Source organism: Kitasatospora sp. NPDC022856 (assembly GCF_055561235.1).
In genome coordinates, this window is the sequence record NZ_JBVHHE010000021.1 from 57,672 (window position 1) to 113,113 (window position 55,442).

The 55,442-nt window shown below is 73.9% G+C and carries 51 protein-coding genes and 3 pseudogenes (2 of these 54 cut by a window edge); 22 read left to right on the forward strand and 32 right to left on the reverse strand.

Features of this window, described 5'->3' with window-relative positions; translation table 11 throughout:
* Positions 1–460, reverse strand: partial view of a rifamycin-inactivating phosphotransferase gene (gene rph / locus ACZ34W_RS25385; protein ID WP_465607322.1) — the 5' end (the start) only. It extends 2,138 nt beyond the left edge of the window; 460 of the gene's 2,598 nt are visible here — the first part of the coding sequence; it begins with the start codon at positions 458–460; its stop codon lies off the left edge, out of view.
* 763 nt (positions 461–1,223) lie between these two features.
* Here rph and ACZ34W_RS25390 point away from each other — a divergent pair.
* The gene (locus ACZ34W_RS25390; protein ID WP_329485413.1) at positions 1,224–1,454 is read left to right on the forward strand and encodes a hypothetical protein; all 231 of its coding nucleotides are present in this window, start codon (positions 1,224–1,226) and stop codon (positions 1,452–1,454) included.
* 134 nt (positions 1,455–1,588) lie between these two features.
* On the opposite strand, the gene ACZ34W_RS25395 is transcribed toward ACZ34W_RS25390, so the two are convergent.
* Positions 1,589–3,778, reverse strand: coding sequence for an alpha-N-acetylglucosaminidase (locus ACZ34W_RS25395; RefSeq protein WP_465607324.1), 2,190 nt, complete (start codon positions 3,776–3,778; stop codon positions 1,589–1,591).
* A 307-nt stretch (positions 3,779–4,085) separates the two neighbouring features.
* On the opposite strand from ACZ34W_RS25395, the gene ACZ34W_RS25400 reads away from it, so the two are divergent.
* Positions 4,086–4,394: a transposase gene (locus ACZ34W_RS25400; RefSeq protein WP_465607326.1), complete on the forward strand. Its 309-nt coding sequence runs from the start codon at positions 4,086–4,088 to the stop codon at positions 4,392–4,394.
* Between the two features lie 115 nt (positions 4,395–4,509).
* Here the strand turns inward: ACZ34W_RS25400 and ACZ34W_RS25405 are convergent, their stop codons facing one another.
* On the reverse strand, positions 4,510–5,190 hold the full coding sequence (locus tag ACZ34W_RS25405) for an SMI1/KNR4 family protein (RefSeq protein ID WP_465607328.1): 681 nt from the start codon (positions 5,188–5,190) through the stop codon (positions 4,510–4,512).
* 238 nt (positions 5,191–5,428) lie between these two features.
* Positions 5,429–6,364: an oxidoreductase gene (locus tag ACZ34W_RS25410; RefSeq protein ID WP_465607330.1), complete on the reverse strand. Its 936-nt coding sequence runs from the start codon at positions 6,362–6,364 to the stop codon at positions 5,429–5,431.
* A gap of 176 nt (positions 6,365–6,540) precedes the next feature.
* On the opposite strand from ACZ34W_RS25410, the gene ACZ34W_RS25415 reads away from it, so the two are divergent.
* The 6 genes from ACZ34W_RS25415 (at position 6,541) to ACZ34W_RS25440 (ending at position 10,231) form a co-directional block, all read left to right on the forward strand.
* Positions 6,541–7,155 carry a TetR family transcriptional regulator gene (locus tag ACZ34W_RS25415; RefSeq protein ID WP_329485411.1) on the forward strand — a complete coding sequence of 205 codons (615 nt, stop codon included), beginning with the start codon at positions 6,541–6,543 and terminating at the stop codon, positions 7,153–7,155.
* An 83-nt stretch (positions 7,156–7,238) separates the two neighbouring features.
* Positions 7,239–7,931, forward strand: coding sequence for an HAD family hydrolase (locus ACZ34W_RS25420; protein ID WP_465607332.1), 693 nt, complete (start codon positions 7,239–7,241; stop codon positions 7,929–7,931).
* A 257-nt stretch (positions 7,932–8,188) separates the two neighbouring features.
* Positions 8,189–8,896: a response regulator transcription factor gene (locus ACZ34W_RS25425; RefSeq protein WP_465607334.1), complete on the forward strand. Its 708-nt coding sequence runs from the start codon at positions 8,189–8,191 to the stop codon at positions 8,894–8,896.
* Entirely contained in the window at positions 8,893–9,462 is a 570-nt protein-coding gene (locus tag ACZ34W_RS25430) for an ATP-binding protein (protein WP_465607336.1), read from the forward strand. Before ACZ34W_RS25425 ends, ACZ34W_RS25430 begins: the two co-directional genes overlap by 4 nt.
* Before the next feature lie 95 nt (positions 9,463–9,557).
* Positions 9,558–9,959, forward strand: a complete 402-nt coding sequence (locus tag ACZ34W_RS25435) for a hypothetical protein (RefSeq protein WP_465607338.1) — start codon at positions 9,558–9,560, stop codon at positions 9,957–9,959.
* On the forward strand, positions 9,956–10,231 hold the full coding sequence (locus ACZ34W_RS25440) for a hypothetical protein (protein ID WP_465607339.1): 276 nt from the start codon (positions 9,956–9,958) through the stop codon (positions 10,229–10,231). Before ACZ34W_RS25435 ends, ACZ34W_RS25440 begins: the two co-directional genes overlap by 4 nt.
* A 177-nt stretch (positions 10,232–10,408) precedes the next feature.
* Here ACZ34W_RS25440 and ACZ34W_RS25445 read toward each other — a convergent pair whose 3' ends face one another.
* Complete coding sequence (locus tag ACZ34W_RS25445) at positions 10,409–11,638, reverse strand: serine hydrolase domain-containing protein (protein WP_465607341.1); 1,230 nt, start codon at positions 11,636–11,638, stop codon at positions 10,409–10,411.
* Between the two features lie 556 nt (positions 11,639–12,194).
* Between ACZ34W_RS25445 and ACZ34W_RS25450 the strand changes: the two genes are divergently transcribed.
* Positions 12,195–12,623: a peptidase inhibitor family I36 protein gene (locus ACZ34W_RS25450; protein ID WP_465607343.1), complete on the forward strand. Its 429-nt coding sequence runs from the start codon at positions 12,195–12,197 to the stop codon at positions 12,621–12,623.
* A 124-nt stretch (positions 12,624–12,747) separates the two neighbouring features.
* Here the strand turns inward: ACZ34W_RS25450 and ACZ34W_RS25455 are convergent, their stop codons facing one another.
* The 3 genes from ACZ34W_RS25455 to ACZ34W_RS25465 form a co-directional block, all read right to left on the reverse strand.
* The gene (locus ACZ34W_RS25455; RefSeq protein ID WP_465607345.1) at positions 12,748–13,392 is read right to left on the reverse strand and encodes a TetR/AcrR family transcriptional regulator; all 645 of its coding nucleotides are present in this window, start codon (positions 13,390–13,392) and stop codon (positions 12,748–12,750) included.
* A gap of 56 nt (positions 13,393–13,448) precedes the next feature.
* Positions 13,449–14,411: a quinone oxidoreductase family protein gene (locus tag ACZ34W_RS25460; RefSeq protein ID WP_465607347.1), complete on the reverse strand. Its 963-nt coding sequence runs from the start codon at positions 14,409–14,411 to the stop codon at positions 13,449–13,451.
* Between the two features lie 179 nt (positions 14,412–14,590).
* A complete protein-coding gene (locus ACZ34W_RS25465) occupies positions 14,591–15,091 on the reverse strand; it encodes a hypothetical protein (RefSeq protein WP_329485401.1) in 501 nt (166 codons plus the stop codon).
* 267 nt (positions 15,092–15,358) lie between these two features.
* Here ACZ34W_RS25465 and ACZ34W_RS25470 point away from each other — a divergent pair, with 267 nt between their 5' ends.
* Complete coding sequence (locus tag ACZ34W_RS25470) at positions 15,359–16,528, forward strand: serine hydrolase domain-containing protein (protein ID WP_465607350.1); 1,170 nt, start codon at positions 15,359–15,361, stop codon at positions 16,526–16,528.
* Positions 16,529–16,583: 55 nt separating this feature from the next.
* Here the strand turns inward: ACZ34W_RS25470 and ACZ34W_RS25475 are convergent, their stop codons facing one another.
* Positions 16,584–17,570: an ArsR family transcriptional regulator gene (locus ACZ34W_RS25475; protein ID WP_465607352.1), complete on the reverse strand. Its 987-nt coding sequence runs from the start codon at positions 17,568–17,570 to the stop codon at positions 16,584–16,586.
* 107 nt (positions 17,571–17,677) lie between these two features.
* Here ACZ34W_RS25475 and ACZ34W_RS25480 point away from each other — a divergent pair.
* Positions 17,678–18,676 (forward strand): annotated as a pseudogene (locus tag ACZ34W_RS25480) (MFS transporter); the annotation flags it as partial.
* Positions 18,677–19,009: 333 nt separating this feature from the next.
* Positions 19,010–19,813, forward strand: coding sequence for a methyltransferase domain-containing protein (locus tag ACZ34W_RS25485; RefSeq protein WP_465607423.1), 804 nt, complete (start codon positions 19,010–19,012; stop codon positions 19,811–19,813).
* Positions 19,814–19,891: 78 nt separating this feature from the next.
* Here the strand turns inward: ACZ34W_RS25485 and ACZ34W_RS25490 are convergent, their stop codons facing one another.
* Complete coding sequence (locus tag ACZ34W_RS25490; RefSeq protein WP_465607354.1) at positions 19,892–20,899, reverse strand: PI-PLC domain-containing protein; 1,008 nt, start codon at positions 20,897–20,899, stop codon at positions 19,892–19,894.
* 324 nt (positions 20,900–21,223) lie between these two features.
* On the opposite strand from ACZ34W_RS25490, the gene ACZ34W_RS25495 reads away from it, so the two are divergent.
* Positions 21,224–21,865, forward strand: a complete 642-nt coding sequence (locus ACZ34W_RS25495; protein WP_465607356.1) for a DUF5134 domain-containing protein — start codon at positions 21,224–21,226, stop codon at positions 21,863–21,865.
* Between the two features lie 23 nt (positions 21,866–21,888).
* On the opposite strand, the gene ACZ34W_RS25500 is transcribed toward ACZ34W_RS25495, so the two are convergent.
* Entirely contained in the window at positions 21,889–22,347 is a 459-nt protein-coding gene (locus ACZ34W_RS25500) for a hypothetical protein (RefSeq protein WP_465607358.1), read from the reverse strand.
* Positions 22,348–22,516: 169 nt separating this feature from the next.
* On the opposite strand from ACZ34W_RS25500, the gene ACZ34W_RS25505 reads away from it, so the two are divergent.
* Positions 22,517–24,001: a tyrosinase family protein gene (locus tag ACZ34W_RS25505; protein WP_465607360.1), complete on the forward strand. Its 1,485-nt coding sequence runs from the start codon at positions 22,517–22,519 to the stop codon at positions 23,999–24,001.
* Between the two features lie 262 nt (positions 24,002–24,263).
* Here ACZ34W_RS25505 and ACZ34W_RS25510 read toward each other — a convergent pair whose 3' ends face one another.
* The 3 genes from ACZ34W_RS25510 to ACZ34W_RS25520 form a co-directional block, all read right to left on the reverse strand.
* Positions 24,264–24,986 carry an aspartate/glutamate racemase family protein gene (locus ACZ34W_RS25510; protein ID WP_465607362.1) on the reverse strand — a complete coding sequence of 241 codons (723 nt, stop codon included), beginning with the start codon at positions 24,984–24,986 and terminating at the stop codon, positions 24,264–24,266.
* A gap of 243 nt (positions 24,987–25,229) precedes the next feature.
* Positions 25,230–25,436 (reverse strand): SbtR family transcriptional regulator, encoded by a 207-nt coding sequence (locus ACZ34W_RS25515; RefSeq protein ID WP_465607364.1) that lies wholly within the window; start codon positions 25,434–25,436, stop codon positions 25,230–25,232.
* 76 nt (positions 25,437–25,512) lie between these two features.
* On the reverse strand, positions 25,513–27,984 hold the full coding sequence (locus tag ACZ34W_RS25520; RefSeq protein WP_465607366.1) for a PKD domain-containing protein: 2,472 nt from the start codon (positions 27,982–27,984) through the stop codon (positions 25,513–25,515).
* Between the two features lie 510 nt (positions 27,985–28,494).
* Between ACZ34W_RS25520 and ACZ34W_RS25525 the strand changes: the two genes are divergently transcribed.
* Positions 28,495–28,806 (forward strand): NIPSNAP family protein, encoded by a 312-nt coding sequence (locus tag ACZ34W_RS25525; RefSeq protein ID WP_329485390.1) that lies wholly within the window; start codon positions 28,495–28,497, stop codon positions 28,804–28,806.
* Between the two features lie 277 nt (positions 28,807–29,083).
* Here ACZ34W_RS25525 and ACZ34W_RS25530 read toward each other — a convergent pair whose 3' ends face one another.
* The 4 genes from ACZ34W_RS25530 to ACZ34W_RS25545 form a co-directional block, all read right to left on the reverse strand.
* A complete protein-coding gene (locus ACZ34W_RS25530; protein ID WP_465607368.1) occupies positions 29,084–30,784 on the reverse strand; it encodes a hypothetical protein in 1,701 nt (566 codons plus the stop codon).
* Complete coding sequence (locus ACZ34W_RS25535; protein ID WP_329485388.1) at positions 30,781–31,530, reverse strand: ABC transporter ATP-binding protein; 750 nt, start codon at positions 31,528–31,530, stop codon at positions 30,781–30,783. Before ACZ34W_RS25535 ends, ACZ34W_RS25530 begins: the two co-directional genes overlap by 4 nt.
* 176 nt (positions 31,531–31,706) lie before the next feature.
* A complete protein-coding gene (locus ACZ34W_RS25540; RefSeq protein ID WP_465607370.1) occupies positions 31,707–32,150 on the reverse strand; it encodes a nitroreductase family deazaflavin-dependent oxidoreductase in 444 nt (147 codons plus the stop codon).
* A 347-nt stretch (positions 32,151–32,497) separates the two neighbouring features.
* Positions 32,498–33,193 carry a DUF1062 domain-containing protein gene (locus ACZ34W_RS25545; protein WP_465607372.1) on the reverse strand — a complete coding sequence of 232 codons (696 nt, stop codon included), beginning with the start codon at positions 33,191–33,193 and terminating at the stop codon, positions 32,498–32,500.
* Between ACZ34W_RS25545 and ACZ34W_RS25550 the strand changes: the two genes are divergently transcribed.
* Positions 33,192–33,551, forward strand: coding sequence for a hypothetical protein (locus ACZ34W_RS25550; RefSeq protein WP_465607374.1), 360 nt, complete (start codon positions 33,192–33,194; stop codon positions 33,549–33,551). The genes ACZ34W_RS25545 and ACZ34W_RS25550 overlap by 2 nt on opposite strands.
* A gap of 7 nt (positions 33,552–33,558) precedes the next feature.
* On the opposite strand, the gene ACZ34W_RS25555 is transcribed toward ACZ34W_RS25550, so the two are convergent.
* The 3 genes from ACZ34W_RS25555 to ACZ34W_RS25565 form a co-directional block, all read right to left on the reverse strand.
* Positions 33,559–34,191: an AAA family ATPase gene (locus tag ACZ34W_RS25555; RefSeq protein WP_465607376.1), complete on the reverse strand. Its 633-nt coding sequence runs from the start codon at positions 34,189–34,191 to the stop codon at positions 33,559–33,561.
* A gap of 125 nt (positions 34,192–34,316) precedes the next feature.
* Positions 34,317–36,443 carry a family 20 glycosylhydrolase gene (locus ACZ34W_RS25560; protein ID WP_465607378.1) on the reverse strand — a complete coding sequence of 709 codons (2,127 nt, stop codon included), beginning with the start codon at positions 36,441–36,443 and terminating at the stop codon, positions 34,317–34,319.
* Positions 36,444–37,098: 655 nt separating this feature from the next.
* Positions 37,099–38,247 (reverse strand): winged helix DNA-binding domain-containing protein, encoded by a 1,149-nt coding sequence (locus tag ACZ34W_RS25565; protein WP_465607380.1) that lies wholly within the window; start codon positions 38,245–38,247, stop codon positions 37,099–37,101.
* Positions 38,248–38,394: 147 nt separating this feature from the next.
* On the opposite strand from ACZ34W_RS25565, the gene ACZ34W_RS25570 reads away from it, so the two are divergent.
* The gene (locus ACZ34W_RS25570) at positions 38,395–39,612 is read left to right on the forward strand and encodes a glycosyltransferase (RefSeq protein ID WP_465607382.1); all 1,218 of its coding nucleotides are present in this window, start codon (positions 38,395–38,397) and stop codon (positions 39,610–39,612) included.
* Between the two features lie 58 nt (positions 39,613–39,670).
* On the opposite strand, the gene ACZ34W_RS25575 is transcribed toward ACZ34W_RS25570, so the two are convergent.
* The 7 genes from ACZ34W_RS25575 to ACZ34W_RS25605 form a co-directional block, all read right to left on the reverse strand.
* A complete protein-coding gene (locus ACZ34W_RS25575) occupies positions 39,671–40,207 on the reverse strand; it encodes a GNAT family N-acetyltransferase (protein WP_465607384.1) in 537 nt (178 codons plus the stop codon).
* A 94-nt stretch (positions 40,208–40,301) separates the two neighbouring features.
* A complete protein-coding gene (locus ACZ34W_RS25580) occupies positions 40,302–42,308 on the reverse strand; it encodes an ATP-binding protein (RefSeq protein WP_465607386.1) in 2,007 nt (668 codons plus the stop codon).
* A 100-nt stretch (positions 42,309–42,408) separates the two neighbouring features.
* Positions 42,409–43,656: a cytochrome P450 gene (locus tag ACZ34W_RS25585; RefSeq protein ID WP_465607388.1), complete on the reverse strand. Its 1,248-nt coding sequence runs from the start codon at positions 43,654–43,656 to the stop codon at positions 42,409–42,411.
* Between the two features lie 685 nt (positions 43,657–44,341).
* A complete protein-coding gene (locus tag ACZ34W_RS25590; RefSeq protein WP_465607390.1) occupies positions 44,342–45,328 on the reverse strand; it encodes an SAM-dependent methyltransferase in 987 nt (328 codons plus the stop codon).
* The gene (locus ACZ34W_RS25595) at positions 45,325–45,510 is read right to left on the reverse strand and encodes a hypothetical protein (RefSeq protein WP_465607392.1); all 186 of its coding nucleotides are present in this window, start codon (positions 45,508–45,510) and stop codon (positions 45,325–45,327) included. The genes ACZ34W_RS25590 and ACZ34W_RS25595 overlap by 4 nt, the downstream gene beginning before the upstream one ends.
* 98 nt (positions 45,511–45,608) lie before the next feature.
* The gene (locus ACZ34W_RS25600) at positions 45,609–47,255 is read right to left on the reverse strand and encodes a peptidoglycan-binding protein (protein WP_465607394.1); all 1,647 of its coding nucleotides are present in this window, start codon (positions 47,253–47,255) and stop codon (positions 45,609–45,611) included.
* 622 nt (positions 47,256–47,877) lie between these two features.
* Positions 47,878–48,942, reverse strand: a complete 1,065-nt coding sequence (locus ACZ34W_RS25605) for a hypothetical protein (RefSeq protein WP_465607396.1) — start codon at positions 48,940–48,942, stop codon at positions 47,878–47,880.
* A gap of 60 nt (positions 48,943–49,002) precedes the next feature.
* Between ACZ34W_RS25605 and ACZ34W_RS25610 the strand changes: the two are divergent.
* A pseudogene (locus ACZ34W_RS25610) lies at positions 49,003–49,161 on the forward strand (ADP-ribosylglycohydrolase family protein); the annotation flags it as partial.
* Here the strand turns inward: ACZ34W_RS25610 and ACZ34W_RS25615 are convergent.
* Together ACZ34W_RS25615 and ACZ34W_RS25620 are read right to left on the reverse strand one after the other, a co-directional pair.
* Positions 49,161–49,259 (reverse strand): annotated as a pseudogene (locus tag ACZ34W_RS25615) (ADP-ribosylglycohydrolase family protein); the annotation flags it as partial. The pseudogenes ACZ34W_RS25610 and ACZ34W_RS25615 sit on opposite strands and share 1 nt — an antisense overlap.
* 38 nt (positions 49,260–49,297) lie before the next feature.
* A complete protein-coding gene (locus ACZ34W_RS25620; RefSeq protein ID WP_465607397.1) occupies positions 49,298–50,491 on the reverse strand; it encodes a hypothetical protein in 1,194 nt (397 codons plus the stop codon).
* A gap of 216 nt (positions 50,492–50,707) precedes the next feature.
* Here ACZ34W_RS25620 and ACZ34W_RS25625 point away from each other — a divergent pair, with 216 nt between their 5' ends.
* Complete coding sequence (locus ACZ34W_RS25625) at positions 50,708–51,184, forward strand: hypothetical protein (RefSeq protein WP_465607399.1); 477 nt, start codon at positions 50,708–50,710, stop codon at positions 51,182–51,184.
* A gap of 49 nt (positions 51,185–51,233) precedes the next feature.
* Here ACZ34W_RS25625 and ACZ34W_RS25630 read toward each other — a convergent pair whose 3' ends face one another.
* Positions 51,234–51,962 carry a dienelactone hydrolase family protein gene (locus tag ACZ34W_RS25630; RefSeq protein ID WP_465607401.1) on the reverse strand — a complete coding sequence of 243 codons (729 nt, stop codon included), beginning with the start codon at positions 51,960–51,962 and terminating at the stop codon, positions 51,234–51,236.
* A gap of 145 nt (positions 51,963–52,107) precedes the next feature.
* Here ACZ34W_RS25630 and ACZ34W_RS25635 point away from each other — a divergent pair, with 145 nt between their 5' ends.
* From ACZ34W_RS25635 to ACZ34W_RS25645, 3 genes are all read left to right on the forward strand, one after another.
* A complete protein-coding gene (locus ACZ34W_RS25635; RefSeq protein ID WP_329485372.1) occupies positions 52,108–52,650 on the forward strand; it encodes a GNAT family N-acetyltransferase in 543 nt (180 codons plus the stop codon).
* Positions 52,651–53,430: 780 nt separating this feature from the next.
* Positions 53,431–53,838, forward strand: a complete 408-nt coding sequence (locus ACZ34W_RS25640; protein WP_329485370.1) for a YciI family protein — start codon at positions 53,431–53,433, stop codon at positions 53,836–53,838.
* On the forward strand, positions 53,835–54,980 hold the full coding sequence (locus ACZ34W_RS25645; RefSeq protein ID WP_329485369.1) for an RNA polymerase sigma factor: 1,146 nt from the start codon (positions 53,835–53,837) through the stop codon (positions 54,978–54,980). The genes ACZ34W_RS25640 and ACZ34W_RS25645 overlap by 4 nt, the downstream gene beginning before the upstream one ends.
* A 386-nt stretch (positions 54,981–55,366) precedes the next feature.
* On the opposite strand, the gene ACZ34W_RS25650 is transcribed toward ACZ34W_RS25645, so the two are convergent.
* A protein-coding gene (locus ACZ34W_RS25650) for a helix-turn-helix domain-containing protein (RefSeq protein ID WP_465607404.1) crosses the window boundary here: on the reverse strand, positions 55,367–55,442 show its 3' portion. It continues 782 nt past the right edge of the window; only the last 76 of its 858 coding nucleotides appear in the window; its start codon lies beyond the right edge, outside the window — the gene reads right to left on this strand; its stop codon occupies positions 55,367–55,369.

The window sequence follows — 55,442 nt, forward strand, 5'->3', positions numbered from 1 at the left end:
AGCACAGGCTGACGTGCCGGAGGATCGCCGCCGGCCCCACGACGTTCAGATAGGTGTCCTGCTGGCCGGCGAAGGAGGCCGTCGGCAGGTCCTCCGCCGTCGCGCTGGAGCGGACGGCGTAGGCGGCCCGCTCGCCGAACCGGCCGAGTGCGCCGGTGATCTCCGCCGCGAGGTCGTGGGGGAGGGCGATCTCCTCGACGGCCCGGCGAATCCGTGCGCTGAGGGTGCGGACCCCCTCGCGGTCGTCCGGGTCCAGGCGCGAGAGTCGGTCGAGCAGACCGTCGATCGACGGAGCCTCCGCCATGATCCGCCGGAAGGCGTCCGTCGTCACGCAGAAGCCGTCCGGTACGTGGACGCCTTCGATCCGCGAGAGCGCGCCCAGGTGGGCGCCCTTGCCGCCGGCGATCGCGCTCTGGCTCTCGTCCAGCTCATGAAGATCCCGCACGTACTGCTCACTCATTGCCGTACCTCCGGGGCAGCCGTCTTCCCTTGCGCTGCGGCGGCCGGTCGGATCACCGGCGCCCTCGATCTCGTCGAACTTCCTGTCGAGCACGTTCCTCATTCCCGCCGGCCGTTCCGCCGGCGTGTCGGCCGGGGCGTGCCCCCACGCATCCGCACCGGGCACCGGCGACTCCACCGCTGGTCCCGCCGCTGGCCCCGACTCTGGTCCTGCCCCTGATTCGACGCCACCGTGCCCGCCGTGCGTCGACAGCGACACACGGCCGGCGCACCCCGATTTCCGCAGGTGGTGGCTTCGGCCGACGATTCTGCACCGTGCCGGGGGCCTTGCGGCAAGCCCCCCGCTGCGCTATATCTTGATAACGGCAAGGAGAGTCTTCTCCTTGCCTTCGCCATTTCCGGGCCCATTCCCGTCCGATGGAATGACGAGCTTCTCGCACGTGCGGGCCCACCGCCGTCCGCCGGATTCGGACGTGGAGCGGGTGGGGTGGTTCGCCCGGCGTGGTGCGTGAGGTGGGCACGTGCCGGGTCCGCACCAGCGGTGCTGCTGTTTTCGGCCGAGCCGCGTCGGACCCGGGTGGGTTGTGTAGGCGTTTTCACAGGTGGCGGCGCCGGTTCCGGTTTGCGGTGCTCCATGATCCGATGGCTTCCGGCCGAACTTCCCGAGGCCCATTGCCGCAGGTGCCGGGACTGGTGGAGGCTCCCCTTCAGACAGCGAGGGTGCGGCCTCCAGGTGTTCCTCTACGAGATTGGACTACACCATCATGGCGATTCGCAGAGTGGTCTCCTCCGTGGCCCTGGCCGGCGTCCTGGCCGGCGGCGCGCTCCTGGCGGCCCCGGCCGCCCAGGCGACCGGCTTCACCTACATCGGGATGTACCCGAGCGCTGCCGCGTGCGAGACCGCGGGCAAGGCCTACGTGTCGTCAGGCCAGGCGGTCACCTACTTCTGTGACGCGGCCCCGAACACGGCCCGCCTCTCCGTCTGGTTCTACTGATCCGCCAGCTGTATTGACCCGCGGGGCCGGTACCCGGAAGGGGGCCGGCCCCGCGGTCCGCCGAGGGGGCATGTCACCGGTAGGGCCCGGCCGTTGTCGGAACCGCGTGGAACGGGTGGCGCTCACCGCCCCGTTCAGCCCGGCAGGGCCTTCGCGACCTCCCGCGCCAGGTTTACCTGGTCCCCCGAGGGGGAGGTCGGAAGCGGCGCGGTCTGCCGCGACCATGCGTCGTCCATGGCGAACCAGTCGATCGACGCCGGCGGCGCGCCGCTCGTCAGAGCCTCGTCCAGCGACGAGAAGTAGGAGCTCCACCGCCGGGCGTAGAGGCCGGCGACCAGGCCCGCCCACTCCCGGTTCGCGTAGTCGTGCAGCCCGTGGACGTCGCTCGGGACGCGGCCGCTCCAGTTCGCCAGGACCGACCGTGCGTCGTACTCCAGCCGGTCGCGCTCCGCCGCGTCGGCGCCCCACGAGCGGGCGGCGGCGATCCACGGCCCGACCATGGACCGCGCGTCGGTCCCGGACAGGCGGTCGACCAGCGCGAGGTCGGCCTCCCACTCGCGCACCAGCGACCGGAACAGCGTCCGGTTCCGCGCGTGGTAGGCGCTCGCGATCTGCGGCAGCAGCGCTCGCGCCCGGTTGTCCAGCGCCTGCCGGGCGACGTTCACCAGGTCGAACCGGTACGCGTCGCACGACCGCAACGCCGGTGACACCAGAAGCAGTTCGTCGAGCGCGGCGCGCACCCGTGCCGGGTCGTAGCGCATCGCCGGGGGGCTCCACGTCGCGGCGGTCGCCACGGTCAGGCTCGGGCGCGCCGCGAACAGGCTGTCCTGCGCCTCGCTCCACCGGCCGGACGGCATGCTGTACGGGCCCCGCCGAAGGGCCTCCCACGCCGCCGCCGCATGCGGGTCGGCCGCGCCGTAGCGGCGCGCCGCGTAGGCGGCGAACCACGCGGCCTGATCGATCCCGGCGGCCTCCCAGGCGAGCCGGCCGAACAGCTCGAACGCCGCAGGATCCGTCCCCACCGCCTCCGGCAGGTACGCGATGCCCTGCAGTGCGCTGCCCGGCTTGGTCCGCCACTGCTGGAACCGCCGCACCCACACGGCCGAGTTCGCTCCCGGCGAGGTGTGGCCGCCGAAGTTCGGGATCGTCCCGAAGGCGTACGGGGCGCCCTGCCACTGCGGCTCGCGGTCGAGCCCGTCGTAGCGGTCGGCCAGGCCGTCCAGGATCAGCATCCGGCCGCGGTCCACCCCCGACAGCACGGCGCCCGACGGGTTGCTCTCCCAGCCCAGGATCGCCCAGGTGGCCTGCGGGTGCGCCGCCAGCAGGGCCCGCTGCACGGCCCCGGCCGCGGCGCTCACGTCCACCGGACCCGCGGTGCCGCCCTCGTGCAGCAGGTCCATCTTGTACATCGCGCTGTCGCCGAACGCCTCGCGCTGAGCGCGGTAGTAGGCGGCCGCGAGTCTCGGGAAGGCCGCGCTCGTCGGGTCGAGCCAGTCGGGACGGTCGAGCCCCACCCAGGTGCCCTGCGGTACCACCCTGGCGTCGGCGTTCCTCGCCGCGAAGCCGGGGGGAACGGTGCCGAAGAAGCCGGGCAGCACCGGTGTCATCCCCAGACCGCGGAGGTGGTCCGCGATCCGTCGGCCCAGGGCCGCCCGGGCGGTGAGCAGCCGCTCGGACTCCGGCCCGCCGACCCCGCTCAGGTTCTGCAGCAGCCACCAGCTCTGGTGCGCGGGGGCCGGGATCCACGACCGCAGTTCGGCGGCGCTGTAGCCGAAGCCCTGGAGCGCCCGGTAGTAGGGGAGTTCGGCGCCGGTCTGGACGAACACCTCGTTGAAGCCGTGGAGCGCCAGGAGGTCCGCCTCGTGCTGGTACGCGGCGAAGTCCCGGTAGGCGCCCGAGTAGCCGGCGTCGGTGTCGTTGAGCGCGTAGCGGTGCGGGACGACGGCGGTGCGGCCGACCGGGGAGCCGACGCCGGGCAGGACGGCGGGCAGCGCGCCCAGCGAGTCTCCCGGCAGGCCGATGTCCACGTGGGCGACGTTCTCCAGGTACCAGCCGGCTCCGGTCAGCAGACTCGCCGGCGACGTCCCGGACACCGTCACGGCCCCTGCCGTGCCGGACACCGAGAACGAGTCCCCGCCCGCCCCCTTGGCGACCGGGACCAGCGTGAACTGGTCGTGCTGCGCCGGCAGCAGACGCGCCAGGGCGGCGGCCGCCGGACCGGGATCGAAGGCAGGCCCGGCGGCCGCGCCGGCCGGAGCCCCGGCGAGCGCCCCGGACACGGCCAGCGCGAGCGCCAGCCCCGACCGCCCTACGGTGGAAGCCATGGTCACCGGGATCTCCCATCGAGTGCGGGGCGGGTCCAGTCCTTCCTCGAATATGGGGGCCGAGGGGCCGCTGCCGGACGTTCTACCGGCCGGTTCGGCGGCGGGGGCGCGGCGTTCACCCGTTCGACGCACCCGGGGCTGAAGTCGAGCTGCCCCGGCGCGGCCGTCACGGTAGGCGGCCCCGCCCCCCCTTCCGCGTTGCCGGGGTCGGCCCTCGACCGGGCCGTTCCTGCATGAGCAGGTCGAGGACTTCTTCGGCCGGCACCCGAAAGCCGAGATCATCCGGTCCCAGCCCGGACTGTGACCGATGCTGAGTGCCCGGGTACTCGCAGAATTCGGCGACGACCCCCACCGTTACGCCAGTGCCAAGGCCCGCAAGAACTACGCTGGCACCAGCCCGATCACCCGCGCCTCGGGGAAGAAGAAGGTCGTGACGGCCCGGCACGTGCGCAACGACCGGCTCATCGACGCGCTGATCGCCCAAGCCTCTCTGCGCTGCGGGTTTCTCCTGGCGCCAGGGCCTACTACGAGAAGCAACGGGCCCGCGGCATCGAATTCGACGCCGCCCTACGCCAGCTCGCCAACCGGCTCGTCGGCATCCTGCACGGCTGCCTGAAAACCGGCACACCGTACGACGAGGCGACAGCTTGGTCCCACCGGGCCCATGCACTCGCCGCTTGACAGTCCAGTTCGTGGGTGGCGCGGTCCCTCGTGGGCCCCAGGTCGGCGCATCATCGCTTTTTGATCCAGGGCATTTCGGTCGACCCGGTGGGTTGGTACCAGGTGATGCCCCACTCCGCGCCCCAGTCCTTGCCGGTCCAGTCGTAGGCCGGCGTCCAGAGCGGTCGGGCCGGTTGTGGTCCCCACTCTTCCGGGTCCGGGCGCACCAGCAACTCGTCCTCATGGGCGTAGCCGCCGGTGAGCACGGTCGCCACGAACTCCGCGAAGCCGCCGTCGAAGTGGTCGAGCTCTCCGTCGTCGACGCCGTCGAAGTCGCAGAAGACGGCCACCGGCCACTGGTCGGGGTCCGGGTCGGTGGTCAGCCAGCAGCAGTAGACGTGGTTGCTGTTCATGCCCCAGGGCAGCAGTCCGCCCGGCTCCGGGAACACAGGGGTGTGCTCCCGGTTCCAGAACTCGTCCTCGCCCTCGACCTGCACCCGGAATTCGGTGTCGGTATGGAAGCGCCATCTCGCCAGGCCGCCCGGCGAGCCGGCAACCTGGGAGTGGTCCCTCGGTGACCGCACGCCCCACTCGCCGTTCAGGTTCACCGCGCCGTACAGGTCGACGAACGCTCGGTAGTCCGACGGTAGCTGGACCCCGAGTTCGTTTGGTGCCAGCTCCCACGGCACCCGCGCCGGGGTGTACACCGGCTCCCCCATGATCGCCCGCAGCCGGTCCCATGCCTTGGTCACCGCCCGACCCCTCTCTGTTCGTCAACCTGTCAGAGGCTGCACTTTAGGCGAAGGCTCCGACAGGCCACGACCCGGCCCGAAGACCGCAGGCGACGGCCGAGCTCGATTCACGGGAACGATCGCCGGTTGAGCGATCGGCAGCTACGGGACGGGACAATCCATTGCCCTGTCACGCCCCACGAACTTGCTCTTTGACACGCCAGCTCATGGGATGTCTGTCAGGAGTGCTGACGACCCTTCAACCGGCGTCCGGGAGCCCGTACCGGACCTCGGTCAGCCGCTCGGACAGCTCCCAGAGCCGGCGCCCGGTCTCGGTGTCGGCCGCGGCGGGTGCGAGTGCGACCCGAACCGGGGCGCCGCGCAGTTCGCCAAGGCCGCTCGGGCCGATGAACTCGCCGCTCGCCAGCCCAGGCCGGGTCGCCGCGTAGAGCTGGGGGAGTGCACCGCGGTCGGGGTGCTGGCCGAGCGGCCGGGCCAGCCGGCCGAAGAGGAAGCGGTACAGGGCGGTCGGTGTGCCGGTGACGATGTCGGTGGCGCTGAAGCCGGGGTGGGCGAGCAGGCTGCGCACCGGGCTCCCGGCGGCGGTCAGCCGCAGGTGCAGTTGCCGGCCGAAGACCGCGTTGGCGAGCTTGGACTGGTTGTAGAAGGCCATCGGCGCGTAGTGCCGCTCACCGGCGAGGTCGTCGAAGCGGATCCGCCCGCGCCGGTGGTTGAGGGAGGTGACGGTGACCACCCGGGGGTCGCGGCCCTCGGCGAGCAGGTCGAGGAGCAGCCCGGTGAGGGCGAAGTGGCCGAGGTGATGGGCGGCGAACTGCAGCTCGTGGCCCTGGGCGCTCAAGGTGCGTGGCGGCGCCATGACGCCGGCGTTGTTGACGAGGACGTCCAGCCGGCCGTGGTCGGCGCGCAGGCCGGCGGCGAAGGTGCGGACCGAGGCGAGGTCGGCGAGGTCGAGTCGGCGCACCTCCAGTCGTGCGCCGGGCTGGTCGGCGCGCAGCTCCGCGACCACCCGCCGGCCCTTCTCCTCGTCGCGCACCGCCAACACGACGTGGCCACCGCGGTGGGACAGCGCGCGGGCGGTGGCGAGGCCGAGGCCGCTGGTGGCGCCGGTGACGACGAAGAGCCTCCCGGTCTGGTCCGGAATCTGCTCGGCGGTCCACTTCTGATGTTCAGTCATGCGGCACATGCTGACGTTGCTGTCACTTGGTGTCAAGATGCGCCCGAGTGTCACCCAGGGCATCGCGCTACCATGACCCGGTGACCTCCCGCCCCGCTCCGGACCGCCCCGCTCCGGACCGTCCTGCCCCGGACCGTCCCGAACCGACCCGGCCCGCCGGCCGCCCCGGTCTGAGCATGGCCGAGCGCAAACGCCGGCTCGTCGCCGCCGAGTTGGCCGAGGCGGCTCTGCTCCTACTGGCGGAGAAGGGCTTCGAGGCCGTCACGATCGACGAGATCGCGGTCACCGCCGGGGTGTCCAAGCGGACGTTCTTCCGGTACTTCGCCTCGAAGGAGGACGTGGTCGTCCAGGTGCTGGCCGATCTCGGCCCCGGGATGTGCGCCGAACTCGCCGCCCGCCCCGCCGCGGAACCGCCCTCCGTGGCGCTCCGTCACGCGGTCTGGACCACGCTCGCCGCCTGCGCCGACGGCCCGGAGCACGCCGGCCACGGTGACCGCGCCCTGCGCGTGGTGCAGCTGATCGTGCGGACGCCCGCGCTGCTCGGCCGCTTCCTGGAACGGCAGGCGCAGTGGCGAGACGAGCTGGCGGCCGAGCTGGCCGCCCGCCTCGGGCTCGATCCCGCCACCGCGATGTACCCGCCCCTCGCGGCGGGGATGGCGCTGTCCGCCTTCGACACGGTGCTCCGCCGATGGAGCGACAGCGACGGCACCGAGGACCCGGCCGCCCTGATCGACCACGCCTTCGCCGTCCTGGCCCCGGCCCTCGACGCGGTCGGGGCCCCGTGGGCGTGACGGCGTCCGGACCGCGACGGTCGCGGTGCCCGGGCGTGCCCACGGGCTTGCGTCCGGCCCGCGGTGCGGCGAAGATCGCGGGCATGATCAAGGGTGTCATGTTCGACTTCTCCGGGACGCTCTTCCGGATCGAGCCGACCGCGGAGTGGCTGCGAGCGGTGGTGACGGAGGCCGGGTACGAGCCGGCGGAGGGCGAACTCGCCCTCTGCGCGGACCGCCTGGAGGCGGCCGGGGCCCAGCCGGGAGGGCCCGCGCCGCGCCGTCTGCCCTCCGAACTGGAGGTGCTGTGGAGTGAGCGGGACCTGAGCGCGGAGAAGCACCGCGCCGCCTACACCGCCCTCACGCGGCAGGCCTCGCTGCCGTACCCGGAACTGGTCGACGCGCTGTACGACCGCCACCGCGTCCCCGCCGCCTGGCGGCCCTACCCCGACACCGAGGACACTCTCAAGGAGCTCCGGAGCAGGGGCGTCCCGGTCGCCGTCGTCAGCAACATCGGCTGGGACCTGCGCCCGGTCTTCCGCGACCACGGTGTGGAGCGCCTCGTCGACGCCTACTTCCTCTCCTTCGAGCACGGGATCCAGAAGCCGGACCCGGCGCTCTTCCGGGCCGCCTGCGACCGGCTCGGACTGCCGCCCGGCGATGTCCTGATGGTCGGCGACGACCGCGTCGCGGACGGTGGCGCCGCTGCCCTGGGCTGCCCGGTCCACCTGGTCGACCCCCTGCCCGCGGACCGGCGCCCGAGCGCGCTGACGGCGGTACTCGACCTGCTCGACTGAGGCGCGCGGCGTCCGCGCGTCCCGGGGTACGCGCGTCCCGGTCGAGCGGTGCTACCGCTGCCCCCGGGGTCTCGCTCCGAACACGCCGGCCCGCGTCGTGACCGATCGCCTGCCCGCTCCCGCCGCGAGCAGGGGCGAGCCGCACCACGGAGAGCCGGTCCGCAGAACGCCTCGGCCGACCCCCCGGGCCACCCCGGCCCCCCGGCGCCCGGGCGCGCGTGAGAGAGTCGTCGGCCCACAGGGGCGAGGAGTTAGCGATGAGCGGCGCAGGCGGCCGGGTGCTGGTGGTGGACGACGACGCGGCGATCCGGCGGTCGCTGGAGCGCGGGCTGCGGCTGAGCGGCTTCGCCGTCCAGGTCGCGTCGGACGGTGAGAGCGCACTGGCCTTGATGGGCGGCCCGACGGCACCGGACGTCCTGGTGCTGGACGTCTCGATGCCCGGGCTCGACGGAACGGGCGTCTGCCGGGCGCTGCGGGCCGTCGGCGACGAGACCCCGGTGCTGATGCTCTCCGCCCTGGACGAGCTCGCCGACCGGGTCGCAGGCCTCCAGGCCGGGGCCGACGACTACCTGATGAAGCCCTTCGCGCTGGAGGAACTGGTGCTGCGGCTGCGGGCGCTGCTGCGTCGGCGGCCGGCCCCGCCGCCCGACGTGCTGCGGGCCGGCCCGCTGACGCTCTCGCCCGCGACCCGCCAGGCGCACTGGGAGGAGACCGAGATCCACCTGACCCGGCGCGAGTTCGAACTGCTCGCCCAGCTCGTCCGCAACACCGGCCTCGTGCTCAGCCGCGACCAGCTGCTGGACCGGGTCTGGGGCTACGACTTCGAGGTGCGCAGCGACGCCGTCGACACCTTCGTCAGCTATCTGCGGCGCAAGCTGGAGGACGGGGGGCGGCCGCGTCTGGTGCACACGGTGCGCGGCGTCGGGTTCGTGCTGCGGCTGCCGGCCGACGGGGGGCGGCCGTGAGGCTCTCCACCCGGATCGCACTCTCGGTGACCGTGCTCGTGCCGGTCGTCGTGCTGGCGGCGGGCCTGCTGCTGCTGGGGCTCGTCCACCGCGACCTCTCCCACCAGCAGGACGCGGTGCTGCGCGTGCGGGCCGCCGCGGTGCTGCCGAATGTGCGTACGCTGCTCGCCGCGGACAGCAAGGGCCGGCCCCGGGCCGAACAGAACCAGCAGCGCAAGGTCCTCGACGGTGCGCTGGACTCCGGCGTGCGGCTGGCCGGTGAGGACGGCGCGGTGCTGCTGGCGGTCGGCCCGCAGCCGGACATCCCGCTGCCGGTCGGCGCCGACGCGCCGGCCGACCGGGCAGCGGTCCTCCACCGCTTCCACCGGCGCCCGGACAGCCCGGGGTCGGGCCTGGGGCTGACCCTGGTGGCCCAGCAGGCGGCGCTGCACCGCGGCACGGTGATCGTCGGCGACGCGGCCGCGACAGGCGGCTGCCGGGTCGAGGTGCGGCTGCCGCTGCTGCGACCGGAGGCGCCGACCCTGCGACTGCCGGCCCAGCGGGACTGGATCTCCGGCGACCGGTGAGCCCGAGCGGTGCCCGTCCGAAGTCACAGGGATTCCACAAGAAGCCGTCCTACGCTCCCCGAGTCCGACCACCCCGGTACCGGAGGAGAACCGCCGTGCACATCAACCGCAAGGCCGCCGCCGTCGGCGCACTCGCCCTCGCAGGCACGCTGATGGCCGCCGTCCCCGCCCAGGCCGACTCCGCGCCGAAGAACGACGGCGCGAAGTCGGTCTGCGAGCGCCTGCCGAAGATCAAGGAGCACGTCGACAAGGCCATCGAGCGGCTCAACGGCGACGCCACCGTCACCGGGTCGGTGGCCCGACTGCAGCAGCGGGTGACCGACGCCAAGAGCGCCGGGCACAACGAGATCTACACCTACCTCAACGACCGGCTGACGTTCCGCAAGAGCATGCTGGCGACGCTGCAGACCCGCCAGAGCGACCTGAAGGCGGTCGCCACCTGGTGCGCCGGCCAGCCCCGGTCCTCGTCGTCGCCCTCGTCGTCGGCGAGCAAGTGAGCGCCCGCTCCGTGCGCCACCGGGCCGGTGCCACCGCCGTGCTCGCCGCGGCCGCCGCCCTGCTGCTGACCGGCTGTGGGCCGGGCGCGGCCGCTCCGGGTAAGGCCGCGGCGACCGCGGATCCGGCGGGCCGGGCGGCAGCGACCGCAGACTCGCCCGGCAAGGCGGCCGCCACGGCGGGCGACGGCCAGGTCCAGGAGATGCAGCAGAAGGTGGATGCCGCCGAGAGCGCCGTCGCGCAGGCCGACTCCGACGCGACGCAGGACAACTGACGTACCCGCACACTGTCGTGGGCGTTCCACCTGGTAGGGCGAAGGGCCTGCGCCTCCCTCCGGAGGGGCAGGCCGCTCGCCCTACCCGCGGTCATCCGGTCGCCCGTCGGACCCCGGGCCGCGGACGGTCGCCCACCCGGGCCGGCGCGCGCCGGTCGACCGCTGCCCGACACGTTCTCAGCCGAAGTCGGGGATGGGGTGGTCGGGGGCGAGTGCGGCGGCGATGCGCTGGGCGATGGTGTGGGCGCTGTGGCCGCCGGGGGCGGTGGGGCCGTCGGTGGTGGAGACGGCGATGGCCAGGTGCTCGCACGGGAGGTAGTTCTGCGAGGCCGAGTAGCCGAAGAACAGCGGGTGCTGGGAGATCCATTCGTTCAGCACGAGCACGCCCATCCCGTAGTGGGTGGCCGGGGTCTGCGCGATGCAGACCGTGGCGGGGCACTTCTCGGTCGGCGTGCCCAGGCCCACCGTCCCAGGGTTGAGGAACTCCCGGTAGGAAGACGGGGAGAGCAGTTCGCCCGAGCCGAGGCCGACGGCCGAGCGGGCCAGGTCGCAGATGTCGGTGGTCTCCACCGCGCCGGGTGCGGTGGTCCACGAGGGGTTCCAGAAGGTGGACTCCTCGTAGGTGCCGCGATCGGAGGTGAAGGCGTGCAGGACGGGTGTCGGGATGTCGGGCGTGAAGCTGTTGCTGGTCTCGTGCAGTCCGAGCGGGCCGGTGACCAGCTGCTGTAGCAGGACGTCCAGCCGGGTGCCGGTGATCTTCTCCAGCGCGGCGCCGAGCAGGACGAAGTTGGCGTGCGAGTAGCTCCAGTTGGTCCCCGGCTCGTACCAGAGGTCCTGGTCGGTGGAGATGCCCACCAGTTCCTCGGGGGTCCACTGGCGGAACGGGTCCGCGTAGACCGTCTCGCCGAAGCCGGGGCTGGTGACGTAGTCGACGAGGCCGGTGGTGGAGGCGCCGAGCATCCGCAGGGTCATCCGGTCGCCGTAGTCGTGCGGGAGGTCGGGCAGCCAGCGGCCGATCGGGTCGTCGAGGCGGACCTTGCCGTCGTCGACCAGCCGCAGGAGTGCGGTGCCCAGGTAGCTGATCGCGATGTTGCCGTTGCGGAAGTGCATCGCGGGCTCGGCGGGGACCCCGGTCATCGACTCGCCGAGGGCGGCGGTGAGGAGTTCGCGGCCGTCGACGGTGACCCGCAGGATCACGGACTTGAGGTCCATCTCCGTCTTGGCCTGCTCGGCGATCCGCAGCACGTCGAGCGCGGCGCCCTCGGTGGGGGCGGCGGAGCTGACGCACGGTCGGTGGTGACCGGCGGTTCCGGCCGCACCACCGGCGGTCGTGACCGGGGCGCTGAGGGCGATGAGCGCGGTGGCTGCGGCGAGGCACAGCAGGGAGGTCCGGCGGGAGGGTCTCATCCCCGCAGTATCGGCACGGGAGCCCCGGTGCCCCGCCCTATCGGCCCCCGACCCGCGCGGGCGTCACCCGTCGGGCCCGTCGCCGGCGTCCTCCCCGCGTGCGTGCGGCACCGCCCACCGGTACCGCTGCCTTGTCCGCGGCAAATCCGGGTTGTCCGCCGCCCAGCTGCCGGTTGCCGCCTTCCTGTAGATGGACAATCACATCGGATCGCAGGGTGGGTCCACCACCGGTTCTTCGGACGGGGTGGTGGGTCCCGTGGCGCAGCCGTTCCTGCCGAGGAGCACGGCCGGCACACGTCGCGGCATCCGCCGGCTCCGGCGATCGGTCGCGAACGGCGCCGCACCCGGGAACTGCCCCGGTCCACGCAGCGCGGGACGGCCGACACCGGCAGCACGAGGTCCCCGGGGCATGAGCCGGTTCGGCGGGGAGCGCCGGTGGTCCGAGTACCGCCGGGCGTCCGAGCACCGCCGGGTGCCCCCAGCACCGCCGGTCGTCCGAGTACCGCGCACGGAGAGCACGGCATACCGCACGATCCACGAGGAAGAGGAAGCACACATGGTGAAGCACTTCGCCCTGGCCACGGCCGGTGCCGTCCTGATGATCGCCTCCGCGGCCGGTACCGCCGCGGCCCAGGCCCCCGCCGGCGAGACCGGCGCCGCTCCCGCCGTGATCCAGCCGATCGCCGTCGGCGCCGACTCCCTGGCGACGGTGTGGGACAACTGTCTGCACGGCCAGGCGTGCCTGTTCTCGGACACCAACGGCGGCGGCCAGCTCTGGGTGGTGCCCAGCGCCGGGTCCTTCAAGCTCGCCGACTTCGGGATGAACGACAGGACCAGCGCCTTCTGGAACAGGAGCGGCGGCACCCTGAGCCTGTTCGACGGCTCCGGCTACACCGGGTACCTGATCGGCTCCGGGCCCTACGGCGCACCGGTGAACGTCCCGTGGGGGGTCAACGACAAGGCGAGCTCCGTCACGCTCTACTAGATAGCGCCGCGTACCGGCCGTCCGGGCCGTCCGGGCCGCCCAGGTCCTCGGTGTCCTGACCGCGGCACGGTGGCCGGTCCCCCGCGCGATGCGATCGCGGGGGACCGGCCACCGCCGGGCGGGTTCACTCGGCCACGGCCGAGCGGGCCGCGCGGCGGGTGCCGTTCTCGACGGCCGCGGCGGTCCGGCCGCGCAGGCGCGCGATGCCCACGTCCAGAGCGGCCTCCAGGTGGGTGGTCGCGCCCGTGGTGAGGAGGATCAGTACGCCGCCCTGGATGCCGGCCAGCAGGGCGGCGGCCTCGCGGTCGGGGTCCAGGTCGGGGTCGGTCTCGCCGGCGTCCCGCAGGTGGCGGATGCCCGCGGCCAGCTGTTGCTGCCACCGGTCGAGCAGGCCGCCGGCCACGGTCCGCGTGGCGTCGGTGGCCGGGCCCAGCTGGGCGAGGGCGGTGTGCAGCGGACAGTCGGTGCCCTGGGCGCGGTAGCGGGCGACGACCTTGTCGCGCCACCGCTGCCAGGCGGCCCACGAGGTGAGGGAGCCGAGCTCCGGCTGCTGGTCGTCGATCACCCGGGCCGCCTCGTGCCGGGCCACGGCGAGGAGCAGCTCGTCCTTGCCGTCGGGGAAGTAGTGGAACAGCTGGCTCTTGCTGGTCGCCGTGTGGGCCATGACGTCCTCCAGCCGCAGCGCGAACACGCCCTGGGCGCGGATCTGCTCGGCGGCGCCCTCGACGATGCGCTGCCTGGTCGCGGCGCCCTTGCGGGTGAGCGGCATGTGTCCTCCCGGTACGAGCTGTCGGCTCCCATCGAAGCGGATCCGGCCCGGCGGTGTCACGGCAGGAGCAGCAGCTTGCCGGTGGTGCGGCGGGATTCGAGGTCGGTGTGGGCGCGGGCCGCGTCGGCGAGCGGGTACCGGCCGCCGACCCGCGGGGTGAGGCGGCCGGCCAGGACCAGGTCGAAGACCTCACCGGTGCGCCGGACGAGCGCCTCGCGGGTGGCGACGTGGTGGTGCACCACGGGATAGGTCAGCAGGATGCTGTTGGGCAGGTCGGTGGGCCGCAGGGTCGGGACGCCCATGAAGGGGCCGTAGTAGGCGTGCACGCCGTGCGGGCGCAGGGCCAGTTGGGAGGAGCGGAAGGTGTCGGCGCCACCGCCGTCGTAGACGACGTCGGCGCCGCGTCCGCCGGTCAGCTCCTTGATCCGGCCCTCGAAGCCGCCGCCGGAGTGGACGAGGACGTGGTCGGCGCCGGCCTCCTTCGCGGCGGCGGACTTCTCCTCGCGGGAGACCAGGCCGATCACGTCGCCGCCACGGGCCTTGACCATCTGGGTGAGCAACTGGCCGACGCCGCCCGCCGCGGCGTGCACCACGGCGGTGTCGCCCGGGCCGATCGGGTAGGTCTCGGTGCTGAGGTGGCTGGCGGTCAGGCCCTGCATCATCAGGGCGGCCGCCGTCTCGTCGTCGACGCCGTCGGGCACCTTGACCAGGGAGTCCGCCGGGACGGCGAGCAACTCGGCGTAGCTGCCCGGGTGGTAGAACCAGGCCACCCGGTCGCCGACGGCGAGGCCCCGGACCCCGTCGCCGAGCGCGGTGACGTACCCCGTGCCCTCGACGCCGAGGACCGTCGGGGCCGCCCAGCCGGGACCGCCCTGGGTGCGGGCACCGATGTCCATGTAGTTGACCCCGGCGACCCCCAGGCGTACCAGTGCCTCGCCGGGGGCGGGGGTGGGGTCGGGCAGCTCGGTCCAGTGCATGACCTCGGGGCCGCCGTGCTTCTCGATCCGGATCGCGTGCATGGTGCCGCCTCTCTGCAGGGCTTCTTCGTGAGGGAACGGTCAGCACGTTAGGCGGCTCAAAATGGACCAGCAAGTCCAAAATCTCGGCCTGGAAGGCCGGTTGGCGACTCCGGGGGGCCGTGGGGCCTCGGGCCGGACCGGGTTCGGGACCGGGTTCGGGACCGGGTTCGGGTTCGGGTTCAGGCCAGGGTGACGGTGAGGGCGGAGTCGTCGCGGCTGAGGTGGTCGATCCGGAGCGCGCCGGAGGCGCCGGTGTAGTCGCCCGTCCCGCCGGTGATCGCGAAGGTGTGGGACCACGGCTGGTAGCCCAGCGCCACCTCGGTCACCGCCGGAAGCGGCCGCTCGAAGGCACCGGCGGCGGTGAGCATCCCGTCGGTGAGGCGCAGCGCCACGGTGGCCAGGACGAGGGACCCGGTCGGCCCGACGGTGATCGGCAGGCTGTGCGCGCTCTCGGTGCCGACCGGATTGTCGTCGGTGTCGCGGAGTTCGTAGTGGACGAAGTACGGTGCGCCGGCGGTGAGGACGCCCGGGATGTCGGCCGCCGCTCGCCTGCCCTTCAGGTTCAGGGTCGAGGCCCGCCGGCTCGCCCTGGCGGTCCCGGTCGCGCCGAGGGTCGCACCCATGCCGACTGCTGCCGCGGATGCCACGCGCAGGGCGTGCCTGCGGTCGATGTTCGTCATCACGTTCCCGATGCCTGGTGGGGTGGTGGGCGGACGCACGAGCGGTGCGCCCGTGTCCCGGTGGACACGGCGGCTGCCTTCCCCGTTCCGTACGGTGCCTACCCCGACCAGCTCCGGATCCCCTCGAACGGGCTATGGAGCGAACCGGAGGGTGCGGGGTGGGGACAGCCCCCGTACCGACACGGGCGTCAGCGGGATGGGCAGCCGGTGCGGCGGCCCGGCACGATGAGTCAGGACGAACACGGGCGACAAGGACAGGAGCGTTCGGTGACGGTACGTACGGGGGCCGCGGCAGTGTGGGTGGGGATGTGCGTGGTGGCGGCAGCGGGCATCCTCCCGGGGGCCGCGGCCGCGGCGGAGGGCCCGTCGGCCCCACCGGTCGGCCTCAGGGCGGCCCTCGAACAGACGGTCGCGGACGGGTTCCCGGGCGTCGTGGCGTACACCCGGAACGGCGGGCGGGAGTCCCGCGCGGCGGCCGGGCTCGCCGACACCGCGAGCGGCGAGCGGGCCCGGGCCGACCAGCGCTTCCGGATCGCCAGCAACACCAAGTCGTTCGTGTCGACGGTGCTGCTGCAACTGGAGGGCGAGGGGCGGCTCTCCCTCGACGACAGCGTGGAGCGGTGGCTGCCGGGCACGGTCCGGGGGAACGGCAACGACGGCGCGGCCGTGACCGTCCGCCAACTGCTCAACCACACCTCGGGCATCTACGACCCCACGACCGAGCCGGCGTTCTTCGCCCCCTACCTGGAACACCACGACCGGGACTACGTCTACACCCCGCGGGAGGTGGTCGCGCTGGCCGTCCGGCACGCGCCGCTCTTCGCCCCCGGCACCGACTGGGCGTACTCCAACACCAACTACCTGCTCGCCGGGCTGGTCATCGAGGCGGTCACCCATCGCAGCGCGCCCGCCGAGATCCAGCGGCGGATCATCGCGCCGCTCGGCCTCAAGGACACCTCCTTCCCGGTGACCGACCCCGACATCCACGGCCCCCATCTGCACGGCTACGACCTCGCGGGGCACGATGTCACCCGGTTCAGCCCGTCCTACGACTGGACCGCCGGCGCCATGATCTCCACCGTCGACGACCTGTCCCGGTTCCACCGGGCCCTGTTCGCCGGCAGGTTGCTGCGCCCCGCCCAGCAGCGCGCACTCCTGACCACGGTCGACTTCCCCGACAAACCGGCCTACGGACTCGGCGTGCAGCGCCGGGACGTGGAGTGCGGCACCGAGCCGGACACCAGGCGGGTCGGTACCTGGGCGACGGACGGCGGCGGCCCCGGCTACACGAGCGTGTCCCTCACCACCGTCGACGGTGAACGGCAGCTCGTCCTGGCCGTCAACCTCTACGACCTCGGTGCCGACCTCAAGGGCGCGCCGCCCGTCCCGCGGAGTACGGGACTGATGGAGGCGCAGATGGCCGCCCTGTGCGGCTGATGGCCCGACAGCTCGGAGCCGACCTCCCGTCACCCCCGGGGCCGGACGGTCGGTGCTACGGCCCGGGCGGATCGGGGGAGCCGAGCAGTTGGTCCCCGAGGTGGCTGCGACGGTAGAGGACTTGGCGGCCGTCCCGGGCACGGGCCACCAGGCCGGTCGAGTGCAGGACGCGCAGGTGCTGGGAGACGGCGCTGGGGGAGACGTGCAGGCGGCGGGCGAGTTCGACTCCCGCCAGGGGCTCGTCGAGGAGGGCGAGCAGCCGTGCCTTGGGCGGGCCCACCAGCGCCGCCAGCGCCGGAGCATCGGGCGCGGGCTCCCGGGACCAGAGGGTCGCCACACCGCGGCACGGGTAGGAGAGGGCCGGCGCGCCGTCCGGGCTGAGCGGGGGCGCCGGCTTGTGGGCGAAGACGGACGGCACCAGCAGCAGACCGCGTCCCGAGACGGCGACGTGGTGGCGGCTGATCATGTCGGCGATGCGCAGCACCCCGTTCTCCCAACGCAGGAAGGGATGCATGTCGGCGAAGAGCAGACGGGCGCCTCCGACGGCCAGCCGGCGTGCCCGGTAGGTCATGTCGGCCTCCAGGAGGAGCCGCATCCGGGGCCAGCTCGGCCGTAGGGCCAGCTCCCAGTACCGCTCCAGGGCGTCGCAGAGCGCGTCCCGAAGCCGCGCGGGGTCCGAGCGGGCCCCCAGGAGGGGTGCGGGGAGCCGGTCCGGTGCGTGGGTGGCCAGCAGGTCGGCCCGGACGACCTCCGGAGCGGTCCGGCGGACGACGGCCAGCTCCTCCTCGAAGGGCGGGGCGAAGCCCTCCGGGCGCGGGGTCAGGAAGTCGGGCAGGGTGCGCCGCGCGGAGACCACGGAGAGCAGCAACTCGGTGTCCGGCCCGGCCAGACGGGGGAGGACCGACCGCCGCCACGGCAGGTGGAGCGCGGAGAGGCCGGGCTCGCGGAGCACCCGCAGACTCACCACGGCCTCGTGCAGGGGCGAGAGGGCGAAGCGGGTGTCCGCGAGATCCTCGACGCCCAGTTCGAAGCTGACGACCATGAAGCCCCACGCTACATCCCTTGGCGGCGGCCACCCGGGTGCCGTGGACTGCCCCGCATGACACCTGAAGCGAACCCGGCCACCGTCGCCCTCGGCGGTGAGGTGGGATGAGCCGCCGCCTTCTCCTGCTCCTCTCGCTGACCTGTGCCTTCGGCGTGGGCAACCTCTACTTCCCGCAGGCGATCACCCCACTGATCGCCGCCGGGCTCGGCACATCGGTCGATTCCGCCACGCTCGTGGTGACCGCGGTCCAGATCGGTTACACGGTCGGGATCTTCCTGTTGGTGCCGCTCGGCGACCGGCTCCCCCACCGGCCGCTGCTCGTCACCCTGCTCACCCTCAGCGGTGTCGGGCTGCTGGCGGCAGCCTGCGCCCCCACCCTGCCGGCCCTGGTGGCCGCCGGAGCCTTCGTCGGCGCCACCACGGTCGCCGCGCAGATCATCTCCCCGATGGCGGCCGGGATGGTGCCCGCCGACCGGCGCGGCGCGGTGCTCGGCACCCTGCTGAGCGGCTCCATCGGCGGCATGCTGCTGGCCCGTACCTTCGGCGGCGCGCTCGGCGAGTGGCTCGGGTGGCGGGCCCCGTACCTGGTGGCCGGCGCGCTGGTGCTGGCACTCGCGGCGGTGCTGGCGCGCGCCCTGCCGGACGGGACCGCCGCCACCGCGCCGCCCACCCGGCAGCCGTACCCCGCGCTGCTCGCCGAACCGCTGCGGCTGCTGCTCGTCGAACCGGAGCTGCGCCGCTCCTGCTTCTACCAGGCGACGGTCTTCGCCGGCTTCTCGGCCGTCTGGACCTGCCTGCCGCTGCTGCTCGCCGAACCGGCCTACGGGCTGGGCGCCCAGGCGGTCGGGATGCTCGCGCTGGTCGGCGCGGCGACCATGGTCTGCACCCCGCTCGCGGGTCGCCACGTCGACCGGCGGGGCTCCGACCCGGTGAACCTGGCCGCCCTGCTCGGCACCCTCGGCGCGGCGGCGGTCCTCGCGGCGGGCGGCTGGGGCGGCACACCCGGGCTGGCGGTCCTCGTCCTCGGCACGCTCCTGCTCGACGTCGCGATGCAGTCCGGCATGATCGCCAACAAGACCCGGGTCTACGAGCTGCGCCCCGACGCCCGCTCCAGGCTCAACACCGCCTACATGACCTGCGGTTACCTCGGCGGCAGCGCCGGCTCCTGGCTCGGTGTCCGCGTCTACGGCCTCGCCGGCTGGCCGGCCGTCTGCGCCCTGGTGGCGCTCCTCGCCGTCCTCGCGCTGGCCCGCCACCTGGCGGCGCCGCTCCGGCGGCGCCGCTCCGGCGGCGCGGGACGGACCGGGCCGCCGGAGCGGCCGCACCGATCGCGGCGCACTCCACCGGCGAACCCACCGGCCTCCCGGCCGGAGGCCGGTGCGCGGAGCCGGTGCCGGTGCGGGCGCGGGTACAGGCGCAGGTGCCACAATCGCCCCATGAGTGAGCACGGCACCGACCACGGCTACCTGCTGGACAACAAGCAGGCCGAGGCGGGCGTTCGCTTCGGCGCCCTCGCCGAGCTGTTCGACCCGGTGACGTTCCGGCACGTCGACCGGATCGGCATCGGCGCCGGCATGCGGTGCTGGGAGGTCGGCGCCGGCGGACCCTCCGTCCCCCTCGGTCTGGCCGAACGCGTCGGCCCGACCGGTGCGGTGGTCGCCACCGACCTCGACGTCGGCTGGACCAGGGACATCGCCGGCGGCGCGATCGAGGTGCTGGTCCACGACGTGGCGGCCGATCCACCGCCGCCCGGCGGCTTCGACCTGGTGCACGCCCGGCTGGTCCTGGTGCACGTCGCCGACCGCGCCGAGGCCCTGCGCAGGATGGTCAGCGCGCTGCGCCCCGGTGGCCGGCTGCTCCTGGAGGACGCCGACCCCGCGTTGCAGCCGCTGCTCTGCCCGGACGAGTCCGGCCCCGAACAGCGGCTCGCCAACCGCTTGCGCACGGGGTTTCGCACCCTGATGGCGGCGCGCGGCGCGGACCTCGCCTACGGGCGGACCCTGCCCAGGGTGCTGCGCGAAGCCGGCCTGGAGGACGTGCGGGCCGACGCGTACTTCCCGATCACCTCACCGGCGTGCGCCGTACTGGAGGACGCGACGGTGCGGCAGATCCGCCACCGTCTGGTCGAGCACGGGCTCGCCACCGACGAGGAGATCGACCGGCACCTGGCGAACGTCGCCACCGGGCGGCTCGACCTCGCCACCGCTCCGATGATCTCCGCATGGGGACGCCGCCCGTAGTCCCGTCCGACGGCTGTCGGACCGGTCCACGGGCGGCGCCGGTCACCGGACCGGGGGCTCCCGGCCGCGACGGTCCCGCTACCGGAAGAGGCGGTCGCCGGCGTTGGCCATCCGGTGGGTGCCGCTGTGGCGGTTCACCCAGTCACGGATCAGGTTGACGGCGTTGGCGCACTGCCAGCTGTTGTCGTACTCGCGCACCCCGGTGAAGGCGCCGTAGCCGGCGATGATGCCGTCCACGCGGGCGTCGCCGAGGAGCTTGTCGACGTACCACGGGTCGTTGTACGTGGTCGTCCAGGACAGCGTGGCCGCGAGCCGCCCGGCGGCCCGGTCACCGGCGCCCTTCTTCAGCTCCGCGCAGGTGTTGTAGGTGGGTTCCGTGCAGTTGCCGAACCCCTTGGTGATGTCGGAGTCGCCGTAGTCCATCGCCCGGTGCCCGGCCGGGAACCCGTTGCCGGACCGGTTGAAGGCGCCCTGGACCTGGTCGCGGGTCCCGGTCGAGGTGATGCCCTCCAGCGGGCCGAGCCTGCCCGCCAGGCTCTGCCAGCCCCGGCCGCCGACGTCCGGGGTGCTGCCGCCGTGGTACTCGAAGAAGCCGTAGAGCACCTGGATCCCGGCGGCCGTCAGCCGCTGCGCCTTGTCACGCAGCCCGGCGACGCTGCACGTGCGGTTCGGCTGCTCCCCGCAGTAGTTCGGGTCCTTGATGTCCAGCCAGACCAGGGCGAGCCGGCGTCCCGCGTTGGCGTTGGAGAGGATGCGGTCGATCATGCTGTCGAAGCTGGGGCCCAGTCGGTTCTCACCGGCCGAGGAGCAGTCGTGGTAGGCACGCCATTCGTTCGGGTTCCACCACGCGCAGACGTCGATCTCGATCGCGTTGGCGCCGTGGTTGAGCGCGGCGTCCACGCCGTCCAGGGTGTCGACCCGGTGCGCGATGGCGTAGATGGCCTGGCGCTGGTCGGCGGACGAGGCCGCGGGGGCGGCCGGAGCGGCGGTCGTGGCGGGGGCCGCGAGGGCGGGTGCGGCCAGCGCGAGCAGCGCGGCCAGGGCCGCGGCCGTGGCGCGGAGGGAGCGGCGGACGGACAGCTTCATCGGTAGGTCCTTTCTGTGCGGGATCCGGCCCAATTGTCCCGTGCACGACAATGAAGGGGGAGTGCATTCTCGGCCAACTTCGTGCACGGACTTGCTGTGCGGGTATCGACTGGCTCCGAGGGGGCGGCCGCGTCGTGCGCGATACGCCGGGCGGCGGGTGGCGCTCCGTCAGTTCTGCCGCGCCGCCGCCCCGGTCACTCCCTGTTCCCGCGGTCGGGGGGCCGGAGGTGACCGCCGGCCGGGCGGTCCGGCCTCCCCGTGCGCCGTGCCGCACCGCGGCCTACCGTGGAGATGAGGGGTACGGCCATGGAACGGGGGTCTCCCGTGCAAGAGCCCGTGATCGCCACCGCCCTGCTGATCGCCCTGACCGGCTGGTGCGCGGTCCACTGCGCCCTCGCCGTCGCGGGGCGCGGCTGTCCGGACCGCCGGCTGGAGCCGATCGAGTTCGTGACGGCCCTCGCCATGGTCGCCATGGTGGCACCGGCGGCGGACCCGCTGCCGCGAGTCCTGTGGGCCGCCCTGCTCGCCGCGGCCGCGGCCTGGCCGGCGCTCCTGCTGGCGGGGCGGATGGGCCGTCACCACCGCTCGGCCCCGACCGGCGCCCTGCGTCACTATCCGCACCACATCCTCAGCGCGGCGGTGATGGCCGCCCTGGTGCTGCTGATGGCACCGGCGCAGCGCCACGCGGGCGCCGGCCACACCGGTGGCGGCCACGGGGGCGGCCATGCCGCGGTGCCGGAGTGGGCCCTGCTGGCGCTGGTCGCCTACTTCCTGGTCCACGCGGTCCGCGGCGCGGGCACGCTCCTGCCGCGCCCGGCCGCCGTGGGCCGCCCGCGGGGGGAACGACCGGCAGGGCGGCCGGCCCGCGTCCACGGACCGGCCGCCCTGACCTCACCCGACCTGGTCGCCGCGCGGCGCACGGTGATGTCGATCGGCATGGCCTACATGCTGCTCGGCATGAGTTGACGGCGGGCCGTCCGGTGACCGGGTCACGCACCGCAGCGGCGTACCGCCAGGGAGCTCGCGGTCTGCCCGGCGGGGCCACCCGAGTGCGGCTCCGCCCGCAGCGCCGCCCCGGCCAGGGCCATCCGCTGGTCGGTCCCGGTCTCCCAGTGGCGCAGGACGACGCCGTCGTACTCGTAGTGGAGGCCCGCGACGGGCGGTCGGCCCCGGCCGCTCAACGTGAACGGGAGGCGGGGCGAGTCCTCCGCCCGGCCGACCATATCCGTGATCAAAGCCGGTTCCTCCCCCGGATCCGAGAGGATCGGTTCACCGTGGAGGGCGCCGTCCGCGTCGGCCGTGAGCCGCAGCGTCGCCTGGGCGAACCGCAGGGCATTGAAGTCGTCGACGGGATCGGGCCGTTCGAGGAAGCTCCGGTAGGTGTACGTGCCGGCCAGAGCGCTGATGTTCCTGGCGTCCCTCCTGGACGGGTGAGGCGGATCGGGCACCTCGTTCCGGGGCCCTTCGGGCGCCCTGCCCCGCCCGCCGCCGCTCGTCCGGACAGCGGGCCCGGTTCACCTCCTCGAAGGCTTGTGGACGAAGCACCACGGGGCGGCCGCCGCCGCCCCGGGAATCCGGGGCGCCCGGCCAGGGCGTCCGGCCCATCCTAGGAGTGACATGTCGAACGGAACGTTCATACGAAGAGACGCCAGCAAGATGGCCGAGTGGGATCCGGTGCTGTACTGGTACGCCCGCGCCGTCGGAAGGATGCAGCAGCGGCCCGCCACCGACCCGACGAGCTGGGTCTTCCAGGGGTGCATCCACGGCATCCCGCCCACCGTCACGCAGACGCACGAAGCCTTCAGCCAGTGTCCGCACGGAGGCTGGTTCTTCCTGCCGTGGCACCGGGGCTACCTCTGGTACTTCGAGCGGATCATCCGGGCGGCCATCAAGGAGATCGCCGCCGAGGAGCACATCACCCCCGACCCCTCCACGACCTGGGCCCTGCCGTACTGGGACTACGCGCTGGACGCGCCCTCCGCCACCCCGCCCTCGACCTTCACCTCGCGCGCGCTCCCGGCGGCGTTCCGCAGCCCGAAGATGCCGGACCGCCCGGGCGGCACCACCCTGACCGTCGACAACCCGCTCTGCCTCCGGGACGACCTGGAACCGACGACCGAGGCGGAGTTCTGGGCCGCCCCGCATCGCGCCAAGGACAAGAACACCGCCCGTCAGGTCCTCCCCTACGTGGACCTCAACCCCTTCAGGGCGATGAGCGAGACGATCTTCGCTGCCACGAAGAGCCGGACGCCGGTCCAGCCGACCTTCGGCAGCGAGGTCAGCTACACCGTCATGCCCCACTTCCAGCCCGGCTTCGGCGAGCTGGAGAACGTCCCGCACAACCAGGTCCACGGTGGCGTCGGCGGCTGGATGGGCCGGGTGGAGGGCTCCGCCCGCGATCCGATCTTCTGGCTGCACCACGCCAACCTCGACCGGCTCTGGTCGGGCTGGCTGGACAAGGGCAACCAGAACCCGGACCACACGTCCTGGCTGGACCACGCGTTCATCTTCTTCGACGGGAACGGACAGGAGGAACGGCCCACCAGCAAGGTGGTCATGGACGACGCGCGCGACTACGCGTACGAGTCGCTGACCGACGGGTCGGGCACCCGGCCGGTGATCCTGCCGCCGGTCCAGGCCCCACGGGCGGGCGAGCGGGTCCTGGCGGCCTCCGTCGCCAACCCCCGGCAGCCGCTCGACGTCCGGGCGGCGACCACGGTGTCCCTGGAACCGAGTGGCGTCGAGGGGGCCATGCGCTCGCTCGCCGCCCGCGACGAGCCGCAGACCAACCTCATCCTCACCGTGCACGACGTGTACACCGAGATCCCGCCCGGGACGCCGTTCCACGTCTTCCTCAACGGCCCCGGCGGCGACCTCGACCCGGAGGGCCCCTACTTCGTCGGCTGGATCTCCTTCTTCGGCATGGCCGGCGCCGGCGGGCACGACGCCAGCTACGACGTCACCGAGCAGGTCCAACGCCTCACGGACCAGGGGCTGATGCCGGACGGTCCGCTCACCGTCTCGATCGTGCCGTCCATCCCGCAGCCGGCGACGAACATCCCGCAGCCCAGCTTCGAGAGCGTCAGCCTCACCAGCATCTGATCGCCCCCGTCCCGGGAGCCTCGGCGAGTCCGCCTCGGAGCGTGGATCGTGCTGACGCGGCAAGCTGCGCGAGTTGCGCGAGCACGTCCCCCGCCTTCGCCCGGCACTTGTCGGCCGCCGCCCGGGCCCGCGCCACGTCGGCGGCGAACGTCTCTTCCGCGTAGGGGTGTTGGAAGGTCCCGCCTCTCGTAGGTCGTTCGTTCGCTCGTCTTTGCGCGGGGGAAATCCCGCCCGCGATCTCCGCACTCGGTCTCGGCGGTGGTCAGCGGGATGCGGTGGGTCCCTCGTGCCGGGTGTCGGACAGCGCTGCGTGCACGGCGGCCGCCGCGTGGAGTCGCGCGGTGGGGAAGACCGGGACGGGGCTGTCCTCGGAACCGATGAGGAGCTCGATCTCGGTACAGCCGAGAATGATCCCCTCCGCACCGTCGGCGACCAGGTCCGTAATGACCTTCCGGTAGGCGGCGCGTGACTCCTCCCGCACGACGCCCAGGCAGAGCTCCTGGTAGATGACGTGGTGGACGATCGCGCGCCCGTCGGCGTCCGGGACGCGCACATCGAGTCCGCCGGCTTCGAGCCGGCCCCGGTAGAAGTCCTGCTCCATGGTGAACGCGGTGCCCAGGAGACCGACCCGGCGCAGGCCCGACGCCCGCACGGCCGTCGCGGTGGCGTCGGCCAGGTGCAGCAGCGGGATGGAGACCGCCGCCTCTACCCGGTCCGCGACCTTGTGCATGGTGTTGGTGCAGATCAGCACCATGTCCGCGCCGGCCGCCTCAAGCGCCCGGGCGGCCGCGGCCAGGATCTCGCCGGCCTCCGTCCAACGGCCCTGCACCTGCAACCGCTCGATCTCCGCGAAGTCCACCGAGTAGATCACGCACCGCGCCGAGTGGAGTCCGCCGAGGCGCTCGCGCGTGAACTCGTTCAACAACCGGTAGTACTCCGCCGTCGACTCCCAGCTCATCCCACCGATCAGGCCGATCGTCCGCATCGCCACATCCTCACCTCGACTCCGAGCGGCATCGCGGCAGCCGCGCGATGCCTAGTCATAAGGAATGCAGCATGACAGACGCATATGTATAAGCTTTCCTTGGCTGTCGTGAAGCCTCCGACGCAAAGGAGGCGGAGGACATCGTGACGCCTGCCGCTGGAGGGCCGAGTTCGGCCGATCCGGTCTGCCGATGAATGGTCCTGACGTAGCGTCAGTAACCCGCAATGTCCGATGCGGTGCCGGTCAGCGGGCCCGCAGGCCGTCGAAGACCACTTCGAAGATCCGCTGCTGGGCCGCCGGTTCGGTTCCGAGGAGTTCCATCGTCGTACTGGTGCCGGCGATCAAGGCGATCAGCTCCGGCAGGCGCAGCTCCGGGCGGACCGCGCCGGCCTGCTGCGCTCCGGTCAGCAGGCCGGCCAGTTGGGCCCCCGGGGCGCGAGAACCTCGCACCCCGGGCCGTCGAACCCCGGGCTGTCGACCTCGGGCTGTCGAACTCCGGCTCACCGGAGTCCGGTTCAGCCGTAGGTCACCCGTAGATCGTGAAGCTCACGTCGGCCTGGCCCGCATACGCGTTGCTCAGGGTGAAGAGACGGGTGCTCGGACCGAACACACCGAACGTCGTCCGGCCCTTGCCCAGCCAGTCGCCGACCACGGGGAGGTCGCCCTTGACGCCGTAGGTGGCGGTCGACACGCTGCCGTCGTCGTGACGCAGGACGAACAGGTTCGGGTCGCCCGGGTTCCGACCGGGGCGGAACAGCCCGAACTGGGCGTGGCCCACGCCGTCCCAGTCGCCCACCACGGGGAGGTCCCCGGCGTCGCCGAAGGGCATCGTGGTCACCGAGCCGTCGTCGTGCCGGACGGCCAGCGTGCCGATGCTCGGGCGGTAGATGCCCAGCTGGTCGTGCCCGTTGCGGTCCCACGCGCCGACGGCCGGGATGTCGCCCGGGTCACCGAACTGCACTGCGGAGACCGAGCCGTCGTTGTGCTTCAGGGCGAAGGTGCCGGTGCTCGGGCGGTAGATGCCCAGCCGGCACCGGCAGGCGTTGTCCCACGCGCCGACCACGGGGACGTCGCCCGGGCTGCCGAACGTCCAGATCGTGCCGGCCTGGGCCGACGACTTCTGGGTGGACAGCGCCCAGCGCCCGTTGTCGAAGAGGCCGAGGTGGGTGCTGGGGCCGGCGAAGCTGCCGGTGAACGGCACGCCCGCCAGGGGACCGTGGACGTACTGCTGCACCGACGCGCCGGCGGAGCGGCCGTGGTCGTCGGTGACGGTCTCGGTCACCGTGTAGGTGCCGGAGACGGCGTAGTCGTGCGTCAGGCCGTTCGGCGGAGCCGAGCCGTCGCTCACCACGGGGGCGGATCCGTCGCCGAAGTCCACCGTGTAGCGGCTCACCGGCCAGGGGCCGTCGCTCTTGTCCGTGACCTTGATCCGGGCGACGGTGTCGTCGTCCTGGGCGACCGACAGGCGGGCCGAGATGGGGCCGGCCGGAGCGATGTTCACCGTGCTGACCGAGGTACGGGTCAAGCCGGTCTCACTGGTGGCGGTGAGCGTCACCGTGTAGGGACCGGCGGTCGGGTAGTCGTGGTCGATCTCGACGGTTCCGGGGTCCGCCCACACCGGCTGGCTGCCGTCGCCGAAGTCCAGGCGAGCGCCGGCCGGGGCCCAGCCCCCCGTGTAGGCGTAGCCGATCCGGGCCTGCAGCGGGTGCCCGGCGCGGGCGTAAGGCGTCGTCCAGACCGAGGCGGACATGGTGTCCTGGAGCTCGACCGCGCCACGGTCGACGAAGCCGGTTCCGGTTCCGGTGTCGGCGATCTTCGGGTGGTCGGCCCGCGGCCGGCCATAGACATCGCTGTCCAGCATGCCGGGCGCGGACTCGTCGGCCGCGTCCGTCACGCCCTGGGCGGCGACCGGCGCGTACTGCACGACGCCGAAACCACTGGCGCGGTACCCGAGCTGGGGGTCGGCGCCGTAGTCGTGCACGCCCTGGCCGGTGGTCTTGAACGCGTACGGGTTCGCGTAGGTCGCGCCGCCCCAGGAGTACCCGGACCCGCCGATGGCGGGCGCCACGACGTTGTAGTCGGCCTTGGTGCCGGCGGTCGAACCCGCCGACACCGTCAGGTTGGCGTACGGCGACTGCAGGCCGTTCGCACAGGAGAAGGCCGGGAGCTTGGAGATGATGTTGTTCTCGACCGTCGCGCCCGAGGAGTTCCCGGCCAGCGACAGGTCGCTCCCGCAGTTCTGCGCGAAGGTGTTGCTCACCACCACCGTGCCCGGGGCATCGGTGACCAGCACGCCCTCCGCCGGGTTGTTGGTCACCTGGTTGGTGGTGATGACCGTCCCGGTGACGCCGGCGTCGACGGCCACACCGGCCGTGCCCACGTCACTGATGACGTTGCGGCTCAGCGTGACGGCCGTGCTCCGGCCGACGATGCGCACACCCGGGGCCGCGTTCGGGTACGCGCGGACGCCGTTGGAGACGGGGTTGCCGGCGGCCACGCTGTTGCGGTCCAGCACGATCCGCTCGGAGTCCTGGACGAGCACGCCCTCCTGCGGGCCTCCGATCGCCAGACCGGTCACCGTGACGTCGTGCACACCGGCGAGGACGAAGCCGTGCGGAGCGGGCTGCGTACCGGCGGTCCAGGACCGCACGCCGACCGGGACGGTCCCGGACAGGTGGACCAGCTCACCGCTGAACGTGATCGGCTTGCCGGGCAGCCCGGACCGCCTGACCGTGACCTGCTCCTCGTAGCCGCCGCGGCCCGGCGCGATCCGGACGGTCTGACCAGGCTGCGCGGCGTCGGCGGCGGCCTGGATGGTGCAGTACGGCTGTGCGCTCGTGCCCGCGCCGGTGTCCGAGCAGTTGGCGTGGGAGGCGTTGTCGACGTAGAGCACGCCGGAGTCGGCGGAGTCGGCGTGGGCGAGCGGCGGCAGTACGGCGCCGGCGACCGCGGAACTCGCGACGGCGACGGCCAGGCCGACGCGGCGTCGGATGGGCACAGTGGGTCTCCTTGGGAGTGATGTCTCGCTTGCGCGTCGGTTTCGATGGAGAGTGTGTTCGATTCGTGCCGACGGCGAGACGATCATTATCCAAGAGGCCTGTGACAACACCGCACGCGGGTGCCTCGACTACGGAGCCCCCGCGCCGCCCGCCGTCACCCGGTCGCACCGGCTGCGCCGCAGGTCAGACGGGGGAGCGACGCGGTGACGCTAGCGCAGCGGCCCGCACTCGTCGACGAGGACGGGCGGTGCCGACAGGAACACGCGGCCTCACCGCCCCGGGATGCCTTCGTCCATGACGTCCTGATCCACTGCACCGTGATCGCCGAACCACCCACCTCTTCCCGCTGGAGGACAGGGGACGATCGGACGGGCCGAGTCGTCGGCCGATTCAGGGCCCCCGGCCCCCCGGGCGGCGGCCGGCACCTCCAGCTCGTGGGGGCGCTTCGATCTGGTCGAGGACATCGCCGCCCGTTGCGTTCGGGTCCGCGCGGCCGCTTTCATGGGGGCATGATCACCATTCATCTGAAGTACGAGATCGACGCCGACAAGCTGGCGGACTTCGAGGAGTACGGTCGCCGCTGGGTCGGGCTCGTCAACCGGTTCGGCGGGACGCACCACGGCTACTTCCTGCCGAGCGAGGGAGACAGCGACATCGCCTACGCCCTCTTCTCCTTTCCCGGCTTCGCCGCGTACGAGCGGTACCGCACGGACAGCATGACCGACCCGGAGTGCCAGGCGGCCTTCGAACTGGCCCGGAGCACCGGCTGCATCAAGCGGTACGAGCGCCGTTTCCTGCGCCCGCTGGACGTCACCTCCTAGGCCGGGGAAGGGGTTTGAACCGGCTGCCCCGGACGCCAGGGCGATCGGGGCAGACCGGCGGACCGACTTCACGTCCGGCTCGTTGACGAGCGCGATGTGCCCGGCCCGGCCCGGGTCGGCTTCGGTGCAGGGCGGCGTCGTCACGCAGGCGCTCTGCACCGCCCCAAGGGTGGGGCGCGGGCTCGGTGGGCGGCGGCTCGGTGGTCATGAGGGCGAGCGGCCCGGGTGGTGGTGCGCCGACGTGTCCGGAGCGACGACCCGCGACGTACGGACGGGGCTAGGGAGCGCTCGTCCCCGGGCGGGCCTTGCTCATCTTCGTCGCCCTGGCCTGCGCCCAGCGCAGGAGCAGGACGGCGACCACCACCGCCATCAGGGCGGCCTTGCCGACCGGGACGACCGTCCCGCCGCGCAGGGCGGTGGAGAACATCGGCGTCAGCACCGCCACCGCCACGGCAGGCCCGGCCGCGTACCAGGCGGCGAACAGCAGCGGGCCCGTCCCGCCGCCCGCGCCCTGGGCCGGGGACAGCATCAGGTCCTTGCGCAGCATCCCGCGGCAGGCGTTCACCAGCCCCGCGGCGACCAGTGCCGGCGCGGCGGCCGGGGCGAGCCAGGCGGCCGGGCCGCTGCCCGCGGCCAGCAGCGCCCCGGCGCAGGCCAGCCCCAGCAGGAGCCCCGCCACGGTCGGGACGATCGCGTGGCGCAGCATCAGGGCGGCGAACGGATAGGGCGACCAGGAGGCCCGCCGGACGTCGTCCGTCTCGATCCGGGCCGGCTCCAGCAGCTGTGCCACGGCCAGGTAGCCGAACACCAGGGCGGCGGCGGTGGTCAGCCAGGACAGCCCACCGGTGGCGCCGTGCGCGAGGACGGCGCAGAGCAGCGCGGGCACCGCCAGCACCACCGCGCGACCCAGCCGGGCGGGCGAGCGCAGCAGGGCGAGGGTGTCCCGCCACGGCACGACCTGCCACGCCCGCCGGGGCGCCGGCAGCCGGAGCCTGCGCTGCCGGTCGCTGCCGTTGGCGCTGTTCACGGCCAGTCGTGCGCTGCGCAGCTCGACCGTGCGGAGCGCGGCCAGCACCCCGGCGGCCGTCCTGGCCCGCTCCCGCAGCCGGGCCAGTGGCACCGTCGCGGCGGCCCGGTCGGCGAGCGCCAGGGCGGCGACGGTCGACAGCAACAGCAGTGCGGCGGCCACCCAGCCGCCCGCCACGGCGGCCGGCGTCGGCGCCACGGCGGCGATCGCGGCCCAGCCCCACGGCCCCGACCACAGTTCGACCAGCTCCAGCCAGTGCACCGGGTGTCCGGCGACGGCCAGCGCGCTCTGGCCGGCCAGCGCGATGATCAGCACGGTCAGGTACGGAGTGAGCCGGCGCACCCAGCGGGCGGCGCGGTCGCTGCGCTCCACGACCAGCGCGGCGCAGGTGGCCAGCAGCGGTACGCAGAGCCCCCCGAGCAGGCACCAGCCGAGTGCGGCCGGCAGGCCGACCCGAACGGTCAGCCCGAGCGCGACCATGCCGCCGACCGCCGCCACCAGGCCGGGGAAGGCGGCCACGGCGCAGGACAGCCAGAACCACGGACGGAGCACCGGGCGGGGCCGGACGGGGTGGATCAGCAGCCAGTCGGTCGCCGCCCGGGGCGGCACTACCGGGCCGCGCCACAGGCCGTCCCGGACCAGCAGGACGAAGGTGAGCAGCCCGATCGCGGTGATCCCGGCGGGCATGGCGGCGAGCAGATCGCCGCCGTGGCCGGTGTAGTCGGCGCCCATGGAGGCCTGGAGGAACAGGCCGAGGCTGGGCACGCCGCCCCAGATGATCAGGATGAGGACCACGCAGTAGACCGCGAAGCCGACCGACTTGGCACGGTTGCGCCGGTGGGGGGCCCGCAGGGCGCGGAGCAGGGCGAGCGTCTCGTCGGTCCAGTCGTCGTCGTCCGTCCAGGCCTCGACGGCGAGGTCGCGGTCGGCCTCCGGGTGGGTCGTGGTCACCGGGCACCCGCCGAGCCGGCGGCGGTGCGGGCCGCGAGATCCGCTGCCAGGACCTTGCGGGTCGCGCCCTGCTTCAGGATCTTGCCGTCCTCCAGCACCACCACCCGGTCGGCCACGTCCAGGGCGAGGTCGGTGTGGTGGGTGACCAGGAGCACCGCGACGCCGTCGGCCAGCTCCGCCCTGAGCAGGTCGGCGAGGTGTCGGCGGGCGTCCGGGTCGAGCCGCTGCTCGGGCTCGTCCAGCAGCAGCAGGTCGCGCGGTCGCACCAGCGCGCACGCCAGCAGCAGGGCCTGCATCTGTCCGGAGGAGAGGGCCGAGGGCAGCGCGTCGGCCCGTGCCGTGAGCATCCGGTCGGTCAGTACCTGGGAGACCCAGTCGGGCGCGTCGGCGACCCCGTGCGCGACCGCGACCAGGAGCAGGTGCTCGCGGACGGTCAGGTCGGGGTAGCAGGCGACGGTGTCGCCGACCACCGCCACCCGGGCCCGGACCCGGGGGTCGTTCTCGTCCATCGGGATGCCGTCGAAGACCACGGTGCCCTTGCTGGGGGCGTCGCGTCCGGCCGCGACCCTGAGCAGGGTCGACTTGCCCGATCCGTTGTGGCCGAGCAGTGCCACGCACTCTCCGGCGGCCAGCGACAGGCTCACGGGGTGCAGCACCTCCCGCTCGCCGTACGAGCGGCTGACGCCGGTCAGCTGCAGCAGGGGCTTGCGAGCCGCGGCACGTGGTTCGGCGGCGTTCTTGGCCATGGGGAGGGCGCCTCTCGACGGGGTGTCCGGCCACAGTACCGATCCACCGGCGGCCACCCGGGTGAGGGTGGCGCCGGCCCGGAGCCGGTGCGGACGTCGCGCCCGGTTCGGCCCGCGGTGGGCGTGGAGCGCACCGGGGGCCACCCGCCCGCCCGCGGTGCGCCCACGCGCGCCGGTCAGGCGGGGTCGATGACCACGATCGGGATCTCGCGGTCGGTCCTGGCCTGGTACTCGTCGTACGCGGGCCAGTGGCCCACCATGACCGGCCAGAAGGCGGCCCGCTCCGCGGCGGTGGCGGTGCGCGCGGTGCCCTGGACGATCGTCGGGCCGACCTGGATACGGACCCGGGGGTCGGCAGTGAGGTTCCGGTACCACAGGGGCGCGTCGTCGGCCCCGCCCTTGGAGGCGACGACGAGGTAGCGGCCGCCGTCCTCGCCGTAGATGAGCGGAGTGCGGACGGCCTGCCCGGAGACCCGGCCGACGGTGGTCAGCAGGAGGGTCTGGGTGCCCTTCCAGTGCTGCCCCTCGGCGCCGTTCGAGCCCACGTACTGCTTGACGTGGTCCAGCTGCCAGGTGCCCGGCGCGGGGTCCTTGGGGTGGTCCCAGTCGATGTCGGTCACGGTGTCCGCCTGCCTTCGTGTGGAATGGGTCGACAGTTTCGACAACGACTGCCGACGCCTCCGGGCACGGTCGCCCCGGGCCACTGGTCCGGGAGAACCTGCGGGGGCACAGCGACGGGGCACAGCGACGGGGCACAGCGACGGGGCGACCCAGGGGTGCCGCGGGGGACCGGGGAACCTGCCCCGCCCCGCCCGGCCCCGCACGGTGCGGCGCGAGCTCACGCCGCGCCATCAGCCTCGGAGCGGGACCGGCCGCGGTGCTGCGGGGAGGCAACGGTGGCGCCCGGTCGGGTGCCGCGGCGGTGGGGCCTCCCGACGACTCGAAGGGAGGCCCCACCGCTTCTCTCCTACGCCCCCGCCGACCGCGACAGCTGCCGCGCCGTGTCGAGCGATCCGAGAGGGTGCGGAGCGGTGCGCGCGCCGGTCGGCGCAGGGGGGCCGAGGAGCGTCGCGGGCTTCGCCAGGTCGACGGAGCCGGGACGCTGGATCGTGAGTTCGAAGTCCTGAAGCGCCTTGGCGCCCAGGGCCGGCGGCAGGTGGATGCGCCCGTCCCCGAGCATGCGCCGGATCCGCGCGCGGCTCAGCCCGAGCCCGAGCGCGAGGAGCCGCTCGACGCGGATCGGCGCGGGCAGCTCGAAGGTGACCAGCACCCTGAGCGGGGTCGGGTCGTCGAGCGCGTAGAGGGGCGTGCGGGTCTCCAGGCCCCAGGTGCCGGTCCAGTCGAGGCGGTATCCGGTCTTCGCGGCGAGTGCCGCACTGATCGTCAACTCCCGCACCACGGCGGGATCATTGGTCTCGTACGCCACCCGGCGGGCGGGCTCCAGCGACGAGACGTGGACGCGCTCGTGGACGGGCACCTTGGACGTCCGGTCGCACCCCGCGCAGCTCAGGAGGAGCCAGACGTCGAGGAGCTTGCCGTTCGCGTTGACGCGGATCTTGCCCGACGGACGGTGACGCGTGCTGGAGCAGTCCGGGCACTCGCGCACGATGGTGGGCAGGGCGGACTGGCGCACGGCCCACAGGGCCTTGCGGTCGGTATGCATGGAGGTGATTGCTTTCAGGACTCGGCAGGAGCTCTCGCAGGCGGTGCTGCGGCTCCTGGATCTGACGGATGCACACGCGGGCGCGACTGATCGCCTCGGGGCCGAGCCATCAGGCTCCGAGATCGATCGCGCGACAGGGTGGTTCTCGCTACGTGGCAGCCGTTACAGGTCCATGCGGGCGATCCTGTCGAGGTCACCGCTCGAAGGCAAGCCGTTTTCCGTCGGCCTGGGCCTGGGCCTGGGCCTGGGCCGGAGACAGGTGCGGGTGCGGGTGGGGCGTCAGATCGCCGGCAGCGCACGGGGCTTCGGACGTCGCGGCAGTCCGGGCGGCGTGCAGTGGAACCGGGGGAGGAGGTAGCGGCGGCTCAGTCGAACCGGATGTGCTTCACACCCGTCCACGTCCGCCGAAGGCGTCCGCGGAGCGCGCTGTCGGTGTTCGGGGCGAGCGTCAGCCCGGAGGCGGCGGCGATGTGCTCGGCGACCTGAGCGACGGTGAGGCGGTCGGTCCACAGGTGCTCGGCGAACTCGTCCTGGCGCAGGCGCTCCAGGCACACGTCGAGTTTCGACAGGGCGAAACTCTCCCGGCGCGGAGCGGCGTCCTTCCCGGCGACGAACTGCACGACGTGCCCGAAGCCGCGCTCGCGCAGCCGTCGCAGCACCGTCGCCCGCTCCGCCAGCAACGCGAAGTGCCGAACGTCGTGGCCGCGCTCCCGCAGCCGACCGACGGTCTCGCGGAGGTACGCCGGTTCCACGACCGTCATCGGCGCGATCACCACGCCGTCGTGCTCGGTCAGAGCACGGTCCAGCACCTCGAACACTCCCTGCCGCCAGGCGGGAAGGTCCTGGAAGTCCCCGCGCAGCGAGGGCGGCATCATCCGGTGCAGGCCGAAACCCACGTGCTCGGGGTCGCAGATGACGCTGCCCGCCAGCCGCCGCCGGATCTCGTGCGCGGTCTGCGTCTTGCCCCCGCCGAAGGGGCCGTTGATCCACAGGAGCATGCGCCGACCCTACTGCGCCCGACGCGGCAGCGGGGAGCGCGGCGGTCAGGGAACGGGCACCGCCCGCCCCCGCTCCGGTCGGGGAGTCGGGAGCGGCGGCGGGCGGTGGTCCGGGGCGGGGTCGGTCAGTCGATGGACCAGTGCTGCAGGGCGGAGCCGGTGTCGGGCTGCTGGGTCACCTTGGCGCCGTTGGCGGCCGAGGCGGCGGTGACGAGCAGGCCGGTGGCGGCGGAGGCGATGGTGTACTGGTCGTTGTCGCCGGGGGTGATCTTCCAGCGCTGACCGGTCTGGTTGTCGCAGGCCCGCTGGACGACGGCGCCGCCGGCGGCGCCGGTCGCCTCGGCGCACTTGCCGGACGACTTGTTGGTCATGGTGTAGGAGCCGTCGGGCTGGGGGGCGAAGGTCCAGGTCTGGTTGGGGCCGCGGTTCGGCGACCACAGCACCGGTGCGGTGCCGTCGGTGGTGGAGCCGCCGGGGTTGTCGAGCGCCTTGCCCCCGGTCTCGACGCTGTGCGCGCCCGGCACCGTCTTCACGACGCCGGGCCAGGGGATGCCGTGGGCGGCGTAGTAGCCGATCCCGGCGGCGGTCCAGCGGGGGCCCTGCTGGGCCAGGCGCTGGCGGAAGCTGTTCCAGTCATGGGCGGATCGGGGGCTCCAGCCGACCTCCGCGAGCGCGGGGAGGCGGGGGAAGCTCATGTAGTCGGCGTAGTCCTGCGGTGCGGGCCAGCGGGTGTCCGGGGTCGGCAGGCCGTTACTGCCCTCGTAGGCACGGTCGGCCCAGAGGGCGGCCTCGACGCCGGCGATCCTCTTGGCCGGGACGACCGAGCCGGTGCCGTCGGGCTTGGCGGTGCTGGTCGTCGGGTCCCACTCGTAGGCGCGCTGCACCGACACGTAGCCGGACCAGCTCAGGCCGTACGGGGTGGCGACCTCGTACTTCATGTCCAGGTAGGCGTGGTCGGACGGGGACATCACGAACTTGGCGCCCTGCGCGACCCCCTGGCGGACCTCGCGGATGCTCTTGGTCTCCTCGGCGGTGCCGATGCTCTCCCGGTCCTCGTCCTCACCCCAGTACTGCAGGAGGCTGTTGGCGGGGACGCTGGACTGGCCGAGCTGGTGCCAGCCCATCACGGTCTTGTCGCGGCCGGTGGTGGCCGAGGTGGCCGCCTTGACGTAGGCGGCGTACTCCTCCGGGGACGCGTCCGGGGTCTCGTCGCCGCCGAGGTGGATGTAGGGGCCGGGCGTGAGCTTGGCGACCTCCTTGATGACCTTCGCCAGGAAGCGCCTGGTGTTTCCGATGTGGGCCGCGTCCTCCAGACAGTAGAGGCTGATGCCGACGTCGAAGCCCGAGTAGGGGGCCTTCGCCTTGTCATCGCAGTTCAGGCCCGGTACCGACGCGAGGGCGGCTTCCGTGTGGCCGGGTCCGTCGATCTCGGGCACCACGGTCATGAAGCGGGACGTGGCGTAGGAGACGATCTCCTTGTAGTCCGCTGCCGAGTAGTACCAGTCGCTGCCGCCGGTGAAGCCGCTCTGCGTACTGGCGCCGATCGAGGTCAGCTCCGGCATGCCGTCGATGGCGATGCGCCACCCCTGGTCGTCCGTCAGGTGCAGGTGGAGGGTGTTGATCTTGTACGCGGCCGCCTCGTCGATGTAGCGCTTGACCTGGGCGACGGGGTAGAAGCGGCGGGCGACGTCCAGCATCACGCCGCGGTACTCGTAGCGGGGCGAGTCGGAGATCTTCGCGGGTGACACCGTCCACGCACGGGACTGCCTGGTGGGGGACTCGACCGCGGCGGGGAGCAGCTGCCGGAGCGTCTGCACGCCGCGGAACAGGCCCTGGGCGCCGTGCGCCCTGACGACGACACCGCGCTCGTCGGAGGTGAGGGTGTAGCCCTCGTCCCCCAGGCTCTTGGGGCCGTCGGGATCGAGCACGATCGCGTTCTTCGGCGCCCGGTCGTCCTTGACCACCGCGAGGTTGTAGCCCGTGGCGGGGGCCAGCAGCTGGGCGAGGTAGGTGCCGACTCCCACCGCCGCCGAGTCCCGGGAGAGGACGGCGATGCGGGTCTGCGGGGTGAGGGTGAACCCGGCGCCCGCCACTGCCTGCTGCGAGACCGGCTGCGGTACCAGGGCGTAGGGGGCGGGGTTGGTGGTGGGAGGAGCGGCGGCGGCCTGGGAGAGCGTGGCCGTGAGCGGGAGGGTGACGACGGCTGTGGCGAGTGCGACGAGGCGTCTGCCTCGTCGGTGCGACCTGCGCATGTTGACTCCTCGGGCAAGAAGGCACGGGACCGAACACCGGGTGGACGGTCGGGGAGGCGCGTGTGGTGTGTCGGCGGGGGCGGTGACTCGGGGCTCGGCAGCTGGTGTCGGGCCACCGAGGCGTCCCCCCGGCGCTGCGCCGGTGGGCGGGGCGCCGGATCTCCTGCCGCGCCGGGTGCCGCTCGGCGGGGCGGCGGCATCGGGCACGTGACGCAAGAGCGCGCCGAATCTGCTTCTGGATGATTGGACAGAGTGCCTTGTGAGCAGCTTTAACCATGAAGGTGTCAGGGAGGTCAAAAGGTGTCAAGGCCTACGCGGTCGTAGCTTGTCGTTCGTGGGCGGCGCTGCCGCGAGGGCCGTCGGAGCCCCCGGGGCGCCCTCGGAACCGCGGCCGATCGGTACCGGCCCGCCGACTCGGGGAGCTGCGCCGTTCCGGCGTCACAACCGTGGCCCGCCGGTTCGGCGAGCAGCGTCGTCCCCCCACGTCATCACCGTGGCCTGTCGGATGTACGGTACGCCTCCGCGCCCCGCCGACGTCGAAACCGTGCGGGATCCCCGCCGCCCCCGCCCCCGCGAGCGCGTCGCGGGGGCGCAGGGTTCCGGCCTCCTCTGTGACGGATCATGCGCTCAATATCGATAGATGGATCAGACGGCATCAGGCCGGTGTGAGCAGACGGGTCTCGGCGGCGGGCAGGCCCTTGACCCACCAGTGGTCGTAGCGCCGGTAGACCCGCGGGTCGCGGTCGGCGAGGAAGGCGAACAGCGCACCGGCCTCCGCGGCCAGCGCCTCCCAGACCTCCTCCGGGAGGGGGTGGAAGGCGGTGGCCTCGATCCCCGCGTCGACGCTCCGCCAGACGCCGGCGACGTGGCCGTCGACCAGCAGGGTCGGCAGCACGTCCCCGTTCACCCGGATCACCAGCTTGCGGTAGGCGGCCGGGAGGACCCGGCTGCGGTCGGCGTAGACCAGCAGGGTGCTGTCCCACATCGGCAGGAGCCTGGGCGGAGCCGGGGTGTCCTCGTCCGGCCGGGGCGCGCCGGGGAGGTCGAACAGCACCGTGCCGTCGGGGCCCTCCAGCTCTTCGAGTTCGTCGCGGAGTGCCTGCACGGCCTTTCTGGCGCGGGCCCGTTGGATCATGGCGAACTGCGCCATGTCCGCCACCGAGGCCGGGCCGAAGCCCTCCAGGTAGCGGCGGATCAGCGGCCCCGTGCTGTCGAGGACGGCATCCGGGTCGGTCAGCACCGGCCGCGTGGCGGCGGCGACGTACGACGGCCGGGGGGTGAACGACCAGGGCCCGCCGGCGGGCACGTGCCACAGTGGCGCGTACTGCCGCAGCATCCGCCACGCCGGGAGCTCGACCGGTGTGCCGCGGCGTTCGCCGAGCCAGGCCTGGGCCTCGGCGCCGGTCCGCGGCCGGTCGGCGAAGTCCAGCAGCTCGGGAAGCAGGGCGTCGGCGTCGGCGGCGGTCAGCCCGGACGCCGTGAAGCGCGCGTCGCCGATCCTGGAGGCGCGCAGGGCCGGCTCCACGGCCTCGCGGAAGGCCCGGTAGTCCTCGCGGTGGACCAGGTGCAGCGTGATCCGCATCAGCGTCGACCGCACCACCCGCAGCCCGGCCACGGCGCTGTCGAGTCCGGCCGGGTCGAATCCGCTGATCCGGTTCCACAGTGCCAGGTAGGGCGAGGCGGGCTCCTGCGCCTGGAGGGCGACCACCCGCCGCACCGCGTCGGCGGCGTCGATCGGCTCCCGCGCCAGCAGCAACTGCCGGGCGAGGGTCGAGCGGTTGAGGGCGCGCGCCGTGATCACCATGCCCGCATTCTCCCGGCTCGCCGCTCCCCGGGAAACCCGCGGGCCGGGGCAGCCGACGAGAGGTGCCGGTACCGCCTCCCGCCCGGAGCGGCTGGTGGGCTCCCGGGAACGGTGAACGGGGCGGCGCCCGTCGGGGAGAATCGCGGCATGCGGATTCTGATCATCACCGCCGGGTCGCGCGGCGACGTCGCACCGTTCACGGGCCTGGGGCGACGCCTGCTGGACGCCGCACACGAGGTCGCCGTGGCGGCCCATCCGGCCTTCGCCGCACTCGTCGGCGGGTGCGGCCTCGGGTACCGGCCGCTGCCGGGGGACCCGGAGGAGCTGATCCGCGGCTGGTCCCGGGCGGCGTCGCGGGCGGAGGCCCGGGCGCTGACGAGGGCGTACGTGGACGGGCTCGCCGACGGTGTGGAGCGGGCCGTGGCGGACGGCACCGACCTGGTGCTCACCGCCTTCGCCCCGGCTCCGCTGAGCGAGACGGCCGGTGAGGCGCTCGGTGTGCCCGTCCTCGAGACCCACCTCGTACCGGCGTTCGCCACCCGGGAGTTCGCGCTGCCCGGTGCGACGGACGCCGACGGCCTGGGGCCGGAGGGCAACCTGGCCGCGGGCCACGACGTGGTGCGGCGCCGGGACCAGCTCTTCGCGGGCGCCGCGACCCGGCTGCGGTCCCGCCTCGGGCTGCCCGAAGCGGCACCGGCACCGTCCGAGGCCGACCGCCGCCCGGTCTTCGCCGGCTTCAGCCCCTCCGTGCTGCCGCGCCCGGCGGACTGGCCGACCCGGGTCGAGGTCCCGGGCTACTGGTGGCCCGCCCGGCCGGACGGCTGGCGGCCCCCGGCCGAGCTGGTCGACTTCCTCCAGGCCGGGCCGCCACCGGTGTTCATCGGGTTCGGCAGCATGGCCCCGGGTCACGGGGAACGGCTCAGCGACCTGGTGGCCGCGGCGGTGAAGCGGGCGGGGGTGCGCGCGGTGGTCCAGGCGGGCTGGGCCGACCTCGGCGGCGGTGGCGACGACGTCCTCGCCATCGGCGACGTACCGCACGACTGGCTCTTCCCCCGTACGGCCGCCGTCGTCCACCACGCCGGAGCGGGTACCACCGGGGCCGGGCTGCGCGCCGGGGTACCGGCCGTACCGGTCCCCGTCATGGCCGACCAGCCCTTCTGGGCGGACCGGCTGCACCGGCTGGGCGTCGCCCCGCTGGTGCTGCCGTTCGAGGAGCTGAGCGCCGAAGCCCTCGGGGCCGCGATCACGGCCTGTACGACCGAGCCGGTCCACCGGAGCCGCGCGGCCGAACTCGCCCGGCGGATCGCCACGGAGGACGGCGCCGCCCCGGTGCTCGCCCACATCGACACGGCGTACGGCCGGTGAGACCGGGACTCACCCTGGCCTCCTCGCGGTTGGCCGGAGCGTCCGCCGTCGCCGCGCGCTACGGGGCGGCGTAGCAGCGGACGGCGACCAGCTGCTCCGGGCTCCAGCGCTGTTCGACGGTGGCCAGCAGCCGCCAGCCGAGGCGTTCGTAGAGCGCGGCCGCGGCGGTGTCGGACGCCACCACGTCGAGCACCGGGTGCAGAGCGCGGGCCCGGGCCTCCTCGGCCGCCCGCGCCACCAGCAGCGCGCCGATCCCGCGGCCACGGGCGGACGGGGCGACGAACAGCCGGTTGACCACCGCCGTCCCGTCGACGCCCACCCCCGCCCGAGCGCTCCAGAGCCCCGGCGCCGCGTCGCCCGCGCCGCTGCGGGACAGGACGACATGGCCGGCGATCCGGCCGTCCAGCTCCGCCACCCACGAGCCGATGAGCGCGGGCGGCGTGAGCCATGACGTCGGCGCCTCGGGCCAGTTCACCGGGTAGCCGTCCCGCGCATGGACCTCCGCCAGGACCCGCACGCACGCGGCGAGGTCACGGTCGTCACGACACCGCACCCCCGGGGCGGTGCCCGGGCCGGACCCGCTCTCACTCCTCATCGCGGCATGGAACCACAGTCCGGCGCCCGTGACCAGCCGCTTTCTGCCGGTGCCGGGAGGGGGACGGGCGGCACACGCGTACGCTCGCGCCGCCTCACTCGGGACCGGGACCGTGCAGCTCCAGCCGCCACAGCGCCTCACTGAGCAGGTCCAGCCCCTGCCGCAGGTGGCGCCGGTAGGTGCCGTAGGGGAGGCCGAGCCGGCGGGCGGCGGCCTCCTGGGTGGGCGCACCGGAGAAGTAGCCCGCGGTCACGGCGTCGCGGGCGCGGACACCGCGCGGATCGCGGGCGAGGTCGTCGACGCTCCCGCGCAGCAGGGCGCGCAACTCCTCGACGGGCTCGCCGAAGTCGGCCGCCAGGCGGGTGCGGAGCAGCGCGCAGGCGGCGAAGGCGCCCGCGTCGCGCCAGTGCGTCAGGGCATCGCGGACGGCCTGGTCGAACGCGGCGCGCGAGACGCCCGACGGCCCGGCCCGGGTGGGCACGGCGGTGGCCGCTATGAAGTGGCGGAGCCAGGTCTCGACGGGCACCTGGCGCCAGTCGACCGCGAACAGGCCGTAGGTGTGCTCGCCGACCCGCGGCCGGGCGCCGGTGTCGGCGAGGCTGCCCCTGACGCGCGCCGACCACGTCTCGGCGTCCCGCCAGACGGCGAAGCCGTAGGCGCGGCCGCGGGCGCGGGCGGACTCCGCCTGGGCGCGGGAGCTGCTGAGGTCGATGACGCGCGAGGGCACCTGGTACCGCTCGGGGTAGACCGAGAAGCGGCTGACGCCGATGTGCTCGCCGGGCCGGACCGGCCCGGCGGACTCGGCGTACTCCCAGGCGGCCGCCACGACCGGGTCGGCGGCCAGGTCCTCAGGGTCGGCGGGGGCGGGCAGGGCGAGGCGGGCCGTGAAGGCCACGATGCGGCCGGTGCTCACCAGGCGGTAGACGCTGAAGGCCTGCGGCTGGCGCCGCGCCCAGTAGCGGACGAGCTCCGCGGAGGCCGGGCCCTCGGTCTGCTCGGCCATCCGCAGCACCGTGTCGAGGTCGTCCGGGTGGAGGGGCCGGTCGTGCACCTCGTCCTCGCGGGAGAAGGTGCGCAGGCGGGCGACCATCTCTCCGTCGCGGAAGAGGTAGAACAGCTCGTCGGTGACGGTCCAGACCCGCTCCTCGGGCGCCTCCCGCAGGACGCGCAGGTACTCCTCGGCCAGCCGCCGGCGCATCGTCACGAAGGCGTTGGGGGCCCGCCAGCGGAGGTCGGCGGCCAGCGTCTCGCGGGCGGCGTCGTGCGGGTGGAGCCCGCGGTGGGTGGACTCCATGAACGGCAGGTCGCGCAGCCAGGTGAAGAGCGGATGGGCGTCCTCCTCGGGCAGGACGGCGGCGAGCAGCTCCTCGGAGGTCGAGTAGGCCTGGGCGGCCAGCTCCAGCGCGCGGCGGTGGGCCGCCGTCGGCACCTCGCCGATCAGGCCCGACAGCAGGGTGCGCAGGACATCCGCCGAGGGCGCCCAGACCTCCTCCCTCGTCCAGTCCGCCATGCCGGACGCGGCCGCCAGGGAGAGCGCCAGCGGGTTGCCGCCGGCGAAGCGGAGCACCCGCTCCCGCAGTTCGGGCAGGACCTGCGCGGTGGTGAGCAGGCTCCGGGCCTGTTCCTCGGTGAACTGCCCCAGTTCGCTGACGTGGAGGAGTCCGGCCCAGGCGGGATCGGCCGCCCACTGCGGCTGGGGCGCGAGGCGGCCCGCCAGCACCACCAGGGTGTCGGCGGCGGCGCGGGGCAGGAAGCGCTGCCACAGCCAGCTCTCCAGCCACTGGCAGTGCTCGAACGAGTCGAGGAACAGCACCGTTCCGGGGACGGTCAGGAAGGAGGCGGCGACGCGTTCGAAGTCGGCCGGGTCCCGGCTGACGAAGCGGCCGTCCAGCTCCAGCAGGGGCCGTCCCGCCGCGCGGGCGTGGTCCGTCAGGCGGCGCAGCAGCGTCGACTTGCCGATGCCGCCCGGACCGGACAGGTAGAACGCGAACGGCGCCTGCGGGTCCCCGGCCAGGGCGCGCGCGAAGTGGTCGAGTTCCTCGTCGCGGCCGATGAAGGCCCGGACCCGGGCGCTGCTCAGCCGCTCTCCGACGGTTGCCATGTCGGCTCCTCTTTCCTCGTGTGGCGGTGGTCCGTGGCGTGCGTACCGTCTGTGGTGGTGACGGGGGCGTGCTCGGCGCGGCGCGGAGGCGCGGTGCCCGTCATGGGACGAGTCCGACGAGCCGGTCGGCGTCGGCGTGGACGGGCGTGTAGTCCAGCAGCAGGGCGGTGGGGCCACGGGTGTAGAGGCCGGTCTCCCGGTATCGGAAGCCGGGGCTGTAGCGGACCTGGTCGAGCAACGGGAGCAGCAGGGCGGCGACGGTCTCGATCTCGGCGCGGGCGAAGGCCGCGCCGACGCAGCTGTGGAGCCCGCTGCCGAAGGCCAGGTGCTGGGCGGCGGCGGTGAAGGACCGGGCGGTGCCCAGGTCCGGACGGTGCAGGTCGAAGGTGTCCGGAGCGGTGAAGGCGGCGGGGTCGCGATTGGCCGCGCCGATCATGCAGAAGAGGGTGGCGCCGGCCGGGACGACGGTGCCGGCGAACTCGGTGTCCCGCGCGGCCTGCCGGGGGACGAGTTGGACGGGCGGGGTGTAGCGCAGCGTCTCGGCGATCGCGGCGGGCAGCAGGGCGCGGTCCCGGCGGACCTCGGCCAGCTGCTCGGGGTGGTCGATCAGGTGCTTGAGGAGGAGGCCGAGGGTCTTGTCCGCCGGTTCGACGGCGGCCAGCAGCACGTTGATGATCAGTGCGGTGACGTCGCGGGCGCTCATGGCGATGCCGTCGAACTCGGCCGTGCACAGTGCGGATATCAGGTCCTCGCCGGGGTGGCGGCGCCGCTGCTCGACGACCGGGACGAGGTAGTCCTCCAACTCCCGGGCGAGGGCGACGCATTGCTCGCGGCGCTCGGCCCTGAGGGCGATGCCGGTGACGAACTCGCCGACCCCGCCGAGCCAGGTGGCGACCTGCCGCCAGTCCTCCTTGTCCAGCCCGAGGACGTCCAGCGTCACCCGGACGGCGAAGGGCTTGCCGAAGTCGTTGACGAGGTCCATCCGCCCGAGGGGGAGCAGGGGTGCGACCAGCTCGGCGGCGTTGGCGCGGATCGCTCGTATCTGCTCCTCCAGCGCCGGCCCGGTGAAGCTCCGGACGACGATCTTCCGCTTCGCCGTGTGCTCCGCCCCCGTCATCTGGGCGAGGACCGGCCCGCGCATCACCGGCTCGGCCCGCACCTGGAGATTCTCGGTGGTGAACGCCTCGTGGTCGGTCAGCACCCGTTGGACGTCCCGGTGGCGCGAGAGGAAGTAGCCGTCGGCCGCCTGCTCGTAGCGCACCGGCGAGTGCTCCCGCAGCCACCCGAAGTACCGCTGGGGCGCGGCGGCGAAGTCCTCGGACAGGATGCTGAAGCGCGGGTCGACCATGGCGGGGCGGACCTCTCGGAGAGCGCGGGCGCACGAGGAGCGCCGGGTGACGGGGGCTTCGGTGACGGTGACGTGGCGGGTGAGCGGCCGACTTCGCCCTCAGGCGGGGGCCGAGCGGCGGCGGGGTCTCCGGCGACTGGGGCCGCGGGGCACGGCGAGAAGCCGAGGTGCCCCGCCCGCGGGTGGGTGGCGGAACGCGGATCCGTGCACCGTGTCCGGGCGGGCGAGTTCGACTCTCCGCGCCGTGACCGAGACGGCAACTCGCGTTCTGGGCAACGTCGTATCGGTTCCTGCCTCGGGACGGCGGAGGTGATCCGACGTCAGGGCGGCCCCACAGTGACCCGCCCGTGAATTTGACGTGCGCACTATAACCTGAAGATCGACTGATCAGAGCCGTCCTGATCCGAGCACCGGGCCGTTCGTCCCGGGACAATCGCCGCCCCCGGCCGGTGGCCAGAGCGAAGTCCATCGAGGCCGCCTCGCCGAGGGGTTCGGCGCAGCCCGAGCACGGACGGCGCCTCGGTGATCGCCAGTTCCTGCACGCCGGCCTCCCTTCGTCGACGGGGTCACACCGCTAACCCCGCGGACCGGACTGCGGACACCGGACGAGGCCGACGGTGTGTCAGGCGATCGATGCCGGCCGGACCGGAGGTCCCCTCCCCCCGGCCCGACGCCGCCGCGCCGCCTACGGTTCGAGGGCCGCCCTGGCCCCGCTGTCGTGCGTGACGGGGGTGCGCGCCGTGCCGCCGATCGCCACCACCGCGTACACGCCCGGCGCGGCACGGCCCCCCGCGGGTTCGGCGCCGAGCGCCTGCCGCTCCCAGCCGCCCAGGAGGGCATCGACGGCGGCCGGGGTGCGGGGGTGCCACGGCAGGTCGGCCTGCGCCCAGCGGGCGGCCACGCGTGCGGCGCGGCCCGGGTCGAAGGTGTCCGCGGTGCGGTGGCTCAGCACGAGCACGCTGCCGACGGGCAGTTCCCGGTGCAACGCGGCGAGCAGGGAACGGGCCTGCGGGTCGCTCAGCTCGTGCAGGACGTCGCCGAGCACGGCCGCCACGGGGCGTTCCCAGTCCAGGCCCGCGCGCTCCCGCACTGTCGCGAGCACCGCGCCGGGCGCGGCGAGGTCGGCCCGCAGCTGTCGGATCCGGGCCGGTGCCGGGGCGTCGAGCAGCGCCCGGGCGTGTGCCATGACGACCGGGTCGTGGTCCAGGTAGACGACCCGAGCGCCCGGCCGCGCGGCCAGGACCGAGCTGTGGATCGGGGCGAGCGCGGAGCCGGGCGCACCGGTCGTCAGACCGCAGCCCAGGTCCAGGAACTGCTCCAGGCCGCGCTCGGCGAGGAGACCGACGGCGTGGTGGAGGAACTCCCTGCCACGCCGGACCGGGTCCACGCAACCCGCGTCCTCGGACAGCAGGAGGTTGAGCAGCTCCCGGTCCGCGGCGAAGTGGTCCTTGCCCGAGAGCATCAGGCTCGCCAGACGGGCGGACGCGGGCCGGCCCGGCCGCAGGTCGTCCCGGGGATCCGCCCGCGGCCACGGCGCGCCGATGGCGAGGGCGGACACGGCGGGGTCCTGGACGTGGGCCGGGCCCGGGGTGCCGCGCGGGGCCAGGGGCCGGCCCGCGTGCCGCACGGTGTGGGCGGTGTAGCGGCGGGAACTCCACGGCCGGGGGCTCATACCCGCTCCGCCGGTACGGAGCGCGCGGGGGCGGTCGGCAGGCCGTCCGGGTGGGGCTCGCCGGTGTCCTCGCACATGCCCGGTCGGTCCCGGCCCGGCCCGGGGGGACCGGCGCTGCCCTGGACGGCGAAGCCGCCCGGTTCGTCGACGGCGGGGCAGCTGGGTCTGGGGTTGCGGATCACATGGTCTCCGGAAGGGCGGGCCCGGTAGATGGGCGGCGGACACGTTGGCAGGGCAGTGATGGGGGCTCGTCTGTACGGTGGCGGTTCCTCGCGGCCGCCTATCGGCACCTCGGGCGGGTGGTCCGGTGTTCGAGGGCTTCGCGGGTCGCCGGGCCGTAGAGGATCCGGGTGCGTTCCTCGCCGCGGATCTCTGCTTTCCCTTGAAAGCTCGTCAGGGCGGCCGCGGTGGACTCGTCGAAGCGTCCTTGGGCCGGCGGGGAGTCCGGTTGGTTGCAGCCGGCTTCGAGCAGGAGGCGTTGCATCTCCAGGACGCGCTGCCCCCGGTCGCCGAGCCGCAGCGTCCCGGGCGGGGCGGAGCCGGTCGACGCGGAGCCGGTCGACGCGGCCGAAGCCGCGGGCACGGCCGAGGCAGCGGGGGAGGCCATGCCGGCGGGGGAGGACACGGCGGTCGGGGACCCGGCCGGGCTCGGCAGCGGCGGCCCGGAGGACGCCGGTGCGTCCGTCGGTACCGCGCCCGTCGGCCTGGCACTCGTCGGCACGGCGCTCGTCCGCCCGGCGCCCGTCGGCACGGCGCTCGGCCGGGCGGAAGGGTCGGCGGTGGCGTCCTCGGTCGCCGCCGGGGTCGGTGGTGAGGCGGCCCGGTCGGTGTGGTCGGTCGGCGCGTTCGCCAGAGTCAGACCGACGGCGAGCGTCACCGTTCCCATCCCGGCCGCCCACAGGGACGCCGTCCCGGGGATCCGGACCTGCCACGGTGTCGCGCTGCGGCGGTGGCGCCGCCGGCCGGACGGTACGGACCGCGTGGCGTCCTGCCGGGCGGTGATCACCGCCTGCGGTGCGCCGCGTCGCGCCCGTGACGTGGTGCGCCGCGTCCGCGTCGCGCCACGCGGCGTCGGCGGTTCGTCGCCCCCCGGCGGCGCCGGGGGCCGCTCCGGCGGATCGACGGGGATCGTGCCGTCCGGGTGGATCGGCTCCTGGGGTGTCGGGCCCCAGGGCCGGAGCAGGGCGCACCTCTGCAGCACGGTGACGTCCCAGTGGTGGACGGCCCGCAGCTCCGCCGCCGCCCGGGTGCAGGGGCGGCAGTCGGCCAGGTGGTTCGCCAGCTCCGGGGTGGCACCGCCGCCGGTGATCTCGTCGGCCAGCAGGACCGCCAGATGGCGACACCGGCGTTCCTGCGCAAGGGAGTTGTGGACCCGCAGGTAGGCGTTCAGCAGCTCCCGCCGCAGCTCGGCACCCGGGGTTCGCACGGGCTGACGCGTGGGCGCTCCCTCCGGTGCGAATGATGCGACCAGGCTGTGCCACACCTCCGTCACGGTGTGCTCGGCGAGTTGGTGGAGCGCGGGGAGGAGCAGCGATTCGGCCTCGGCTCCGCAGAGGGCCCGGACACAGCCGGCGGGCGTGTCGCCGCCGCGTTGGCGCAGCCAGTGGAGGAAGTGGGGTGACAGCGCGGCGTGCCGCCCGCTGTCGGCCCACTGGGCGGCCAACCGGCGGGCTTCGTGCAGGAGACAGGTGATCCAGGTGGTGCGTGGAGGGTTCTGGTCGCAGAAGACGTCGAGCGTGCGGTTGAAGGTCTCCACCATGAGCACATGGGCGTCCTGCCGATTCCCGCACAGGACGCGGGCGTAGGCGAGGGTCGTCTGACCGTGCCTGCGCATCAGTTCCTCGGCCGCCTCCCGCCGGGTGACCTCCCGGGTGAGGAGGTCGCAGAGGGCGGAGTCGGGCAGGGCGGCGGCGGGGGAGGTAGGCATGAGGGTCCTTGGGGAGTCGGTGGTCGGCGGCGCGGGCGCCGGGCCGGTGGGGCCCGCTCCCGCACGCGCTCGGACCTCAGCGGCCGCGCGGGAGGCTGTCTCCGTGCCGCCGGCTTCCGGTCGCCGGGCACGACCGCTCTGCTGACCTCGACCGCTCTCCCGGTCACGACCCGTCCCCGGCGCGGGGCCGGTTCGGTGCCCGCAGCCCGGGGATGCGGCCGGCGGGACCTCACGGGCGCTCGCCCGACGGAGCACCGCCCCGAACGGCGCCTCGGGCGCCGGGACACACACACCGCCAGGAGCGCGGGGCGCGCGAGGTCGGTGATCCGGCCCCCGGTACGGGGTCGCATGAGCTGGGGCGCATCGAGCTGCTCCACATCCGATCGGCTGCTCTGGAAAGGAGTGGGCCGTCGGCACCGGCGCCCGACGCGTTACTCGATCGTGACCGGCCCTTCCTCGGCCGCCGAACGGGCTCGTCCCGCAGGTGCTGGGTCGAGGGTGGGGTACGGGCTCACCACGCGTGCGGGTGACGCGCGGCCGCTTCCAGCGGAGACAGGCCGTCGACCGAGACCAGCTCGTCCAGCCGCTCGACCCCGTCGTTGCCGAGGCCGGACGCCACCGATCACTCCGCGCCGACATCCGCGCGACGGGCAGGTCGCGTCCGGAGCCAGTAGGAGCGGGCCGCGACGGTCAGCGCGAGGCCGTAGACGGCGAAGGCGACCAGCCCGATCCAGCCGACCAGCAGCGCGTCGCCCGAGGAGGGGAAGTCACCGGGCCGGATCGTCACCACGTCGGCCGCGGCCAGGGCCAGGTATCCGACTCCCGCCACGCCGTACGGGGCGAGCGTGGCGGCGCCGAGCAGAGCCGGGGCGAGCGGGAGCCAGCGCGGCACGCGCCGGCCGCGGAGGAACGGCAGCGGGCGGGGGAAGACCTGTCCCCACGGGCGGACCAGGCCCCAGAGGAGGAAGACGCCGAGCGCGGCCAGGAGTGCGGTGGGGTCCAGGCCGCAGGACTCCAGGGTGAGGAAGACGCCCGAGGCGCCGTTCCGCTCCGAGATCGCGAGCGTCTCCGCACCGGTGAGTCCCGCGAACGTCCCGCCGGACGCCCAGACCAGCCTCATCGCCGCGTACGGGAGGAAGGCCAGTGTCCCGGCCCAGGCGGCGAGTTGGACTGCCCGCGGCGCAGCGGTCGGCGCCCGCACAGCGGTACCGCCGGTACTGCCGATTCCGGTGGTACCGGTGGCTTCGCCGGCCCGGTCGGAGCGGGCCGTGGCCGCGAGCAGGCCCGCTCCGACGGCTGCCAGGGCCTTGTTCGCCGCGGCGGCCGGGTGGTCCACGCCCTGACCGAACAGCAGCGTGATCACATCCATCAGCAGGCTGAACGCGGTGATTCCCGCCAGCCCGCAGGTCACCAGGAGCAGGACCCGTAGCGCGGGCCGCAGTCCGTACCGCACCACCGCTCCGCTCGCCGTCGTCGCCAGCGCCCCTGTCGCCACGACCGCCCAACTCAGCGCGGCGGCGGCCGAGTCACCGCCGCGAGGGAGTAGAGAGGTCCCGCCCAGCGCACACGTCAGGCCGAAGGCGGCGTACAGCACCCCCCACAGCAGGGTGGCCCGGGCCACCCAACCCGGCCACCGTTGCCACCGGGCGCTCGGGAGCGTCCTCATCGTCCGTTCGGCACTCGTCATGTTCCCCACGGTGCACCGTCCGTGGCGGTGCGCCGTCAACCGCCGGAACGATCTCCCTCCCCCTGCCGGGTGAGTGCCCCCGGGGTCCCGGGTGCGCGCCGCGGGCACACCCGAAACCCCAGGGGCACTCGGGCGGCCGTCGACCTGGGCGGCGACACGGACACCGTCGCCGCGGTGACCGGCGGGCTCGCGGGCGCCCGCTACGGGCTGGACGCCGTGGAGAAGGCGCCGCGGGGGCCGAACTCGAACGGGGCTCCGAGCGCGTCACCCACCGCCGAGCCGACGACCGTGCCGGTGACCCGCTGAATCCGTTTCATCCCGTTCCCTGGCTGCTGAGGATCTCGGTTGTCCCGGTTCACAGCCAGGCCACCAGGTGCGGCAAGCCGTTCTCGGGGTCGTCCGTGGCGGGGGCGGTCGGGGGCAGGTCGGCCAGCTTGACCGGGACGGCGTCCGGCACCAGGTCGACCCGGTGGATGGACTCGGTCCCGTCGGCGGCGGACAGGTAGGCGAGCGCCTTGCCGTCGGGGGAGAGCACCGCTCCCGAGACGAAGCGCTTCTCGGGCGGGAGCAGTGCGTCCACGCCCTCGACCCGGCTGAAGTCGGCTGCGAACCCGACGCGGTAGAGGTTGTCGCGTGTCCCGCAGAGCAGATGGCCGCCGTCGAGCCAGAGTCTGGGAACGCAGCCGCTGGGTACGCCCGCCGAACCCGGCACGACCTGGTGGCCCGGTTCGGCGGGCGTCCCGAGCAGCAGCGGCTCGACGACGCCAAGGGTGCTTCCGGTGACCTGGTCGCCGCGCCACAGCACCGCGTTCTGCTGGGTGTACCCGGCCGCTACCGTGCCGCCGGGGGCGACCGAGACTCCCTCGGGCTTGGTGCCGAACGGGCGTGCCGGCCACGGGCGGTCGCCGTCCAGGGCGAAATCCTCGCCGGGGGCCGTGCCCCGGGGCGCGGGCTCGGCGCCGCGTACGGCGAGGTCACGGCTGGTCAGCTTCCGGCCTGCGGTCTCGTACCAGAGGACGGAGGTGCCCTCCTGGAACAGCGGTCGGCGATCCTCGCCCGGCCCGTCGGCCGGCGCGGTGGAGGCTGCCCGTCCGCCGGGCAGGGTGAAGGCGGCCGCCCGCTTCATCGCCCCCGAGCTCGGTGCCACGGTGCCGGCGATCAGCGAGAAGTCGGCGTTGAACGCCTGCCGGTCGGCGGTCGCCGAGACGGCGGTGGTCAGGGTCGGGTCGCAGAGCGTGGCACTGGTGGCCAGGTCCGGCAGAGTGGCGACCCGGCGGGCTTCCTCCCTGCCGTTGGTGGCCGCGTGGGCGGTGACGGTCACCACGTGCACCTTGCCGTCCGCCGTGGTCGGCGACGGCGCGGCCCACCGCTCGCAGCGGGCGACCACCAGCCGGCCGGGCCCCGCGAGCGACGGCCCGGCCGGCGTCGGCGCTGCCTCCGCCGGTCCGCTGCCTCCGACGGGACTCGTACAGCCGCTCAACGCCAGGAAGGTCGCGGCGAGCAGGGCCGCCGCCCGGCCGCGGCCGAGGGCGGGTGGGCGCAGGGTCACGGTTCTCCTCGATGGTACGGCCGGTACGCTCGCCGACCGGGCCCGGGCGCCGATCGGTGCGGGCCGCCGATCGGTACGGACCGCTCGAACCGGTGCGATCACCGGACGATACTCCATCCGCGCGGGTGGCCTGACGGCCCATCCGCTCGCCCGGGGACCCAGGTCCGTGCGGTCCGACAGCCGGGAGTGTCGGTGGTGGGGGCTAGGTTCGGGGGGGTGAGCGACTACTACGACCTGTTCCTGGCTGTGGATCTCCCGGCAGACCTCCCGGCGTCGGTCGTCCAGGAGGTGAGATGGCTCCTGGGTCAGGCCGACCGGGCACCGGCGACGCATGCTGCCGTCGACCGGGAGGACTCCGGCCACGAGCCGTGGCCGGTCTTCGACGGCGGATCGGCGAGCCACTCGTTCGCCGGTGCGGACACCGCGTTGCTGGTCCGTGCCGTCGATCGGGCGGATCCCGAGGGGAGCGTCCCCTGGGCGCTCACCCTTCGCACCGGCGTTCACGAGGACGGGTTCGGGGTGGTGATGGAGGCGGTGGAGTGGCTCCTCCGGAAGGCGACCGGCGTCGGATGGGTGGGGTTCGTCCGCAGTTCGGCCTCGGAGGGCATCCGTCATGTGATCCGCCGGCAGGACGGGTTCGATCTGGTGGACGTCCGTTCGGCCGGTACGCGGGCCCAGGTCTCCTGGTCCTAGGGCGACGGCCTGTCCGGACATTTCCGCGGTCGTGTCACGGTCGGCCCGCTCACCCCGTCACGGGCAGGCACTCGGCGAGCAGGCCGACGATGTCGCGCCAGGCCCGCCGCGCGTGCCGCGGGTGGTGGCCGACGCCGGGGACCACGCTCTGGTCGACCGGTGGGTGGTGGAAGGCGTGCAGCGCCCCGCCGTAGACCACCAGGCGCCAGTCGACGCCGGCGGCCTGCATCTCGGCGGCGAAGGCGTCCCGTTGCCCGGCGGCCATGATCGGGTCCTCCGAGCCGACCCCGGCCCACACGGGGCAACGGATCCGCGCGGCCTCGCCCGGGCGGCCCGTGGTCAGTGCGTTGACCGTTCCGATCGCCCGCAGGTCGACACCGTCGCGCCCGAGTTCCAGCGCGATCGCGCCGCCGGTTCCGTAGCCGATGGCGGCGATCCGGTCGGGGTCGGTCCGAGGTTCGGCGCGCAGCACATCGAGGGCCGCGTGGCCGATGCCCCGCATCCGGCCGGGGTCGGCGAGCAGCGGCATCACGCGGGCCAGCATCTCCTGCGGGTCGGTGAACCAGTGTCCGCCGCCGTGGAGGTCGAAGGCGAGTGCCACGTAGCCCAGTTCGGCGAGGGCGTCGGCCCGGCGGCGCTGGAAGTCGTTCAGGCCCGGCCCCTCGGGGCCGATCAGGACGGCGGGCCGGCGGTCGACCCCGGCGGGAAGCGCGAGGTGCCCGGCCATCGTCAGGCCGTCGGCGGGATAGGGGACCGTGCGTGTGGTGACCATCGTCATGAGATCGGACTGTACGGATCGTCGCTCCGGACCGGGGCGGACTTTCCCCACAGCGAAACGGAGCAGGTGCGGGCCCCGCCGCCCCCGTCCACCCTGCGGCGAAAATCCTCTCCGACCCCCGATGGCCGAAACTACACTTCACCGCATGCCATATGACAATGTGACACTGCGCCCCGTGGCCGAGAGCGAGCTGGGCACCCTGGAGGAACTGGTCCAGAACCCGGAGGCGGTCGGGACGTTCCAGTGGTTCGGCTGGACCGACCCCGGGTCCTGGCGGCGGCGGTGGGCCGAGAACCGGCTGCTGGGCGACGACCGCGGACAGCTGGCCGTCGCGGCCGGCGGCGAGTTCCACGGGTTCGTGGGTTGGCGGCGAGTGGACGTCGTGCCGCGCTCGTACTACTGGAGCATGGGTATCCAGCTGCTCCCCGGATCGCGAGGGCGGGGCATCGGGACACGGGCCCAGATCCTGCTGGTGGACTACCTGTTCGCGTACTCGCCGGTCGCGCGGGTGGAGGCCGACACCGAGACGGAGAACTTCGCCGAGCAACGCGCGCTGGAGAAGGCCGGGTTCACCCAGGAGGGCGTGCTGCGCAACGTGGTGTTCCGCGACGGGCAGTGGCGCGACAGCATCCGCTACAGCGTGCTGCGGGACGAGGCGGCCGCCCGCCGGACCTCCGCCGAATCGTAGGCGGCGGGCGGGTGGCCGGGTGGGTGGCCAACTGACGGAGCGCCCGGCCCCGGGGCCCACTCCCGGGGCCGGGGTGCCCGATGTGTGGAATACCGGTCGACCGGCCGCCGGCCCCTTCCTTCCTCCCGCCAGGGCACCGGACGCGTCGGCGGGCGCGGGTGCCGGGCGCGGGCGCGGGTGCCGGGCGCGGGCAACGGCGGCGACGCCTCGGGGCTCCCGGCATGACACCGGAGCGTACGGAAACCCAGGGGCGGCAGGACCTGCTGGCCGCTCCCGAGGCGGCGGCGGTCGCGCCACGCGGGCGCGAGGCGGTGCGCGAAGCCGTCCCCGAGGCGGCCGAGGAGGTCGACGTGCCGGCCCGGATGCTCAGCTTCACCTCCGCGCGGGACGCACAAGGGGTCGTTCGCCGCTCTGGTCCTCCACGCCGAGCACGTGGACCTGATGTTCGGCGAGGGCGTCGCCCTGGCCCCGCTCGACCCGGGCGGACTGCTGGACGGCACGGGCAAGCGGGCCGCCGCATCAAGCTCCGTACCGAGGCGGACGCCGGGGACCCACGTGTCCCGGAGCTGCTGGTGGCCGCCGCCGAGCGGTGCCGGGCCGGGTCCGGTACGGAACGGACCGATGGGCGGCCTGCGCACGGCGGGCGCGAACCCGGCCGCGCTGCGAAGGCTTCGAAGTCCGCGGAAAGAACTTCGCGAAGGGATGTCGAGAACCCGCGTCCGGCTCCGTCCCGGGGGTGAAGACGGCCACAATGGGCCGTACCTCACCAAGGAGAACATCATGGCCAAGTACCTGCTGCTCAAGCACTACCGGGGCGCGCCGGCGGCGGTCAACGACGTGCCGATGGACCAGTGGGAGCCGGAGGAGGTGACGGCCCACGTGCAGTACATGCGTGACTTCGCCGCCCGGCTGGAGGGCACCGGCGAGTTCGTCGACAGCCAGGCGCTCTCCCCGGAGGGCACGTTCGTCCGCTACGACGGCGAGGGGCGGCCGCCGGTCACCGACGGTCCGTTCGCGGAGACCAAGGACCTGATCGCCGGCTGGATGGTGATCGACGTGGAGACCTACGAGCGCGCGGTCGAGCTGGCCGGCGAGCTGTCGGCGGCCCCGGGCGCGGGGGGCAAGCCCATCCACGAGTGGCTTGAGGTGCGCCCGTTCTACGGCGAGAAGTGCACGGCCACCGAGTGAACGAAGCACTGCTCCGGGCCCTGGTGCCCGCGGTGATCGGTGTCCTCGTCCGTCGCGGAGCGGACTTCGCGGCGGCCGAGGACGCCGTACAGGAGGCCCTGGTCGAGGCCGTGCGCAGGTGGCCGGACGACCCGCCGCGCGACCCGAAGGGCTGGCTGGTCACGGTGGCCTGGCGCAAGTACCTCGACGCCGTCCGGGCCGACACCTCCCGGCGGCGGCGCGAGGACCTGGTCGAGGCCGAGCCCGTGCCCGACCGGGGCGAGGCGGTGGACGACACGCTCCAGCTGTACTTCCTGTGCGCGCACCCGTCCCTGACGCCGGGCTCCGCCGTCGCGCTCACTCTGCGCGCGGTCGGCGGCCTGACCACGCGGCAGATCGCGCAGGCCTACCTCGTGCCGGAGGCGACCATGGCCCAGCGGATCAGCCGGGCCAAGCGGACCGTTTCCGGCGTCCGCTTCGACCGGCCCGGTGACGTCGCCACCGTGCTGCGGGTGCTCTACCTGGTCTTCAACGAGGGGTACTCCGGGGACGTCGACCTCGCGGCCGAGGCGATCCGGCTGACCCGCCAACTGGCGGCCGGCACCGACCACGTGGAGGTCGCGGGCCTGTTGGCGCTGATGCTGCTCCACCACGCCCGGCGCCCGGCCCGGACGAGCCCGGACGGCAGGCTCGTGCCGCTCGCCGAGCAGGACCGCGGCCTGTGGGACACCCGGCTGATCACCGAGGGCGTCGACGTGCTCCAGGCCGCCCTCGCCCGCGACCGCCTGGGCGAGTTCCAGGCCCAGGCGGCCGTCGCCGCGCTCCACGCCGACGCCCGGACCACCGAGGAGACCGACTGGGTGCAGATCGTCGAGTGGTACGACGAGCTGGTACGGCTCACCGACAGCCCGGTGGCACGCCTCAACCGGGCCGTCGCGGTGGGCGAGGCCGACGGCGCCCGGGCGGGGCTGGCCGCCCTGGCGGAGCTCGACCCCGCCCTGCCGCGGTACACCGCCGTCGCGGCGTACCTCCACGAGCGCGACGGTGATCCGGCGACCGCGGCACGGCTCTACGCCCAGGCCGCCCGGTCGGCACCCACCCTCCCCGAACGCGACCACCTCACCCGGCAGGCCGCCCGGCTCAACGCGCAGCTGCGCCGGTGACGCGGCGGGCCCGCGCCGGTCGTAGCGGTCCTCCGTCGGCAGCCGTTCGACGACCTCGACGTCGAACGGCTGCCGGGGGTCGCGCCAGTGCCGGCCGTCCGGGCTGTGCACGGAGACCTCCCCGCCGAACAGCGGGCCCGTCCGCACGGCGGGGGAGATCCGGACGGGAGTGATCACGGTCGCGCCGCTCTTCCGGTAGCCCGGGCCCGAGGGTGCGGCCCCGACCCTCCGGTAGCCCGGGGCCGAAGGCGCGGCGCAGGCGGCGCTTGTCCAGGGACACCTTGCACGTCCGGGGGAGAGAACGGCGGGCACGGCGTCCTCACCCACCTCGGCGTCGACACCATCCAGCGCAAGTGGTCACGCTTCCTGCCACCAGCCGTGCGTTGTCAGCCTTCCTGGCGCCCGTCACCGCCGCACAGCCGGTGCAGGGCTACGCGGCTCTCGTCGTCCGCGCCGCGGTAG

Bases quoted from the DNA above. Each gene is read 5' to 3' on its own strand.
- ACZ34W_RS25415 (WP_329485411.1), top strand. From the start codon at position 6,541: ATGGCCGAGCGCAAACGCCGGCTCGTCGCCGCCGAGTTGGCCGAGGCG.
- ACZ34W_RS25525 (WP_329485390.1), top strand. From the start codon at position 28,495: ATGATCACCATTCATCTGAAGTACGAGATCGACGCCGACAAGCTGGCG.
- ACZ34W_RS25390 (WP_329485413.1), top strand. From the start codon at position 1,224: ATGGCGATTCGCAGAGTGGTCTCCTCCGTGGCCCTGGCCGGCGTCCTG.
- ACZ34W_RS25575 (WP_465607384.1), bottom strand. From the start codon at position 40,207: ATGAGGAGTGAGAGCGGGTCCGGCCCGGGCACCGCCCCGGGGGTGCGG.
- ACZ34W_RS25535 (WP_329485388.1), bottom strand. From the start codon at position 31,530: ATGGCCAAGAACGCCGCCGAACCACGTGCCGCGGCTCGCAAGCCCCTG.
- ACZ34W_RS25450 (WP_465607343.1), top strand. From the start codon at position 12,195: ATGGTGAAGCACTTCGCCCTGGCCACGGCCGGTGCCGTCCTGATGATC.
- ACZ34W_RS25545 (WP_465607372.1), bottom strand. From the start codon at position 33,193: ATGCATACCGACCGCAAGGCCCTGTGGGCCGTGCGCCAGTCCGCCCTG.
- ACZ34W_RS25630 (WP_465607401.1), bottom strand. From the start codon at position 51,962: ATGACGATGGTCACCACACGCACGGTCCCCTATCCCGCCGACGGCCTG.
- ACZ34W_RS25565 (WP_465607380.1), bottom strand. From the start codon at position 38,247: ATGGTGATCACGGCGCGCGCCCTCAACCGCTCGACCCTCGCCCGGCAG.
- ACZ34W_RS25485 (WP_465607423.1), top strand. From the start codon at position 19,010: ATGAGTGAGCACGGCACCGACCACGGCTACCTGCTGGACAACAAGCAG.
- ACZ34W_RS25455 (WP_465607345.1), bottom strand. From the start codon at position 13,392: ATGCCGCTCACCCGCAAGGGCGCCGCGACCAGGCAGCGCATCGTCGAG.
- ACZ34W_RS25635 (WP_329485372.1), top strand. From the start codon at position 52,108: ATGCCATATGACAATGTGACACTGCGCCCCGTGGCCGAGAGCGAGCTG.
- ACZ34W_RS25395 (WP_465607324.1), bottom strand. From the start codon at position 3,778: ATGGCTTCCACCGTAGGGCGGTCGGGGCTGGCGCTCGCGCTGGCCGTG.
- ACZ34W_RS25490 (WP_465607354.1), bottom strand. From the start codon at position 20,899: ATGAAGCTGTCCGTCCGCCGCTCCCTCCGCGCCACGGCCGCGGCCCTG.
- ACZ34W_RS25460 (WP_465607347.1), bottom strand. From the start codon at position 14,411: ATGCACGCGATCCGGATCGAGAAGCACGGCGGCCCCGAGGTCATGCAC.
- ACZ34W_RS25510 (WP_465607362.1), bottom strand. From the start codon at position 24,986: ATGCGGACGATCGGCCTGATCGGTGGGATGAGCTGGGAGTCGACGGCG.
- ACZ34W_RS25580 (WP_465607386.1), bottom strand. From the start codon at position 42,308: ATGGCAACCGTCGGAGAGCGGCTGAGCAGCGCCCGGGTCCGGGCCTTC.
- ACZ34W_RS25585 (WP_465607388.1), bottom strand. From the start codon at position 43,656: ATGGTCGACCCGCGCTTCAGCATCCTGTCCGAGGACTTCGCCGCCGCG.
- ACZ34W_RS25560 (WP_465607378.1), bottom strand. From the start codon at position 36,443: ATGCGCAGGTCGCACCGACGAGGCAGACGCCTCGTCGCACTCGCCACA.
- ACZ34W_RS25475 (WP_465607352.1), bottom strand. From the start codon at position 17,570: ATGGTCGTCAGCTTCGAACTGGGCGTCGAGGATCTCGCGGACACCCGC.
- ACZ34W_RS25465 (WP_329485401.1), bottom strand. From the start codon at position 15,091: ATGACGAACATCGACCGCAGGCACGCCCTGCGCGTGGCATCCGCGGCA.
- ACZ34W_RS25425 (WP_465607334.1), top strand. From the start codon at position 8,189: ATGAGCGGCGCAGGCGGCCGGGTGCTGGTGGTGGACGACGACGCGGCG.
- ACZ34W_RS25570 (WP_465607382.1), top strand. From the start codon at position 38,395: ATGCGGATTCTGATCATCACCGCCGGGTCGCGCGGCGACGTCGCACCG.
- ACZ34W_RS25400 (WP_465607326.1), top strand. From the start codon at position 4,086: ATGCTGAGTGCCCGGGTACTCGCAGAATTCGGCGACGACCCCCACCGT.
- ACZ34W_RS25505 (WP_465607360.1), top strand. From the start codon at position 22,517: ATGTCGAACGGAACGTTCATACGAAGAGACGCCAGCAAGATGGCCGAG.
- ACZ34W_RS25605 (WP_465607396.1), bottom strand. From the start codon at position 48,942: ATGACGAGTGCCGAACGGACGATGAGGACGCTCCCGAGCGCCCGGTGG.
- ACZ34W_RS25420 (WP_465607332.1), top strand. From the start codon at position 7,239: ATGATCAAGGGTGTCATGTTCGACTTCTCCGGGACGCTCTTCCGGATC.
- ACZ34W_RS25555 (WP_465607376.1), bottom strand. From the start codon at position 34,191: ATGCTCCTGTGGATCAACGGCCCCTTCGGCGGGGGCAAGACGCAGACC.
- ACZ34W_RS25550 (WP_465607374.1), top strand. From the start codon at position 33,192: ATGGAGGTGATTGCTTTCAGGACTCGGCAGGAGCTCTCGCAGGCGGTG.
- ACZ34W_RS25445 (WP_465607341.1), bottom strand. From the start codon at position 11,638: ATGAGACCCTCCCGCCGGACCTCCCTGCTGTGCCTCGCCGCAGCCACC.
- ACZ34W_RS25600 (WP_465607394.1), bottom strand. From the start codon at position 47,255: ATGCCTACCTCCCCCGCCGCCGCCCTGCCCGACTCCGCCCTCTGCGAC.
- ACZ34W_RS25590 (WP_465607390.1), bottom strand. From the start codon at position 45,328: ATGAGCCCCCGGCCGTGGAGTTCCCGCCGCTACACCGCCCACACCGTG.
- ACZ34W_RS25640 (WP_329485370.1), top strand. From the start codon at position 53,431: ATGGCCAAGTACCTGCTGCTCAAGCACTACCGGGGCGCGCCGGCGGCG.
- ACZ34W_RS25410 (WP_465607330.1), bottom strand. From the start codon at position 6,364: ATGACTGAACATCAGAAGTGGACCGCCGAGCAGATTCCGGACCAGACC.